This is a genomic window from Streptomyces sp. NBC_00287 (assembly GCF_036173105.1).
In the GTDB taxonomy this organism is placed as follows: Bacteria; Actinomycetota; Actinomycetes; order Streptomycetales; family Streptomycetaceae; genus Streptomyces.
On sequence record NZ_CP108053.1, the window covers coordinates 9582909 to 9638604 of the forward strand.

The 55696-nt window shown below is 68.9% G+C and carries 52 protein-coding genes and 8 pseudogenes (1 of these 60 running past the window's edge); 28 read left to right on the forward strand and 32 right to left on the reverse strand.

Features of this window, described 5'->3' with window-relative positions; all coding sequences use genetic code 11:
- Positions 1–769 carry the 3' portion of an SDR family NAD(P)-dependent oxidoreductase gene (locus OHT76_RS43725; RefSeq protein ID WP_328876403.1) on the forward strand. Its footprint begins 179 nt before the window's first position, so the window shows 769 of its 948 coding nt (coding positions 180–948); the start codon falls outside the window, past its left edge; the stop codon is at positions 767–769.
- Here the strand turns inward: OHT76_RS43725 and OHT76_RS43730 are convergent.
- Entirely contained in the window at positions 721–1305 is a 585-nt protein-coding gene (locus OHT76_RS43730) for a VOC family protein (protein WP_328876404.1), read from the reverse strand. The two genes, OHT76_RS43725 and OHT76_RS43730, sit on opposite strands and share 49 nt — an antisense overlap.
- Before the next feature lie 691 nt (positions 1306–1996).
- Here OHT76_RS43730 and OHT76_RS43735 point away from each other — a divergent pair.
- The gene (locus OHT76_RS43735; protein ID WP_328876405.1) at positions 1997–3406 is read left to right on the forward strand and encodes a hypothetical protein; all 1410 of its coding nucleotides are present in this window, start codon (positions 1997–1999) and stop codon (positions 3404–3406) included.
- 17 nt (positions 3407–3423) lie between these two features.
- Here the strand turns inward: OHT76_RS43735 and OHT76_RS43740 are convergent, their stop codons facing one another.
- Together OHT76_RS43740 and OHT76_RS43745 are read right to left on the reverse strand one after the other, a co-directional pair.
- The gene (locus OHT76_RS43740) at positions 3424–4074 is read right to left on the reverse strand and encodes a hypothetical protein (protein WP_328876406.1); all 651 of its coding nucleotides are present in this window, start codon (positions 4072–4074) and stop codon (positions 3424–3426) included.
- 357 nt (positions 4075–4431) lie between these two features.
- Positions 4432–8022: an ATP-binding protein gene (locus OHT76_RS43745; RefSeq protein WP_328876407.1), complete on the reverse strand. Its 3591-nt coding sequence runs from the start codon at positions 8020–8022 to the stop codon at positions 4432–4434.
- 917 nt (positions 8023–8939) lie between these two features.
- On the opposite strand from OHT76_RS43745, the gene OHT76_RS43750 reads away from it, so the two are divergent.
- Positions 8940–10556: an IS4 family transposase gene (locus tag OHT76_RS43750; RefSeq protein WP_328876208.1), complete on the forward strand. Its 1617-nt coding sequence runs from the start codon at positions 8940–8942 to the stop codon at positions 10554–10556.
- Positions 10557–10570: 14 nt separating this feature from the next.
- A complete protein-coding gene (locus OHT76_RS43755) occupies positions 10571–11287 on the forward strand; it encodes an IS5 family transposase (protein WP_328876209.1) in 717 nt (238 codons plus the stop codon).
- On the opposite strand, the gene OHT76_RS43760 is transcribed toward OHT76_RS43755, so the two are convergent.
- Positions 11259–11729 (reverse strand): hypothetical protein, encoded by a 471-nt coding sequence (locus tag OHT76_RS43760; RefSeq protein WP_328876006.1) that lies wholly within the window; start codon positions 11727–11729, stop codon positions 11259–11261. The genes OHT76_RS43755 and OHT76_RS43760 overlap by 29 nt on opposite strands.
- An 84-nt stretch (positions 11730–11813) precedes the next feature.
- Entirely contained in the window at positions 11814–12425 is a 612-nt protein-coding gene (locus OHT76_RS43765; protein WP_328876408.1) for a hypothetical protein, read from the reverse strand.
- Positions 12426–12433: 8 nt separating this feature from the next.
- Between OHT76_RS43765 and OHT76_RS43770 the strand changes: the two are divergent.
- Positions 12434–12619: pseudogene (locus OHT76_RS43770) on the forward strand (hypothetical protein); the annotation flags it as partial.
- Positions 12620–12664: 45 nt separating this feature from the next.
- Here the strand turns inward: OHT76_RS43770 and OHT76_RS43775 are convergent.
- Positions 12665–13060, reverse strand: a complete 396-nt coding sequence (locus OHT76_RS43775; RefSeq protein ID WP_328876409.1) for a contact-dependent growth inhibition system immunity protein — start codon at positions 13058–13060, stop codon at positions 12665–12667.
- A 246-nt stretch (positions 13061–13306) separates the two neighbouring features.
- Between OHT76_RS43775 and OHT76_RS43780 the strand changes: the two are divergent.
- Positions 13307–14143, forward strand: a pseudogene (locus OHT76_RS43780) (IS5 family transposase); the annotation flags it as partial.
- Between the two features lie 96 nt (positions 14144–14239).
- Here OHT76_RS43780 and fxsT read toward each other — a convergent pair.
- Complete coding sequence (fxsT, locus tag OHT76_RS43785) at positions 14240–16756, reverse strand: FxSxx-COOH system tetratricopeptide repeat protein (RefSeq protein ID WP_328876410.1); 2517 nt, start codon at positions 16754–16756, stop codon at positions 14240–14242.
- Positions 16757–17302: 546 nt separating this feature from the next.
- On the opposite strand from fxsT, the gene OHT76_RS43790 reads away from it, so the two are divergent.
- Positions 17303–18166 (forward strand): YhjD/YihY/BrkB family envelope integrity protein, encoded by an 864-nt coding sequence (locus tag OHT76_RS43790; RefSeq protein WP_328876411.1) that lies wholly within the window; start codon positions 17303–17305, stop codon positions 18164–18166.
- 100 nt (positions 18167–18266) lie between these two features.
- Here the strand turns inward: OHT76_RS43790 and OHT76_RS43795 are convergent, their stop codons facing one another.
- The gene (locus OHT76_RS43795; protein ID WP_328876412.1) at positions 18267–18893 is read right to left on the reverse strand and encodes a hypothetical protein; all 627 of its coding nucleotides are present in this window, start codon (positions 18891–18893) and stop codon (positions 18267–18269) included.
- A gap of 8 nt (positions 18894–18901) precedes the next feature.
- Between OHT76_RS43795 and OHT76_RS43800 the strand changes: the two are divergent.
- Positions 18902–19201 (forward strand): annotated as a pseudogene (locus OHT76_RS43800) (transposase); the annotation flags it as partial.
- A gap of 53 nt (positions 19202–19254) precedes the next feature.
- Positions 19255–19824, forward strand: coding sequence for an NUDIX domain-containing protein (locus OHT76_RS43805; RefSeq protein WP_328876413.1), 570 nt, complete (start codon positions 19255–19257; stop codon positions 19822–19824).
- A 376-nt stretch (positions 19825–20200) separates the two neighbouring features.
- Here the strand turns inward: OHT76_RS43805 and OHT76_RS43810 are convergent, their stop codons facing one another.
- From OHT76_RS43810 to OHT76_RS43820, 4 genes and pseudogenes are all read right to left on the reverse strand, one after another.
- Positions 20201–20737 (reverse strand): Imm1 family immunity protein, encoded by a 537-nt coding sequence (locus tag OHT76_RS43810; protein WP_328876414.1) that lies wholly within the window; start codon positions 20735–20737, stop codon positions 20201–20203.
- A 304-nt stretch (positions 20738–21041) separates the two neighbouring features.
- Complete coding sequence (locus OHT76_RS44300; RefSeq protein ID WP_443049902.1) at positions 21042–21608, reverse strand: Imm1 family immunity protein; 567 nt, start codon at positions 21606–21608, stop codon at positions 21042–21044.
- Positions 21609–21644: 36 nt separating this feature from the next.
- Positions 21645–21833, reverse strand: coding sequence for a DddA-like double-stranded DNA deaminase toxin (locus OHT76_RS43815; RefSeq protein WP_328876415.1), 189 nt, complete (start codon positions 21831–21833; stop codon positions 21645–21647).
- Positions 21787–22020: pseudogene (locus tag OHT76_RS43820) on the reverse strand (hypothetical protein); the annotation flags it as partial. The pseudogene OHT76_RS43820 and the gene OHT76_RS43815, both read right to left, overlap by 47 nt.
- 26 nt (positions 22021–22046) lie before the next feature.
- Between OHT76_RS43820 and OHT76_RS43825 the strand changes: the two are divergent.
- The gene (locus OHT76_RS43825; protein ID WP_328868661.1) at positions 22047–22538 is read left to right on the forward strand and encodes a GNAT family N-acetyltransferase; all 492 of its coding nucleotides are present in this window, start codon (positions 22047–22049) and stop codon (positions 22536–22538) included.
- 267 nt (positions 22539–22805) lie between these two features.
- On the opposite strand, the gene OHT76_RS43830 is transcribed toward OHT76_RS43825, so the two are convergent.
- The gene (locus OHT76_RS43830; RefSeq protein ID WP_328868660.1) at positions 22806–23855 is read right to left on the reverse strand and encodes an aldo/keto reductase; all 1050 of its coding nucleotides are present in this window, start codon (positions 23853–23855) and stop codon (positions 22806–22808) included.
- Between the two features lie 106 nt (positions 23856–23961).
- Here OHT76_RS43830 and OHT76_RS43835 point away from each other — a divergent pair, with 106 nt between their 5' ends.
- Positions 23962–24591 (forward strand): TetR/AcrR family transcriptional regulator, encoded by a 630-nt coding sequence (locus OHT76_RS43835; RefSeq protein WP_328868659.1) that lies wholly within the window; start codon positions 23962–23964, stop codon positions 24589–24591.
- 31 nt (positions 24592–24622) lie between these two features.
- Here OHT76_RS43835 and OHT76_RS43840 read toward each other — a convergent pair whose 3' ends face one another.
- Positions 24623–24913, reverse strand: coding sequence for a hypothetical protein (locus OHT76_RS43840; protein ID WP_328868658.1), 291 nt, complete (start codon positions 24911–24913; stop codon positions 24623–24625).
- A gap of 131 nt (positions 24914–25044) precedes the next feature.
- Here OHT76_RS43840 and OHT76_RS43845 point away from each other — a divergent pair.
- The 3 pseudogenes from OHT76_RS43845 to OHT76_RS43855 all read left to right on the forward strand — a co-directional run.
- Positions 25045–25170, forward strand: a pseudogene (locus OHT76_RS43845) (transposase domain-containing protein); the annotation flags it as partial.
- Between the two features lie 165 nt (positions 25171–25335).
- Positions 25336–25443, forward strand: a pseudogene (locus tag OHT76_RS43850) (transposase); the annotation flags it as partial.
- Positions 25444–25447: 4 nt separating this feature from the next.
- Positions 25448–25693, forward strand: a pseudogene (locus OHT76_RS43855) (ATP-binding protein); the annotation flags it as partial.
- A 45-nt stretch (positions 25694–25738) separates the two neighbouring features.
- On the opposite strand, the gene OHT76_RS43860 reads toward OHT76_RS43855, so the two are convergent.
- Positions 25739–26236, reverse strand: coding sequence for a hypothetical protein (locus tag OHT76_RS43860; RefSeq protein WP_328868657.1), 498 nt, complete (start codon positions 26234–26236; stop codon positions 25739–25741).
- 417 nt (positions 26237–26653) lie between these two features.
- A complete protein-coding gene (locus tag OHT76_RS43865) occupies positions 26654–26827 on the reverse strand; it encodes a hypothetical protein (RefSeq protein WP_215211100.1) in 174 nt (57 codons plus the stop codon).
- 183 nt (positions 26828–27010) lie between these two features.
- On the opposite strand from OHT76_RS43865, the gene OHT76_RS43870 reads away from it, so the two are divergent.
- Positions 27011–29143: a hypothetical protein gene (locus OHT76_RS43870; RefSeq protein WP_328868656.1), complete on the forward strand. Its 2133-nt coding sequence runs from the start codon at positions 27011–27013 to the stop codon at positions 29141–29143.
- A gap of 242 nt (positions 29144–29385) precedes the next feature.
- Here the strand turns inward: OHT76_RS43870 and OHT76_RS43875 are convergent, their stop codons facing one another.
- Positions 29386–29769 (reverse strand): YybH family protein, encoded by a 384-nt coding sequence (locus tag OHT76_RS43875; protein ID WP_328868655.1) that lies wholly within the window; start codon positions 29767–29769, stop codon positions 29386–29388.
- A gap of 272 nt (positions 29770–30041) precedes the next feature.
- Between OHT76_RS43875 and OHT76_RS43880 the strand changes: the two genes are divergently transcribed.
- Positions 30042–31124, forward strand: a complete 1083-nt coding sequence (locus OHT76_RS43880) for an IS110 family transposase (protein WP_328868654.1) — start codon at positions 30042–30044, stop codon at positions 31122–31124.
- Between the two features lie 310 nt (positions 31125–31434).
- Here the strand turns inward: OHT76_RS43880 and OHT76_RS43885 are convergent, their stop codons facing one another.
- Positions 31435–31623, reverse strand: coding sequence for a hypothetical protein (locus tag OHT76_RS43885; RefSeq protein ID WP_328868653.1), 189 nt, complete (start codon positions 31621–31623; stop codon positions 31435–31437).
- Between the two features lie 10 nt (positions 31624–31633).
- Positions 31634–31780, reverse strand: coding sequence for a hypothetical protein (locus OHT76_RS43890; RefSeq protein ID WP_328868652.1), 147 nt, complete (start codon positions 31778–31780; stop codon positions 31634–31636).
- Between the two features lie 707 nt (positions 31781–32487).
- On the opposite strand from OHT76_RS43890, the gene OHT76_RS43895 reads away from it, so the two are divergent.
- Positions 32488–33921 (forward strand): hypothetical protein, encoded by a 1434-nt coding sequence (locus OHT76_RS43895; RefSeq protein WP_328868651.1) that lies wholly within the window; start codon positions 32488–32490, stop codon positions 33919–33921.
- A 213-nt stretch (positions 33922–34134) separates the two neighbouring features.
- Here OHT76_RS43895 and OHT76_RS43900 read toward each other — a convergent pair whose 3' ends face one another.
- The 5 genes from OHT76_RS43900 to OHT76_RS43920 all read right to left on the reverse strand — a co-directional run bounded on the left by OHT76_RS43900 (position 34135) and on the right by OHT76_RS43920 (position 37762).
- Positions 34135–34632, reverse strand: a complete 498-nt coding sequence (locus OHT76_RS43900; RefSeq protein ID WP_328868650.1) for a hypothetical protein — start codon at positions 34630–34632, stop codon at positions 34135–34137.
- 102 nt (positions 34633–34734) lie between these two features.
- Positions 34735–35649, reverse strand: a complete 915-nt coding sequence (locus OHT76_RS43905; RefSeq protein WP_328868649.1) for a replication-relaxation family protein — start codon at positions 35647–35649, stop codon at positions 34735–34737.
- Between the two features lie 349 nt (positions 35650–35998).
- Positions 35999–36715 (reverse strand): hypothetical protein, encoded by a 717-nt coding sequence (locus tag OHT76_RS43910; RefSeq protein ID WP_328868648.1) that lies wholly within the window; start codon positions 36713–36715, stop codon positions 35999–36001.
- A 127-nt stretch (positions 36716–36842) separates the two neighbouring features.
- On the reverse strand, positions 36843–37187 hold the full coding sequence (locus tag OHT76_RS43915) for a hypothetical protein (protein WP_328868647.1): 345 nt from the start codon (positions 37185–37187) through the stop codon (positions 36843–36845).
- Positions 37188–37192: 5 nt separating this feature from the next.
- Complete coding sequence (locus OHT76_RS43920; protein WP_328868646.1) at positions 37193–37762, reverse strand: peptide deformylase; 570 nt, start codon at positions 37760–37762, stop codon at positions 37193–37195.
- A gap of 101 nt (positions 37763–37863) precedes the next feature.
- Here OHT76_RS43920 and OHT76_RS43925 point away from each other — a divergent pair, with 101 nt between their 5' ends.
- The 3 genes from OHT76_RS43925 (at position 37864) to OHT76_RS43935 (ending at position 40448) form a co-directional block, all read left to right on the forward strand.
- Positions 37864–38121: a hypothetical protein gene (locus OHT76_RS43925; protein ID WP_328868645.1), complete on the forward strand. Its 258-nt coding sequence runs from the start codon at positions 37864–37866 to the stop codon at positions 38119–38121.
- A 230-nt stretch (positions 38122–38351) separates the two neighbouring features.
- Positions 38352–40031 (forward strand): ISAzo13 family transposase, encoded by a 1680-nt coding sequence (locus OHT76_RS43930; protein ID WP_328868644.1) that lies wholly within the window; start codon positions 38352–38354, stop codon positions 40029–40031.
- 63 nt (positions 40032–40094) lie between these two features.
- Complete coding sequence (locus OHT76_RS43935; protein WP_328868643.1) at positions 40095–40448, forward strand: DUF2750 domain-containing protein; 354 nt, start codon at positions 40095–40097, stop codon at positions 40446–40448.
- On the opposite strand, the pseudogene OHT76_RS43940 reads toward OHT76_RS43935, so the two are convergent.
- Positions 40414–40884, reverse strand: a pseudogene (locus OHT76_RS43940) (IS5 family transposase); the annotation flags it as partial. The gene OHT76_RS43935 and the pseudogene OHT76_RS43940 sit on opposite strands and share 35 nt — an antisense overlap.
- Before the next feature lie 93 nt (positions 40885–40977).
- Positions 40978–42342 (reverse strand): transcriptional regulator, encoded by a 1365-nt coding sequence (locus OHT76_RS43945; protein ID WP_328868642.1) that lies wholly within the window; start codon positions 42340–42342, stop codon positions 40978–40980.
- 165 nt (positions 42343–42507) lie between these two features.
- On the opposite strand from OHT76_RS43945, the gene OHT76_RS43950 reads away from it, so the two are divergent.
- The 5 genes from OHT76_RS43950 to OHT76_RS43970 all read left to right on the forward strand — a co-directional run bounded on the left by OHT76_RS43950 (position 42508) and on the right by OHT76_RS43970 (position 46579).
- Complete coding sequence (locus OHT76_RS43950; protein ID WP_328868641.1) at positions 42508–43149, forward strand: hypothetical protein; 642 nt, start codon at positions 42508–42510, stop codon at positions 43147–43149.
- 8 nt (positions 43150–43157) lie between these two features.
- A complete protein-coding gene (locus OHT76_RS43955; protein ID WP_328868640.1) occupies positions 43158–43781 on the forward strand; it encodes a hypothetical protein in 624 nt (207 codons plus the stop codon).
- 25 nt (positions 43782–43806) lie between these two features.
- Positions 43807–43971: a hypothetical protein gene (locus OHT76_RS43960; protein WP_328868639.1), complete on the forward strand. Its 165-nt coding sequence runs from the start codon at positions 43807–43809 to the stop codon at positions 43969–43971.
- A 104-nt stretch (positions 43972–44075) separates the two neighbouring features.
- Positions 44076–45251: a YcaO-like family protein gene (locus OHT76_RS43965; protein WP_328868638.1), complete on the forward strand. Its 1176-nt coding sequence runs from the start codon at positions 44076–44078 to the stop codon at positions 45249–45251.
- A complete protein-coding gene (locus tag OHT76_RS43970; RefSeq protein WP_328868637.1) occupies positions 45248–46579 on the forward strand; it encodes a TfuA-like protein in 1332 nt (443 codons plus the stop codon). The genes OHT76_RS43965 and OHT76_RS43970 overlap by 4 nt, the downstream gene beginning before the upstream one ends.
- Positions 46580–46586: 7 nt before the next feature.
- Here OHT76_RS43970 and OHT76_RS43975 read toward each other — a convergent pair whose 3' ends face one another.
- The gene (locus tag OHT76_RS43975) at positions 46587–47645 is read right to left on the reverse strand and encodes a phosphotransferase (RefSeq protein WP_328868636.1); all 1059 of its coding nucleotides are present in this window, start codon (positions 47643–47645) and stop codon (positions 46587–46589) included.
- Positions 47646–47759: 114 nt separating this feature from the next.
- Positions 47760–47885 carry a DUF6420 family protein gene (locus tag OHT76_RS43980; RefSeq protein WP_328876417.1) on the reverse strand — a complete coding sequence of 42 codons (126 nt, stop codon included), beginning with the start codon at positions 47883–47885 and terminating at the stop codon, positions 47760–47762.
- Between the two features lie 197 nt (positions 47886–48082).
- Between OHT76_RS43980 and OHT76_RS43985 the strand changes: the two genes are divergently transcribed.
- Positions 48083–48514, forward strand: a complete 432-nt coding sequence (locus OHT76_RS43985; RefSeq protein ID WP_328868635.1) for a hypothetical protein — start codon at positions 48083–48085, stop codon at positions 48512–48514.
- Positions 48511–49122: a hypothetical protein gene (locus OHT76_RS43990; RefSeq protein ID WP_328868634.1), complete on the forward strand. Its 612-nt coding sequence runs from the start codon at positions 48511–48513 to the stop codon at positions 49120–49122. The genes OHT76_RS43985 and OHT76_RS43990 overlap by 4 nt, the downstream gene beginning before the upstream one ends.
- A 375-nt stretch (positions 49123–49497) precedes the next feature.
- Here OHT76_RS43990 and OHT76_RS43995 read toward each other — a convergent pair whose 3' ends face one another.
- The 4 genes from OHT76_RS43995 to OHT76_RS44010 all read right to left on the reverse strand — a co-directional run bounded on the left by OHT76_RS43995 (position 49498) and on the right by OHT76_RS44010 (position 53746).
- Positions 49498–49737 carry a hypothetical protein gene (locus tag OHT76_RS43995; protein ID WP_328868633.1) on the reverse strand — a complete coding sequence of 80 codons (240 nt, stop codon included), beginning with the start codon at positions 49735–49737 and terminating at the stop codon, positions 49498–49500.
- 62 nt (positions 49738–49799) lie between these two features.
- Positions 49800–50144: a hypothetical protein gene (locus tag OHT76_RS44000; protein ID WP_328868632.1), complete on the reverse strand. Its 345-nt coding sequence runs from the start codon at positions 50142–50144 to the stop codon at positions 49800–49802.
- 188 nt (positions 50145–50332) lie between these two features.
- Entirely contained in the window at positions 50333–51202 is an 870-nt protein-coding gene (locus tag OHT76_RS44005; RefSeq protein WP_328876416.1) for a hypothetical protein, read from the reverse strand.
- 639 nt (positions 51203–51841) lie between these two features.
- Positions 51842–53746, reverse strand: coding sequence for a hypothetical protein (locus OHT76_RS44010; RefSeq protein WP_328868631.1), 1905 nt, complete (start codon positions 53744–53746; stop codon positions 51842–51844).
- 584 nt (positions 53747–54330) lie between these two features.
- Between OHT76_RS44010 and OHT76_RS44015 the strand changes: the two genes are divergently transcribed.
- A protein-coding gene (locus OHT76_RS44015; RefSeq protein ID WP_443049679.1) for an IS5 family transposase occupies positions 54331–55165 on the forward strand; the annotation gives its coding sequence in 2 pieces (ribosomal slippage) (positions 54331–54713 and positions 54712–55165; 837 coding nt in all).
- The last annotated feature ends 531 nt before the right edge of the window (positions 55166–55696 follow it).

Here is a 55696-nt window from a genome sequence, read left to right on the forward strand (position 1 = left end):
CGGCGACGTGACCGTGCAGGCGCTGGACCTGACCTCGCTCGACTCCGTCCGGACCGCGGCGGCGGCGCTGCGGTCCCGGCTCGACCGGATCGACCTGCTGATCAACAACGCCGGCGTGATGTACACCCCGAAGCAGACCACCCGGGACGGCTTCGAGATGCAGTTCGCCACCAACCACCTCGGCCACTTCGCGCTCACCGGGCTGGTGCTGGACCTGATGCTGCCGGTGCCCGGCTCGCGCGTGGTGACGGTCAGCAGCACCGGCCACCGCATCCGGGCCGCGATCCACTTCGACGACCTGCAGTGGGAGCGGTCGTACAGCCGGGCCGCCGCCTATGGTCAGTCCAAGCTGGCCAACCTGATGTTCACCTACGAGCTGCAGCGCCGGCTCGCCACGCACGGCACCACCGTCGCGGTGGCCGCGCACCCCGGCATGTCCAGCACCGAGCTCGCCCGCAACATCCCCGCGGCCTTCCGGCTTCCGCTCACCTGGCTCGCGCCGCTGATCACCCAGAAGCCGGCGATGGGCGCGCTGCCGACCCTGCGCGCCGCCACCGACCCCGCCGCGCTCGGCGGCCAGTACTACGGTCCCGGCGGACGCAACGAGGTCATGGGCCACCCCCGGCTGGTCACCTCCAGCCCGGAGTCGTACGAGCTAGCCGTCCAACAACGGCTGTGGGCCGTGTCCGAAGACCTCACCGGGGTGAAGTTCCCCGTCGTTCAGTCCCGGCAGAACTCGTTTCCCTCCGGATCGGCCATCACGATGTAGCCCGCGCTGGTAGGAGGCGCCGGCTCGTCGCGGCGCAAGCGGGTGGCACCGAGACCGACGAGGCGCTCGCACTCCGCTTCGAGGGCAGCCATCCGCTCGTCGCCGTGCAGGCCGGGCGCGGTCCAGTCCGCGCGGCAGGACGGCGAGGGTGGCCCGCCCGGCCCGGGCGGCGGCCCGGTGGGCGGCTCGGGCAGTTCGATGTCCGGTGCCATCGACTGCGCAAGCCGTGCCTGCGCAGTCGTCACGGCGTCCGCGCTGCTGCGCAACCAGGTGCTGACGAACAGCTGCGCATAGCCCGCCGGGTCGGCGGCAACCGCCGTCGTGCGAACGGCGGCTGCGGGCTCGTCCGGGGTGGCCGCCTCGACGGTGGTCGGGGTGGAGGTGATGGCGACGCCCAGGGCGATCGGGCCGGCCGCGATGACGGTCCAGACCGCCAGGCGCGAAAGACGCACCCGGCGTCGCATCGCCTCCAGCCGGGCGCCTGCCGCCATCGGAGCAGCGGCCTCGTTCTCCGCGGCCTGGTTGCCAGGGGACATGGTTGAACTCCCAGGTCAGAACGGATGTTGCTGACCTTGAGAAATCCCGCCGCCCCCGACCAGACCACCGACCACGAAGCCCCGACCACGGTCACGATGGGGATACCAAGTCCGTGGTCGGGTCTGTGGTCGGCCCGACCACAGACCCGACCACGGGTCAGCCCACTGGCGACCGCTCACCCTGTCCGCCACAAGCCCGCGGCTGACGATCCCTGCGCCCTCGTGCTGCGCGGGCAACGGACCGGCAGCGGGTGCGCAGACAGAGCCTGTCCGGGCCACGGCAGAGTCTGCGCAGGGCGGCACCCGAACCTGCGCACGAGAACATCACGAGCCCGCGGGCGGACTGCGCAGCCGCTCCGCGCAACCCGACTGCGCACGAACCTCGACCGGTTGCGCAGCCCGGTTGTTCACCGCCGATCACAGGATGCGCAATCGGGCTGCGCACTGGGTGCACGGCTGGGGGCGTGACGGGCGTGGTCGCCCCGACCATGAGCCCGACCACGGCAGCTAGCCGCTTGCGTTGCCGGATCGTGACCGATGGTCGGGGTCGATGGTCGTCAGCCTGGTCGGGGGCAGCGATTGAGCTGACGTCATGGAGCACAGGCACGCCCAGGAGCACCGGCCGCCCCACTTCGGCGGGCCCGGTGCCTAGCCGTGGCCACTGGGCGCGGCCGGCGTCAGGGGAACGGCGGTGAGCCGCTTCGGGTCGGGGATCCGCCGGGGCGTGATGGCGGCCGATGAGTTCACCCAGATCGCCAACGGCCTGTTCCGCGACTCCCACTTGTCGCTCAAGGCGAAGGGGATCTTCGGGTACATCAGTACGCACCGGAACGGCTGGCAGGTCACGGTCGCCGACCTCGTTCGCCTGGGGCCGGACGGACGGGAATCGGTCCGCACCGGCTTGACGGAGCTGGAGGCACACGGCTACCTGATCCGCAGGCGCCTGCGCCGCCCGGACGGCACCCTCGGCGAGATCGTCTACTGCATCACCGACCGCCCCGCCACGCTGGACATCGCGCTGATCGAAGCCCACTTGGCGATCGCGTCACCGCAGGCCGGGCACGCTGGCCGCCTCCCGGCGGGGATCCGCCGGGGCGTGATGGCGGCCGATCAGTTCACCCAGATCGCCAACGGCCTGTTCCGCACCACCCAGTTGTCCTTCAAGGCCAAGGGCCTGTTCGGACTGCTCTCCACGCACCGGGAGGGCTGGCGGATGACCGTCACCGATATCGCCCGCCGCGGCCGCGACGGTGAGTCAGGCGTCAAGAGCGGGCTGAAGGAACTGGAGCAGCGTGGCTTCCTTATCCGGGAACGCGAGCGAGACCCAGACGGCACCCTCGGCGCAGCCGCCTACTTCATCACTGACCTGCCCGCCTTGCAAAACAGCAGGTCAGAACCAGAGTCGGGTTTTCCACCAGTGGATGACCCTACGTTGGCTGACCGGCCCACTAAGAACACCAACAGAAAGAAGACCACGAAGCAGAACACCAGCCCCCTCCCTCCCGGCGCCCGCGCCGCGCGCCCGCGTCGTGCAGCGCCGCCAGCACCACGGATGGCACCGGCGCCCGCGGACCTCGAGCCGGGAGTCCGCCTGCTGCTGGCAATCGGCGCCCAGTGCCCCGAACTGCTGCTGACCGGGCAGGAACTCACTGAGCAAGGCCGAATCGTCACCGCGATGCTGGATGCTGGCTGGACCGGCGAGCAGCTCCAGCACGTCATCGCCGGCCGGCCCCTGCCGCGTCCCGTCCGCACCTCGGTCGGCGCGATCATCTCCGCCCGCCTTGGCGCTGCCCAGGTCTTCCCTCGGCCCGCCACCGTTGGCGGCCACCACCTCTCTGCAGTGGATGTCCTGCTGCCGCGGTCAACCGCCGCCGCCCGCACGGTGAGTGAGGCCCTCGCCTATCGGGCTCTCGTCGAGTGCGCCGGATGCGGCGTTCCCGGGACGGCCCTGGGCGAGGACCTGTGCCCGGCCTGCCTCGGCTGGCCGGCGTGCCACACCTGCCCGGGCCACACCCCCCGGCGCGCCGACCCCGGCGGCGACGGCCGGTGTACCACGTGCGCTTCGACGCTGGCCGACCACTTGGAAGGAAGCAGTCCGTGAACGATGTGCTCGATACGTCACCGCTGACCGTGGCCGCGCACCACCAGGGCCCCTTCACGAGCGACCCGGGGCGGTGGACCGCGAAACGCTCCCGGGCACTGCGGAGCGGACACGTTCGCGACAACTGCTGCTCGGACGCCTGCGAGCCGGTGCTTGTCCACGAACACACGCCCTGGGGCTCGCTCGCCTGGACTGTCCCGGGTGACGGCAGCCCGCCCGATATCCCCCATCAGATTGAGGTCCTCACTCCGGCCGCCACCTTCACCCAGCGCCTGACTGTGCGCTGGCTGACCAGGCGCCCCGCCCGGCACATTGCCCTGGCGCCCGTGCCGGGATCGCTGCGGCTTGCCGTTGTCGTCGTCGCTCTCATCGGCCTGGCCGCCGGACTGGTGGCCATGCGCCTCGGCGTTCCCCTCGACGTCACGCTGCCGGCGATGCTGCTCGCTCCGGCACTCGCCGAGCACCTGCCCGGCCGACTCGACGCGAAAGCCCGCGAGCACATCCGCACCGTCCAAGGCGACGGCGCCGTCCGCTGCCTGTATCGCCTCGCCGCCCTGCATACCTCGCTCGTCCAGGCCGTCGCGGGCAGCGACCGCTACGAACTGCGGCGCTCGGTCGAGATCGGCCACACCCTGCTGTGGGACGCGGCTCATGTGCTCCAGATCCAAGACAGCCGCTCGGCTTCCGCCAGGCTCATCGGCCGTGAACGGCTGATGCTCCAACTCGCCGACCAGGTAGCACAGATCATCGGGCGCTCCGCCCGCGAGGACGGCGCCGGTGATGCGGACCAGACCCGCAAGCCCACGCGGCCCTCGTACTCGCCGGGCGTCCGTCCGACGACACCTCGCTCCACGCCCAGCATCCCACCCCTGAAGGGAACCGTCCGCATGCCCGAGCCCCAGCCTTGGCCCGATTCCAGCCCGGCCGTCCGCACCCCGGACGTCTACCTAGCAGGCCACGTACGATCCGCAGCGGGTCGCCGGGATCAAGCATCTCGGCAGCCCGTTGTCGTCCGCTCAGCGGATCTACGAACGTGTACGCCGCGCCATCGCGTCCCAGAACCGATCGAGCTCCCGCACCCGCATGCTGACCCAGTGCGGTGTCTTCCTCCGCAGCACTCTGGGAAAGCACCGCCGCACCCGTCCGGGCAGCAGGGCCTGCTGCTGGCGGCAGAACGGCTCGCGGATCTCGCCCCGGGGCACACTGCCGCAAGGCGGGTACGGGCACAGCTTGAACTTGCATTCGGGCAGGCAGGTCGAACCCGGCGCGGGCGGGACGGCGGTTCCGGCTGGCATCCCGGGCCTCAGCGGCTCGCGGTTCGTCCGGATGCACGGCGGAAGGGACATGCCCGGCTGTTCCACGCGGGCCATCCGGTCTTCGACCTCGTCAGGGTTTCCGTCCCGTTCGACGAGGTTCAGCATGACCAGCACATCGGCGACCAGGCGCTGGGCGCGCCCGTCCAGCGTGCTCCACCCGACCGAGGGCGGGACCCACAGGTTGTGCCGGCGGCGTCCCTCGGTGTGGTCGACACGGGAGCCGATGTTGTCGGCGACGCCCTTCTCGTCGATCCAGAGGAAGCGCTCGGGCTGCCCGGTCTCCAGGGCGAGGGCCACCAGGTCGCCCGCCTCGGCGACGAACGGGTGCAGACACCTGGGGGGCGAGTCGCCGTTGTCGCCGTTCACTTCCGGCGGGCCGGGCGCTCTGTTGACCGTGCCGGCTGTCGACAGCCAGCGCCTGACGGTGTCAACGGCGGTGGTCCCGCCGATCGTCCGGGACGGCGGACTCGATCCGTCGCCGTCGTCGTGGCCACGCTGGCCGGCGCCGTCCGGGAGTTCCCACAGGCACAGCGCCTGGAGCAGGCTGAGTTGGGCATACCAGCACCGGGACCGCTGCAGGACCGTCTCCGCCTGTCGGATCAGGTCGGCGCGCCTGCCTTGGTCTGTGTTCGGGTGGCCCCTGCGCCTGTTGGCCGCGTACTTGAAGCCCTGGGCGAGCGCGGCTTCCAGGGCGAGCGGCAGGTCGGGGGCGCCGCCGACGTGGACTGGGTCGAGGTGGCGCAGCCACTTGGCAAGGCGTTCCCGGGCCTCGTCGCGGTGGGCCTCGTCGACGGAACCCAGCAGCATGGGGAGGATCCAGGCCCGCATCACGAAGTGACGCAGCAGGCCGACCCGTTGCTTGCGGTACTCCTCGTTCAGTTCGCGCAGTTTGCCCTGCAGCCGTTCGGCGCGTTGGGACGACGCGGGACCGGAGGGCGTGTGGGCGTCCCTCTCCTGCGCCGCCTCCTTGGCCCATGCCTCATACTTCCGCCTCTTTCTGGCTTTGAGGCGTTTGACCGCGTCGTTGTACTCCTGCACAGGATCGCTGTTGAGGTCGAATCGCTCGCGGATCACGGCGAACGCCGCACTGCCGCCAGTGCCGCACTCCTGGGCGGCTGCCAGGCGTATGGAGTAGGAGGGCTCTTCGACACCCAGTTTGAAGAGCTCCCAGTACAGCCGACTGGTTTCGATCCTGTCGGAGATCCTGCGCAGCGCCGCGCCGAGTTGCTTGATCAGCGCCAGCTTCGCGTCGTCGAGGGTGCGCCGGTCCCCCTTGATGGCGGGCCAGCAGTCATGCACCGCACCGACGATGTCGGCGAGACGTCCCGGGGTCTGTTCCACGCTTTCGATTTCCAGTGCCGCCGCGTAGAGGTCCAGGACCTTCGAGTCGTCCGTACGGCGCCTCGCGGCCGCACACAGCCGGTGGGTGAGGGTGCGCCCGTGCACGGGTGCCTGCCGCACCAGCTCCTCGAACTCCTTCTTCGCTTCGGCCCGGACGCCGCCTGCCCGGGTCGCGGCTTCCGCCGCCCGCCGACGGGACAGGAACACCAGGGCGGTGAGCAACTCCCGGCTGGGGCCAGGCGGTTGCAGCGCCTGGTCGACCAGTTCTCCTGCCCCGCGCTCTCCCAGTTCGGCCAGGAGGCGGAAGCCGAAGTACGCCTGGACGATGCTGTGGGGGAAACGGACCTTCCGCTCCAGACCTTCCACCAGCCTGAGCTTGTTCGCGTTGGCCGCGAAGCGGGCGAGGACGGCGTGGCTCTGGTCCATGCTCCCCCCGCTCAGACGCCTGCGTTCCTTGTCGCTGAGCCGCGCGCAGAGCGTGTGCCAGATCTGTTCCCGGTGCCACTCGGTGAAGACGTTGCCGCGCTTGCCGTACTGGTCGAAGCCGCGCGCGCTGGTCCACAGGTGCTCGGCCCTGGTCCTCACGCGCCGCACCGGGCCGGGGTGCACGTCCGTGCCCAGCAACTCGGTGAAGCCGACCTCCAGGGTGTCTTGGAGCAGGCCGATGCAGGCCAGGGCGGACACGACTTCGACGGTGTCGCGGCGCTCCTGCCGGTTCAGCGCGACGTCCTCCCGCAGCCTGCCCGCACACAGCTTCCGTTCCCACCTCTCCATCAGTTGCAGCCGAGGCGTGCTGCGGTCCCGGCCGGAGGTGTCCAGAGGTTTCGGGTCGTCGGGGGGCAGCAGGCCGTGGCGGTGCAGTTCACGAACGATCTGCAGGTAGATGGGTGATTCGGTGACCTCCGCCGTCTGAACGATGCCGTCGAGGTACTTCTCGTCCGCGTCCGATGCGCGTGCCTCGACGAAGTGCAGCGCCTCCTCTTCGCTCAACGGTTCCAGCTCCACGATCGCGGCGGAGGTGTTCTCCAGGGGGCTGTGTGGCCGGGAGGCGATGACCAGCGGCAACTTCTCTTTGTAGGCACGCTCGATGGCCCGGCGGATGATGTTGTCCCGGTGCTGCTGAAGGCTGTCGTCGAGGAGTGCCTCTTCCAGGCCGTCTGCTATGACGACCGGTTTGTCGTCTGCGAGCAGCTGTTGCCAGACCCGGTCGATCTTGGTGCGCGCCAGGGTTCCCTGGGGCGTCTCCTCGGCGAAGCGCCGCTTCGCCATGCGCTCGAAGTTCAGGTCGGCCTCGCCGGCCGCGTCCCGCAGGCGGATCGGCACGGGCACGGCGTGCCGCCGTGCCAACAGTTCGGTGAGCCGTACCAGGACGGCGGTCTTCCCCACTCCGACGCCGCCGACGAGCAGATAGGGGCGGCGGTTGTCGCGGTCCCGCAGCCGCTCGGCGATGACCTGGGCGACTTCGTCACGGCCCACGATGTCGTCCGTGTCCTGGCCCGCCGTGAGCACCAGCCGACCGGGTCTCCTGCGTGCCTTCCCGAGGTAACGCCGCTTGGTCCAGCCATACCAGCAGAACAGGAAGAGGGCGGCGGCGATCGAGGCCGTGAGCACCGGACCGACGAAGCGGAGAAGGGCGTCGAACCCCCCGTCTTTGCGTAGGTCCTCGAAGCCGGTCGACTCGCCCGTGATCAGGATGTACAGGCCTTCCCCACACCAGGCAAGGACCGCGAGCACGGCGATCACCCAGACGAGCCGGGTCGCGTTGGAGTAGGAGGCCCATCGGCGCCACATCCTGGGCCGGGTGGCGCCGCGCCGGGCCTCCAGACGGATCGTCAGAGTGTGCCAGCGGCCGACCACGGCGCTCCGGACCCGGCCGCCCGCCCGTCTCAGATCCAGCGTGGCCATCGGTGCGTTGCGCGGCCGCTCCCTACCGGGCGGGCGACGGACAACACTCGTCATCGTGCGTGCTCCCTACGAGAGCGATTCTCGGGACGGAGGCTTGACGGGCGCCGACACCTACTTCCATGGAAGCACTCCCGGCTCGCCGCGCAACCCAGCCGCCCATTGCGAAATCGCGAGGCCCACCGTCGCGGAGGAACTGCAGGACACAACAGTGGCCAGCTGGGCTGGCGACAGTCCTGGTCGGCCGTCCCGGGCACCACGAGGCGCGGTCCTCGTCATCCACAGCCTCGTCACCGGCCGCCCAGGCGACCGAGGGCCGCACCGGGTGCCGAACTCATCCTCAGCGCGGGCGAGCCGGGCTGAAATCCCGCCCGCCCCCGCCTGACCGTGCAAGCCGAACGTCTCGCCGCGTTTCAGGCGCGGAAATGCAGAGTGCGCTCTAGGAAGCTGAGCGAGGCTTCTGCCCAGGCGAGGATGTTCAAGCCTGAGACGCCATCCGCTTATCGATCACGGGGCTGGGCTGGTCGAACAGGGTTCCTGATCGGGTGATCGCGGGAAGGCCGACGCATGGCAGCAGGGCCTCTTGGTAGTTCGGGGGTGCGATCCCAACCGAGCACCAGGAGGCCCTGTTGCCGCAGTCTTTCGCGTCCGCGTGCGTGGAGTCCAACTCGCTGCCACCGTCGTGTGACTGTCTCGCGCACAGGTTCGGCAATGCGGCGGACCGGCCGGACCGCACTGCGAGTTATGGCTCCGACATGACGGAGGCGGAGTGGCGGGTCGTACGGCCGTTGCTTCCGGTTCCGGCCTGGCTGGAGGGGCGAGGCGGGCGGCCGGAGGGCTATTGCCACCGCGTGATGCTCGACCAATGCCACGTAGTTAAGGGCGAGTTGGCAGTGTCAAGGGTGAGGTGAGAAAGAGGAGACCTCTGCTATTCAGGGGATCGACCAAGATCTACCTGAGGAAGCAGAGGCCCTGTGGCTCAGTCTGTCACGGGCGGAACCGACGTGTTCGCGCCTGGTCATATCGGTGAGTTGACGCAGGTCATCCCACTCGAGCTGGTGGATGCAGTGCTGGACGAGACCGGGGCTCGCGAGCGACGACTGCGAAGTCTCCCCTCACGCGTCGGGGTGTACTTCGTACTCGCGCTCGGGTTGTTCGGGCACCTGGGAACCGGCCTGGTGTGGGGCAAACTCGTGGCCGGACTGACCGTCATGGTGCCGCGACCATCGGAGAAGGCACTTCGCGATCTCCGTCGGCGGGTCGGCGTGGCCCCGCTCAAGCAGCTGTTCGACGTGCTGGCCGGCCCGCTGGCCCAGCCGTCCACGCCCGGAGTGCGTTACCGCTGCTGGCGCACGGTCGCCTTCGACGGCTGCGGGAGCCTGAACGTCCCCGACCACGAACGCAACTGGTCCTGGCTCGGCCGAACCCAGCGCCGTCACGGTCCAACGGGCTACCCCCGGCTGATGCTCATGACTCTGTGCGAAACCGGCACCCGCGGCCTGATCGGCGCCGTCTTCGGCCCCGCCAGCAAGGGTGAAACCGACTACGCTCACGACCTGGTCGGCCACCTGACCTCGGACATGCTTGTTCTGGCGGACCGCGCCTTCGACAGCAACAGACTGCTGGTAGACATCGCGGCTCAAGGGGCCCAGTTCCTGATTCGCGCCACCAGCGTCCGACGCCCGCCGGTGCTGGCACTGCTGCCCGACGGCTCCTACCTGACCCGGATCGGTGACCTCTCGTTGCGAGTGATCGAGGCCGAGGTCCGCTCCCGTACCGCCGACGGCGGCGTGTTCGGCGGGACCTACCGCCTGCTGACCACACTCACCGACCACTCCAGCGACCCCGCCGACCACCTGGTGCATCTCTACCACGAGCGTTGGGAGATCGAGATCGCATACCTGGCGCTCCGTCACACTCTGCTCCAGGGGCGAGTCCTGCGTTCGAAGGACCCGGTGGGGCTGACGCAGGAGATGTGGGCACTGCTCACTCTCTATCAAGCCCTGCGCTCTGTCATGGTTACCGCGGTGGAGACGGCATCCGGCTGCGATCCCGACCGAGCCGCTTTCACCGTCGCTTTGGAAGCCGCCCGCGACACGGTCATCAGCTCAGCCGGATCCACTCCCGCCGCTGAGCCGATCATCGGTTGCGACCTGGTGGGACGCATCGGTGCCCGCGTCCTCCAGACGCTGCTTCCCGGCCGTCGGATGCGGCTGTCCACCCGCATCGTGAAATGCGGAACCTCCCGCTACAACAACTGGAATCGCGATGGTCGATCTCGCGGCAGCACGTCGATCACGACCATCGAGATCAGCGTTCGTCCACCGGGCCTCACCGGCACGCATGCCCGACACAGGGCTGACTCCGGCCGCTGGGACAGGGTCTGCCAGATCTTGGCGATGAACTCCAACGAGTCCATGCACGCCCGTGAGATCGCACAACGCCTCGGCCTCACCGTTACGGGACGCATCCTCAGCGGCTTCAACGCGCAACTCTGCTACTGGGCCCGAAACGGACGGCTCATTCGTACGGCACCGAGCACCTACAAGATCACATTCCCTGATGGCTTGACACCGCCAACTCGCCCTTAACTACGTGGCATTGGATGCTCGACGCGGTGCGCTATGTCGTGGACAACGGTGTGAAGTGGGCCAACCTGCCCGCGGACTTCCCGCCGTATCGGCGTGTGCATGCCTTCGCCCGCCGCTGGCAGGTCACGGGGCTGCTCGCTGAACTCCACGACCGGCTGCGCGACCGCGTCCGGGAGAAGGAGGACCGCACGGCGGACCCGACGGCCGCGATCGTGGACTCCCAGTCGGTGCGGGCGGCGGTGAACATCCCGCGCTCGACGTCCGGCTGGGACGGCGGGAAGAAGGTGGGCGGCCGCAAGCGACACCTGGTGGTGGACTGCCTCGGCCTGGTCCTGGCCGTCGCGGTGAGTGCGGCGAGCGTGCAGGACCGCGACGCCGCCGTCCCGCTGCTTCAGCGGCTGCGACGAGAGTACTTCTCCATCCGCCTGGTGTGGGCGGACGGCGGCTATGCCGGCCGGCTCGTTGACTGGGCCCGCGAGAAGCCCCGGCTCACCCTTCAGATCGTCAAACGCACCGATGACACAGTGGGGTTCGTGGTGCTGCCGCGCAGGTGGGTGGTGGAAAGGACGCTGAGCTGGCTGATGCGCTCGCGTCGCCTGGTGCGCGACTACGAAACACTGCCGGCCATGCACGAAGCCATGGTGCTGTGGTCGATGACCATGCTCATGAGCGGTCGCCTGGCCGGACGCCGCCCCGGCGCTTTCAGACGGCCGGCACCGCGAGAGCGGTGAACACTCCCGGCCGCACCTGGAGTGCCCATCCCCGCTCCACCAGGCGTTTCGCCTTCGATCGCAGTCCCTCGACCTTCGCCGGGACGGCCTCGAGCCCGAGAGTGACGGCCAGTTGCTGACAGCGCATGCCCTCCCGGCCCGCTTCAGACTCCAGCACCGACAGGATCCGCTGGTAGTCCGGCGCGAGGGCTGTCGCCGCCATGCCCGTCTCCCGCCGGGGCACCGTCGAACCCGCCACCGCGCTTCCCATCGGCTCCGGGACGACCGAGGGCGGCCCGGCCAGTACCTCGGTCACTGTCACCCGGGCGTCCACCAGCCGCTGAAGCACAGCTTCCGCCTCACCGAGCGCGGCCTGCACCCGCTCGGCCTCCTCCCGCAACCGCGCGATCTCTTCCCGGACCCTCTTCTCCCTGGCCTCCAGCAGACCGAGCACCGACGCCACCAGCGACCTCCACGAACCAGACCAGCGGACGAACCACGCCCATCACTCCCGCCACGAACGGGAGTTCATGCCCACCCACCCGAACTAAACGATCACGTTCGGAAAGCGGATGGCGTCTGAGGTCAGATTCCCGGGAGGCTGGTTGATGAGAGTGTCTCGGCGGATGAGCCGATCAAAGTCGACCGTGACTGGAGCTGTCCGTACGCTGCCGTCCGGATGACGGAACTCGACGCCGGCACGGAGCATGACGTTGATCAGTTCTTGAGCGACGATGCCGTATCCGACGGTGCTGGGGTGGACGCCGTCGAGGGAGAACAGGCCTCCGTCCGTGCGCCGTGCGCCATCGCTGGTGAGGAAGCGGGAGTTCGGCTCCGGGGCCAACGCCGTCAGCTGCGGGGCCAGCGGGTAGGCCCGCCACAACTTCGGCCGGGCCAGCGGGTCTTCGATGTAACGGCGCGAGGCGAGCCGGTCGAGCAGACCTGCCGTGTCCATGAGGTACCAGTCCCGGCCGTCCTGCCGCGCGGTACTTACCTCTTTGATGATGGCTTCGTTGTACAGGTCGATGGCCCGGTCGACGTCTTCGGCCTGTTCGCCCGTCAGATGTGGGTGCAGGACAGGGTTGAAGGCGTGATCGCTGATCCAGGGCCGGGTGTAGTGCGGGAAGTACCGCGATCCGGGGGCGGTCTTGCCAGTCACGCCGCGGGCGAGTGGGGCGCACCTTCTCGTGGCTCACCGCCCATCGCCGCCTCGCTCGGGATTACGAGACCAGCCCGGCCCGCTCCGAAACCATGATCCGCTGGGCAATGATCGGCATCATGGTCCGCCGCCTCACTCGCGGCCGACCAGCGACGCGGCCAGGCCCGCGCCCGCTTCTGCGAAAAGTTTCATAGATACGCCGGTCCGCCCACCCATGGGCAACATCCCGCATCAGTGCTCTACGGAGTCATGAACCGCTCAACCTTCTGCTGCAGGTCAGGTGGCAGGTCGGTCAACTCCGCGACAATCACGTGAAGCTCTCGGCCGAGTCCGGAAGTCTCAGTCCAGACCGCTGGGTTCCTGGTGAGGACCGCGGACAGTAGATCACCGTCGTACATGTCCCCCTCTGCCATCGGGTTGTCCCGCAGCACCTCGAGTGCCAGCGGCAGGAGATAGGGCAGTCCAATGTCCTGCCCGATCAACAAACGCATGTCCTCGACGGTCAGCTCACCGATCGGCCGACGCCGCAAGGCGTGCACCGTAGCGACAAGACGGGTGGCGTCGGTCGACGGGGCTGGCCAGCGGTCGCGTTCAAGCTCTTCAAGGGAGCGGTCACGGTTCAGGGGGCAGGTCACCACCCGATTGTCCTACGACGAGATCTCAAACGCGGTCTGACTGAGCGTTTGGTCCTGTCTCGGTCGAGTTGGTGTCGTTTCCAGAGTCCTGCAACGCCGGGGCTGCTGTGCTCGATGGGGCAGTCGACGCGTCCGCGACGCCTGGGGGTCGTTTCGTTCCGGCTGCTCCTGTCTGCTCCCAACACGCCCCCGAGCGCCGCCTTTTGCCCGCTGGCGGGGCCGGCCGCGGTCGGCTACTTCGCAAACATGACTCCGCACGGCCCCTATCCCAGCGACCTGTCGGACGCGCGCTGGGCGCTGATCGAACCCGTCCTGATGTCCTGGCGGGACCAGCGCCGCGCCCGGGCGCTGGACATCGGCCGGCCGCCCGAACACGACCTGCGCCAGATCATGAACGCCATCCTGTACGTGGACCGCACCGGCATCCCCTGGCGCTACCTCCCGCACGACTTCGCTCCGTGGGCCACGGTGTACGGGTACTTCGCCAAGTGGCAGCAGGACTGCGTGTTCGAGCAGCTCACCGGCCTGCTGCGGCGCCTGGTCCGCGAAGCCGAGGGCCGAGGCGCGCAGCCGTCGCCCTGCGTGCTGGACGCCCAGACCATCAAGACCTCCGCCAACGTGCACCTCGCGGACCAGGGCACGAACGCCGGGAAACGGATCACCGGACGTAAGCGCCACCTCGGCTGCGACACCCTCGGCCTGCTGCTGACCGTGCTGGTCACCGCCGCCAGCGTCTCCGACACCGCAGCCGGCGTGACCCTGCTGTCCCGCATCGCCGCCGCCCACCCGCATATCCCGAAGGCCTGGGTGGACGCGGGCTACCGCACCACCGCCATCGACCACGGGGCCCGCCACGGCATCGACGTCCACCCCGTCCAACGCCCGCCCGGCGCCCGCGGGTTCACGATCATCCCGAGACGGTGGACCATCGAGCGCAGCATCGGCTGGCTCATACACCACCGCCGCCTCGCCCGCGACTACGAACGCCACGCGCACCGCTACGAAGCCATGATCCACCTCGCGATGATCGACCTCATGGCCCGCAGACTCACCGGCGAGGCCACCCTGAACTGGCGCGGAACCTGTCCCGGGACCAAACACGAATCACCGGACCAAACGCTCAGTAATTACAGAGAGCCACTTGCCGGTTGGCGGCAGCTTCGGGACCACAGGTCTTCCTCAGCCGGCACTGGCTGCGGTGTTCCTGCGCCGCAACCGGTGCCACCAACGGTTGTGTGGCCGTTGAGTGGCTCTGGCCAGCGCTGCCGCCAGGGCGTTGCGGGTGCTCAGGGTATGGGGGTGCTCGTCGCCCAGGATGCGGACGCGGTCATCGAGGGTTCGGCGCAGCAGCTGTATCGCCTCGGCCTGCTCACCTGCACTGGTCAAAGCGAGAGCGAGGTTGTGGCGACTAGCCAGGGTATCGGGGTGCTCGGGGCCCAGGATGCGGGCGCGGTCCTCCAGGTTCTGTCGGTGCATGCGCACGGCTTGTGCGTGCTCGCCCGTCCCGTCCAGGGCGAGACCGAGGCTGTCGCGGCTGGCCAGCGTGTGCGGATGCTCGTCGCCCAGGATGCGGGCGTGGTCGTTGAGCGCCTGCCGCAGCAGCTGTATCGCCTCTGTCTGTTCACCCGCCCTGGTCAGGGCGCTGGCGAGGTTGTGGCGGCTGAGCAGGGTGAGGTGGTGCTCGGGGCCCAGGACACGGATGCGGTCCTCCAGGGTGCGCCGGTGCATGCGGACGGCTTGTGCGTGCTCGCCCGTCCCGTCCAGGGCGAGACCGAGGCTGTCGCGGCTGGCCAGCGTATGCGGATGCTCGGGGCCCAGGACACGGTTACGGTCGTTGAGGGTCTGCCGCAGCAGACCCACCGCCTCGGCATGCTCACCCGTCCCGTCCAAGGCACAGGCGAGGTCATTGCGGCTGGTCAAGGTGTCGGGGTGTTCGGGGCCCAGGATGCGGGCGCGGTCCTCCAGGGTCTGCCGCAGCAGGCGTATTGCCTCGGCCGGCTCTCCCAGTCCGAACAAGGCATTGCCCAGGTTGTTGCGGCTGGTCAAGGTGTCGGGGTGCTCGGAGCCCAGCATGCGGGTCTCGACGTCGAGGATCCGTTCATCCAGCAGGCGCGCCGCACCGAAAGCGCCGGCCTTCTGCAGCACCTGCGCCAGGGCGTTGAGAGTGGTGCGGTGGTGTGTGGCGGTGCGCGGGTCCGCGTAGTCGAGCAGCAGCGGCAGGTGGGGGGCGAGGAGTACGGCTGTAGGCCAACCAGCGCGCCCGCGCTGGTCGGCCTCGTGCACGGCCGTGGTCAGCCGCTCGGCAAGGGCCCGGTGCCACACGGTGAGCTCGGAGGTCTCGGCCGTGAGGGCAACAGCGTTGATCTCTCGGATCAGGGGGTGCAGCACCACTTGCGCCGCATCTCTGTTGCCCGACGCCGGGCCGGTGCTGCCGGGAGAGTGGGGGAGGTCGAGGAGGCCGTAGCGGTGCAGGCCGGCGAACGCGGCGTCCAGGGCCACCGCGGTGACGTCGTGTCCGGTGACGGCAGATAGCAGGTCCGGGGTGATCAGGGACAGTGGGACGGGGGCCTGGGCCAGCAGGGCCAGCAGTCGCAGCAAGGGACGGGCCAAAGCGTTGCCCTCCCCGGTGAGCTGGTCCAAGGACACCTCCCAGGTGTGCAGCACCACGGTGCGGGCGACCTGCGGATCGGAGGCATTCGGGTGCGCGGCTCCCAACAAGGACCGCAGTTCCTGTTCCAGGGCTTGGCGATAGGCGGCAAAGGTGCGGTAGCGGCTGGTAGGCCCGGCCACATAGGTGCCAGCCGCGTACAACGCCAGCGGCAGCCCGCCCAGCCGCGCCGCCAACTCCCGGGCCTGCTCGGCGGTGCCGGCTGCGGGAGCAGCGTCCAGCAGGACCTGCCCCGCAGGCCGCACCGGCAGCGGCTCCAGCGGCAGCAGCCGTGCGCACGGCCCCCAGGTCTGCCCGCTGCCATCCCGGCTGGTCACCACCAGCAGCCCCCGGCCGTGCGGACGGATCCAGCCGCGGTAGTGGGCCACTGGCTCCCCAGCCGAGCCGATCTCGTGCGGCTCATCGGCGTTGTCCACCACCAGCAGCCACCGCCGCACCCGGCCCAACTGCCGCCAGACCACATCCGGCAGGCTCACCTGCCCCGCCTGCGCGGCCTCCAGCTCCGCCTCGGGCAGGCCGCAGGCCAGCGCCACCTGCACCATCTGCTGCGCCAGCTCCGCGCCGTCGCGCCAGCGCACCCAAAACACTCGCCAGCCCGCCGCCTCGGCCTGGGCGGCCAGTTGCGCGGCCACCGTTGTCTTGCCCATCCCACCGACCGCACACAGCACCGCGAACCGGCCTTGTGGCCGCCGCAGCATGCCTGCCAGCACGGCGAGCTCGGCCTCACGCCCTCGCACGCGCTCCACATGCGGGGGGCGTAACGAAGCCTGCTGGCCTCGGGCCAGTCGGCTCACCGGTGCCAGCCGCGCTGGGGGTCTTGCTGCGGCATCCAGCCGCCGGCCCCACAGCACCAGCCCGATGCTGACCGCCACCAGCACGGCGAACACCGGCCAGATCACCCACACCTGCGCCGCCCAGCCAGGCACCGTGGCACTTGCGTAGTTGGTCACCGGCCCCAGCACGGCCGTCACCACTGCGGCCGTTCCCGCCACCGCCGACCCGGCCCACGCACCCCGTCTACGCCCCATGGCCTGCCACCCCCGTCCACTTCAGCGGCCGGATGCCGAGCCTGCTGCTTGCACGCCATCATCCGCCGCACGGCGCGGGCAGGGCACCAGGGCGGGCGACACAGCACACCTCGGCCTTGGTGCACACGCTCTCGATGACCTCCTCGATGGCAGCAGGTCGGTGCCGTACGGGTTGATGTTCGGCCAGAACAGCGCGGTCAGTCCCCGCCGGTCCTCGGCGGACAGCTTCTTCGCCCAGGCCGGTTCGGCGAGGACCTGCTGCGGTTGACGGCGCCCTCGATGCTGCCCGAGTTCCAGTGAAGGGTGAGCCCGGCTGTCACGGCGTCGAAGTCTCGGTGCAGGTGCAGTACGAAGCCGGTGAGGCCGGGTAGCTGGCTGGCGTCGACTGCGTCGATCCACGTAGGGGAGTGTGGCCGTCGATGGAGGAGATACCGAGGTGATCGCCATCGACCCGCTGTTGGGCCGGCCACCGACGATCGGCGGGGGGACACCCGTTCGGGGGCAAGCGCGTCGGGTCACGCCCGACGGACGGGTAGTCGACGGCACATGCCCTTCAGATTCGGTGCGCCGCAAGACGACCACGCCGCGCACCACGGCCATTGGTTCGCTCGGCTCCATCGGTGGGTGCTCAGCTCGTGGATCGGGGTCGTCTGGAACCGGGGGCGCGAGATGGAGCTGATGCACCGTGCCATGGGCTTCGCGGCGCTGAGCTTCCTCACGTTGCTGCCGTTGTTGGTCGTCGTCGCGGCGGCCGACCTCGCGAGAGGTCAGGGCTTCGCCAGGTGGCTGGTCCAGGGCCTTGGTGTGTCGGAGGTGTCGCAGGAGGAGGTCGAGCGGATGTTCGGCCGGCCGGGGCAGGCCCTGCAGCGCACCACGGCGCTCGGACTCGCCGCGCTGGCCGCGTTCGGTGTGACCTTCGGCGCGGCCGTACAGACCGGGTACGAGCGGGTGTGGGACCTGCCGACGGCGCGCTGGCACACGATGTGGCGCCATGTCGTCTGGCTGGCCGTACTGACCGGCTCCCTGCTGCTGTTCTTCGCCGCGCCCACCCCCGAGGAGGCGTCCGCTCTGAAGTCGGTGCTGGTCGCCGGGGTCGATGTGGTCGGCGCGTTCGTCTTCTTCTGGTGGTCGCAGCGGCTGCTGCTCTGCGGCCGCATCCGCTGGCGGGCGCTCGTGCCGGGGGCCGCGGCGACGGCGCTGGGGCTCCTCGGGCTGCGGGTCTTCTCCCAGCACGTCTTCTCGCCGCTGATCGCGTCGAACACGGTGACGTACGGTCCGTTCGGGACCGTCCTGGTCCTGCAGTCCTGGCTGGTCGGCGTGGGTTTCGTGGTGTACGGAGGGGCTCTGGTCGGCCGGCTCTTCCACGAGCGTCTGGAGCGGCGCCGGCTCCCCGTGCCAGGCGAACGGTGACACCAAGCGGAGCTTGGTGAGTATGTCCCGCTACTTCAAGTGCGCGAACGCGTGAGACCTCAATCTGAGTCCCCTGTCTTGGTTCCCTTGGCCGCAAGGGTCAGCAGCAGTACCGGTCGAACACCAGCGAGTTCCAGAACGGCGCGTCGGCCTGCATGACCAGCACCGTCACCGGACACAGCTGCAAGCAGCGGATGCCTACAGATGCCTGACGAAGCGTCACTACCTGCTGTTCTACGGAGCGGCGTACGCGGCCGGGTTGAAGGGGTTGGCGCAGTCGGGTTTGGAGAATGAGCGCGGACTGAACATTCCACCCGTTTTCGGCGCTGGAGACGGCAACTTTGCGAACTATCTGTGGGACGGCTCGCGCGTGCAGATCGTCGACTTTGAGGACTCGGGACTCAGCGATCGCGCCTTTGAGCTGGCAGAGATCACTGAACACGTGGCTAGCTGGGTGGACCAACCGCTCGACGTTGCATCCTTCCCGAACCAGTTCGACCTCACCACGGCCGAATCCGTGCGATTGACTGAGTGTCGACGGCTCCTCGCCCTCGTGTGGCTCTTCCTTTTGATTTTCGACGAGGATCAGAAGAACCCTAGAAATCCGCCAGGCGCCGTAGAACGGCAGGCTGACCGTTTGTTCGCTCTGCTCTAGTAGGGCTTGGTCAGCTTCATTCGGGAGTGGCGTGTGTGCTGGCGGGTGGGTGTCGTTGAGTTGGTGTGACACCTGGGGAGATGGCCGGGGTCCGGGAGGACCTGGAGGCGTTCGCTGCGGAGTTGTTCGACGGGTTCTTCCGTGCGGATCAGCGGCGGTGGGGGCAGGTGTATGTGTGCGGGCTGTTGCTGGACGGGCGGCGCAAGTCGGTGGAGCCGATGGCGGCCTGTCTCGGTGAGGAGGGCAACCGTCAGGCGCTGGCGCACTTCATCACTTTCAGTCCGTGGGATCCGGCGCATGTGCGGGCCCGGCTGTCCTGGAGGATGCAGGACGCGATCGGGGCGGAAGCCCTGATCGTCGACGACACCGGCTTTTTGAAGGGACAGGAGCGTGACCTTTCGTTCGGCGTAGTGGAGTTCGCCCGACGGGGCTGATGGCCTGGCCCTCTGGGTATTTCGGTCGGGTGTCAGTGGTGTCTGGGACCGTGTGCGTCGTGGATGAACTCGTGGATCGTGTCGATGCGCAGGACCGTGTGCTGGGAGTGGTCAGCCGGAGGGAGGCCGTGCGGGAGGGCTGGCTGCACCGGGTTGGTGTGGTGGTGTGCCGCGATGGGCGAGGGCGCTTTCTCGTCCATCGGCGTGCCGAGCAGCTGTCCCGTTTCCCAGGGCACTACGAACTCGGTGTCGGGGGCGCTGCAGGAGTCGGCGAGTCTTATGAGCGGGCGGCTGCCCGCGAGCTCAGTGAGGAGCTGGGGGTGCGGGCGACCGTGTGCTTTCGGTTCAAGTTCCTCAACCGGGGTGGGCTCAGCCCTCACTGGCTTGGGGTGTGCGATGCCGTACTTCCGGAGATCGGCGCGCGTGACCCGGGAGAGGTGGCCTGGCACGGGTGGCTGACTGAGTCCGAGCTGCGGCGGACTCTGCAGCAGTGGACCTTCACTCCTGATAGTCAGGAGATTTTCGGTCGGTATCTTGCATGTCGCGTTGACCCGGCGTCTTCGCGGTGAGGGTGTTCGTGAGCTGGGTCAGAGGAATGAAGCCGCTGGTCGTTCCGAGCTCTTTGGGGGTTGGGCCGGCGGGTGTGGGGGTGTCGGCGAGGCGTTCGGCAAGGGCGGTGACCGCTTCGCGGTCGCGTTCGAGAGCACCCGAATTGCAACGTGAGCATATCCGTCTGATGGAGCAGCCGGAGAGTGTTGTTGGTTCATGTGACGTATGGTCTGGCAACACCACATGACACGTAAGAAGCAAAGCAGGCAGGGCTGCTCGATATCGAGCAGCCCTGCCTGCTTCTTGTGACAGCCAACCAGAAGGGCGAGGTGTAAGGAGTCGCGCGTCTGCATGTCTCCCTTGGTTCACCTTCAGTGAGCCGGGTCGGGTGATGCGTTAGTAGGGCGGCAGCTCGGACTCGCATTCGCCGTCTGCACGCCTACCACTCAGTTCACCCATGACCCATTGCACGCATTCAGGACGAGCGCCGGTGCGCATCTGGCAGAATTCATCCACGGCAGCTTCAATTTTTTCTGCTGGTAGCGTGCTTCGGGGATCAAAGCAGTAGGGCTCCCCAGGATTGGACAAAACTTCCGTGTCGAAATCAGGCGGGTTGGGGTTATCCGAGATCCAGACGCTATCAAGAACCTCATCCGGCTCTGGCCCTGAATATCCCGGCATGGCGAACCAGATAAGGCCGCCATGTCCAGTATCTCTATTCAGAGACACGACGAGATTATTATTCGGCACGCCCTCCGAATCCATATGCTGGCGATTCGACCACGAGAACCATGCGATGGAGCCAGGGCACCACAGGTCACCCTTCTTAATCCAGCTCTGCAGAGAGCCAAGGACTTCGGCGGTCACGACGGAAATCTCGCCGCTCGCTTCCGCGACCCACCGGCGGCTGGCACATCTAACGTCGAGAATCATGGCCTTGCTCCTTACGTCGCCGCGCCTCCCGCTCAGTGATCCCCTTTTGTCGCCCGGACGCCGGCCGACTCGATCAGGCGCCGTGACCAGTCGAGCTCGCTGCATGCGCCGAGTTCGTCGAGGAGTGTGTGTGCATAACTCATCCGGCGCAAGCCGCTCAAACCAGATCCGTCACGCGAAGCCCAACGAACCATCACACCATAAGCAGTACCGCTTAAGATGCGGAAAAGTCGGTTGGGGCCACCCGTTCACGGGCGACCCCAACCGACTTCATGACCCCCGTCTGGCGCCGAGGCGTCACGAGTCACAACCCAACGCCTTCCGGACTCAAGCAGCAGCACATTGAGTTGCTGCACTGCAAGTCGCGGTCTGCGCGCCTCCCGCTTGCCTCACCCAAGGTCCACTGCACACACTCAGGTCGGATTCCCGTGCGCACACGACAGAACTCTTCGATGGCAGCTTCGATTTTCTCGATGGGTAGCGTACTGCGTGGATCAAAGAAGTAGGGCTCCCCGGGTTCGGCCACAACTTCTGTGTCGAAATCTGGCGGGTTGGGGTTATCGGATACCCAGATATTATCAAGGACCTCGTCCGGCTCGGGGCCCGGATACCCGGCGTTAACGAACCAGATCAGTCCGCCATATCCAGTAGCTCTATTCAGGGACACAACAAGGAAATTGTTCGGCATGTCCGACTTATCCGAGTGTCGCCGATCCGACCATGAAAACCAGGCATTCGTCCCAGGGCGCCAGTAGCCGTCTATGACATGTTCACTTTGCAGGCAGCCAAGTACCTCGGCAACCACGTCCGAGATCTCGCTATCCGCCTCTGCGAGCCACCGGCGATCGTCGCATGTAACATTGAGAATCATTGTGCCATGCACCTTACGCCGGTGGGTCGCAACCCGTCAATGCACCGGTGGGCCTGAACCCGTCAATACCGTGGGCGTACTTGCTCCTGGATACCACACATCCATTGTCCATCCCTTGGGCAGAATAGCCTCAACGGATTGAGTACAGTTATACGCCTTGTTGCACACGCCGTTCGGGTTATTGATTACGACGGTAGAGTGCTTTTGCTTGATCTCGTTCCTCAATATCCATGCATATTTGGTTTCTGCGTGTGTAATGGTCGGGTGGGCCCTTTCCGGTTCTCCCTGGCATCGGAACGCCTCGCGTGATCAAGTAGTCATTGATCGCACTGTTCGTTGACGCGTCCCCGGAGACAACCTCATCTGCCAGAGGCTTTCCGTCCTGATCAAAGAGGCGACCCGTAGTCTTATTCCCGGACTTTTTGGCCGGATCCCCGCGTGACTGTGCTGGTGGTGTGTGCCGGGGTGTACGCCGACGTCATCAAGGACGACCCCTTCGCCGGCGTCGACCGGTTGGCGGGCGGTCTCGACTGCTGGTGTGTCCGGCCGGGTTGGGGTTGCGTCGTCGGCTACGGCGGCGGCTTGGCCGTCGGCTGCGCCTGTGGCGGCGTTGTTCCGCCGGGCGCTGGCTGGTGGGGTGGGCTGCTCACCGGGGTCGGCGGGGGCCTGGTCAGGGAGTCCGGTACTCGTACCTGTGCTGTGTCCGGGCTGTTGGTGCGCGTCCTGTGGCGCAAGAGGGGCGTCTTTCGCCGGCTGCATGACGCGGTGCTGGCCGAGCGCTCCGAGGGACGCGCCACGGTTCTTGTCCGCCGGTCGCACCTCAAGGTCGATGCGCTGTACGGGAGTTGGGGATGGCGGGCGATCGGTGACCTGCGCCCGAGGATCGGGCACGTCCCGCTCATGCACGCGATGCTTGTTGACCTCCGCTAGCGCTGACCGGCCGGCCGGGGGTGTCACAGAGTCCGGCTGCAGACGTTCTTCCAGGGGTGCCCCGCTGGCGGCCTCGCGTATGCGGCTGTCGCGTGTTCCTCTCGGTATGAGTCCCTGGTGGCCTTCTGTGGTCGTGCCGGCAAGTGGGCGGGCAGGGGGAGAGGCTGTGACCGCGGCTGTCCGGGCCCCGGGGAGGTGTTGGGCGAGGCAGCCCCCGGTCCGGGCCCGGGGCGCGCGGCTGTGCGGTTCAGTTGCGTGGCGCCGGTGTCATGCAGCAGGCGGTGCGATGACTGGTGGGTTGAGGCGGGCGAAGCCTTCCTGGCGCTGGTAGGGGAAGTACGGGTAGGGCGCTGTCTTGCCGCTTGCCGTATCGAGTTTTGCGATCTGGTCGGGTGTGAGTGTCCAGCCGGTGGCGCCGAGGTTGTGGCGGAGTTGGTTTTCGTCGCGGGCGCCGATGATGACGGAGGAGACGGTGGGTCGCTGGAGCAGCCAGTTGATGGCGGTCTGGGGGATGCTTTTGCCGGTTTCCTGTGCGATTTCGTCGAGGGTGTCGATGACGGTGTAGAGGTGTTCGTTCTCGACGGGCGGGCCGTAGTCTGCGGTGTGGTGGAGTCGGCTGTTGGCTGGTAGTGGCTGGCCGCGGCGGATTTTGCCGGTGAGCCGGCCCCAGCCGAGGGGGCTCCAGACGAGGGCTCCGAGGCCCTGGTCGAGCCCGAGGGGCATCAGCTCCCATTCGTAGTCGCGGCCGATGAGGGAGTAGTAGACCTGGTGTGCGACATAGCGGGGGTGGCCGTATCTGTCGGCGCTGGCGAGGGACTTCATTGCCTGCCAGCCGGAGAAGTTGGAGATGCCGAGGTAGCGGACCTTTCCTGCTCGTACGAGATCGTCGAGTGTGGACAGGACTTCCTCGATCGGGGTGCCGGCGTCGAAGGCGTGCAGCTGGAACAGGTCGATGTAGTCGGTGCCGAGGCGGCGCAGGGCGTCGTCGCATGCGGTGATCAGGCGTGAACGGGAGGAGCCGGCATCGCCTGGGCCGTCGCCCATGGGCAGGCTGGTCTTGGTGGATACGATCACCTGGTCCCTGCGGCCTTTGATCGCTTGGCCCAGTACCTCCTCGGAGGCTCCGCTGGAGTAGACGTCGGCGGTGTCGAACATGGTGATCCCGGCGTCGAGGCAGATGTCCACGAGGCGGCGTGCTTGGTGTGCATCGGTGTTGCCCCAGGCGCCGAAGAGCGGTCCTTGGCCGCCGAAGGTGCCGGTGCCGAAGCTCAGTGCGGGGACCTTGAGGCCGGATGCGCCCAGCCGCCTGTATTCCATGGCTGTTCCTCTTTCGTCGCCCGCACCTGACTAATGGGCTTGGGGTTCCGTTAGTGTGTTTGTCAACGTAGCAGGTGCGTGTGATTAACGAAACTGGAGTCCCGTTATGGGGTTTGAGGGTGCGGATCCAGGGACCGTCCGTCCTGGTGGGCGCACGGCGCGGGTGCGGGCGTCGGTGCTTAAGGCGGCTGGGGACGCCCTGGCGGAGCATGGCTTTGCCCATCTGGACCTCGCCGACATCGCGCGCCGGGCCGAGGTGGGCAAGACCACCGTCTACCGCCGCTGGGGAACGGTGACCGGCCTGGTGGCCGATGTGCTGGTGGACATGGCCGAGCAGTCACTGCCGCGTACCGAGACCGGCTCACTGCTCGGTGATCTCAAGGCCAACGCCCGGCTCGTGCAGCGCACCCTGGCCGACCCGCGGCAAGGAGCCCTGTTCAAGGCAGTGATCGCCGCTGCCACCTGCGAGGCGAAGACGGCCGAGGCCCTGCACCGCTTCTACGACATCCGCGTCAAGGAGTGGGCACCCTGCGTCCAGCAGGCCATCGACCGGGGCGAGGTGCCCGAGGGCACCGATGTCCACGAGGTGATCCGTGCTGTCTCCGCCCCCCTCTACTACCGCCTGCTGACCAGCAGCGACCGCCTCGACGAAGCCGCCGCAGACCAGGCCGCCGAGGCCGCCGTGGCTGCAGCGCGTGCGGGAGCGTACCTGCGGGGCGACGAAGGCCGTGCGTGACCGGCTTCCCGTATCCGTCGCTGAGCGCGGGTCACCGTGCGTGATCCCCGGGGGCATCACGTTTCCAGGTTCCTCCGGCCTCTTCGGCGGGCCGGGTGGTGTGGTCGTCGTTGTAGCCGAGTATCCGGGCGATCACTGGGGCCGGGGCCTGGAGGACGAGTTGGCGGATCGCCGCTGTGCGTCCCGGCCGGGTCGGGAAGCTCAGTTGGCGGAGCCGAGGTGCCATGGCTTCCGGAGTCATGGGCTGTCCGGCCCGGCGGCCGGGGAAGAGCCATCGGGCATCGGGGTTGGTCGCGGTCTGGGTGTTGGGTCGCTGCCCCACCCACACCTCCTGACCGCGCCGGGCGGTACCGCGGGGAGCGGGGGTCCGAGGGCCGGCGAAGGCCAATTCAGTTGCTTTTGAGCTGGCTGGGCCGTTGGCCAGCTCATGGAGGGGTGGGGGCCGGGGTGCCGGTGTTCACGCCGAAGCTGGTGGACGCGGCTGTCGCCAAGCACGGGCGGGGCGAGCCACGGCGCCGCCTGCTCCCGGCCCGCATGGTCGTGTACTTCGTGCTCGCGCTGTGCCTGTTCGCCCGGGAGTCGTACGAGGATTGGAAGGATGCCGCCCAAGAAGCACGCTCTCGACTGTTGCCACCCCGGTCGGGGCCGGGACTGGCCCCGAGCGATCAAGAAGCCGATGCGGTGGCCGATCCTGAGAACTCGGAGCGGCCGCAGCAAGGTCGAGCCGGGTCGGTGGGCCAACAGCCCGACCGCCTGGCGTCCTTCGCCGGCCTCTCACCAGTGCCGCGGGACTCCGGCCGCGTCAGCGGCAACATGCGCCGCCCGCGCCGGTACCACCGCGGCCTGCTTCGGGCCGCCGCTGGAACGGGCCGAAGCGAACCTGGTGTTCCAGGTGATCTCCAAGGGCTATGAAAAGGGCTCGATCATCCTGACGTCGAACAAGACCTTCAGCGAACGGGGGCAGGTGTTCGGAGATGAAGTCCTGGCCACGGCCATCCTCGACCGGCTCCTGCACCACTGCGACGTCGTCTCCATCAACGGCCCCAGCTGCCGGCTGAAGAACCGGCTCGCAGCCATCGAACACGACACCAACGTGGCCTGATCACACGCAATTTCCCCCGTCACCCGTCGTCATCCCGCCGGCTTCCTAGCAGGGCTGGCGGGGAGGCAGAACCGCTCGGGAACGCCAATAATCCGCGTCGCGAGGGTCGGCCAACCATCCGATCAGACGCTCAGCGCCTGTTTGGAAGGCGCGGGGCAGTGAGGTCTCCCCACCGACAACAAGCGTGAGGGCGTCGACGTCATGGCCGGCGTGATCGGTGTCGCACCAGCAGGCCACGTTCACCGCTGCGTCGACCGCGAGCTGGCCCAGGTCTGTCCACACCACCTGAAGCAGGAACTCCAGCTGATCGCCCCTGTCCGCATGCTCAATGACATCCAGGCCGAGGATGATGGGCGTCCACGGCTGAGGGCCGGGGAAGGCCACATGATCCAGTGCCCACTCCCACTCCGCCTTGTCTTCGCCGGCGCGAGCCGCATCAACGCCACGGGCCGCATGCTTCAGGGATTCCGCGTCAGCAGGTGAAAGGCGGGGGAAGAGCGTGGTCAACGGGATGTCATCGCAGGCACCTCTGACCATGGCCATGAGCCGATCATCTATTTGCTCCGGCCCAAACGGCAAGGAGCCCCCCTGACTCAAGGTTTCTCACCACGAGACCGACGTCTTGGCAGCCACCAAGCTGAGCACGTTCATCCGTACCTACCTGATCACTTCAACGAGTACGCCGACAGACCCGGCAGCGGGCCTACGGGCGTCGTTAACGAACGTGTCACGAGCCGCACAAATGCCGTTGATCATTTGTCGCTTTCGGCGGCGTTGACCTGGGCTGTCCGGCAGTATGCGTGTTCGTGGGGCGACTGTCGGTGGGGATGCGTGAGCTAGTTGAGCACTGGACGGTGCTCGATGACGAGGTGGAGCTCGTGGCGGTCAAGCGGGGTGCGACGAGGCTCGCCACCACCGCCCCACCTGGAGGGGGCGCCCGGTGACGGGGCTGATGGGCAGTCACCTACGGCTGCCGCGTACGGCCCGGATCACTTCGGCGACAGCCTTCAGCACTGTGGCGCGGTCACGCGAGGCGGTGCCCTTCACCACGACGATGACGATCAGCACAGCCGCGGCAGCGGCGACTAGCGCGACGGCGACGGGCACCAGGGTGGCCCAGGCGGCGATGTTCATGGCATTCCCTCCCTTCGTGCAGCCACCGGATGGGCCGCACGAGGAACATCACAGCCGACCGCCCCGCAGCGCTGAAGCCTTACCGGACCGGGCGGATACCAGCATCAAAGGCCCAGTTCACAGGGGTGTTGAGCCGACCGCCGGACGGATCCGACAGATCCGCGGGACCGGGGAGGGTGTGCGGTGATCGAGAGCACGGATCTGAGTACCGAACGAGAGATCTTGCGTTCGGAGCTGCGCAAGCTGGAGGCCAGCGCGCTTCAGGGCCGGGACCGCACGGACGCCATCGCCGAAGCCGGCCGTCGGCTCCAGCAGGCCCTCTCACCCACTACCGTCGGCGGCTGGTTCGAAAGGGGCACCCCGGCCAAGGACTTCAAGACCCTGTGGACCCTGGTCGAGGTCCTGCTGGAATGGTCCGGGGTACCTCGACCCGACACCCTCACCGGGCCGGACCGCGCCAAAGCGACAGGGCAGTGGGTGAGCACGAAGGAACTGTGGAAGAGGCGGTGGGAACAGGCCAGGGCGCCTCAGTCCGTCGCCGCCTTGCCACCTGGTTTCCGGGCGGAAGGCCGCTACGTCGGCCGACCGATTGCCGAGTTCGACGATCGGCTCGTTCTGAACGACCTGGAGGTGCACCCAGCCCTCGACGGCGGCGCTGCAGTCGGCAGGATCAGCGCGTTACCGGCCTACGTCAGACGTGAGTTCGACACTCGGCTGGGCTCGCTTGTGGCCGCCGCCGCGAATGGGCAGAGCGGCATCGCAGTACTGGTCGGCGGGTCTTCCACGGGTAAGACCCGGGCCTGCTGGGAAGCGGTCAAGAACCTGCCGGACGGATGGCGGTTGTGGCATCCGATCGAGCCCGATCAGCCGACAGCCGTGATCAGGAACCTGGACCTGGTGGCGCCGCGGACCGTGGTGTGGCTCAACGATGCCCAGCACTACCTTCTTGACCGTGACCACAGTGCGCAGGTCGCCTCCGGCCTCCGCGAGCTGCTGAACGACCCCGCACGCGGCCCGGTGCTGATCCTGGGCACTACCTGGCCCGAGCACTGGGACACGCTCACCGATGTCCCCAGGACTGGGCCCGTACCACCGGACCCGTACGTGCAGGCCCGCCAGCTGGTCACGAACAAGAGCATGGCCGTCCCAGAGGCCTTCAGCGTTGAGGAACTCACGACTGCACAGGCCGCCGCCACTGACCCTCGTCTGGCCGAAGCTCTTCAGCACGCGGAGCAGGGGCAGGTCACCCAGTATCTGGCCGGCGTCCCCGCCCTGATCGAGCGCTACAACAACGCATCCCCAGGTGCCAAGGCGTTGATCGAGGCCGCGATGGACGTGCGCAGCCTTGGTCACGGCCTCGCCCTGCCCCTGGCTCTGCTGGAGGCCGCCGCCGAGGGCTATCTCACCGACACGCAGTGGGACCTGCTGGAGGACGACTGGCTCGAACGGGCCCTCGCCTATGTTGTCTGCCCGGTGCGTGGCACCCGCGGCCCGCTGACCCGTATCCGGCCACGACGCGGCCAACCCACCTTCGCGCAACCCCACTACCGTCTCGCCGACTACCTCGAACAACACGGCCGGCATAGCGGCACCGTTCCTCCGGCTCCCGGAGCCCGCGACGCTCTCGTCGTTCCAGTTCCGGCTCACACGTGGGACGCCCTGATTGACCACGGCACTCCGGCGGGCCATGCATCACTCGCCCGCGCGGCCCACGCCCGTGGTCTTCTCCGCATCGCCATGCGCCTGCACCGGGGCGCCGTCGAGGCCGGCGACACCCGTGCTCTGAGACCGACGGCCGACATCCTGCGAATGGCCGACCGGGAGGAAGAAGCGGTCGCGTGGTACCAGCGCGGCGCCGAAGCCGGTGACCTTCTCTCTCTGGGATGGGCAGTCCTGCTGCTGACCAGACGCGGTATGACAGACGAGGCCTTGACATGCCATCAGCTTGCTTCCGAGGCGAGCGATTCCGCCCCCTTGGGGATGAACGCTCTGCTGGAGAAGATGCAGCAGATTGAGGACGCCGATGCCTGGGTCCAACGCAACGTCGTCGACGGCGCGAGGGTCACCACGCAGTGGGCTCCCCTAATGCTGAGGGACGACTACGCCTGGCTGCTGCAGAGGCCCACACGGATAGCCGAGGCCCTGGAGCGACTGAGAACCCATGCTGAAGCTGGTAACACTGGCTCCCTGACCCTGGCCACCGATCTGCTGCACGCGGCCGGGCGCGTGGACGAGGCGAGAAGGCTGAGACGGTACGGGTGGGAGCCGAATGGATGGATCGCCGAGCCGTGGGAGGCCCCGCTGCCAGGTGATTGAACGGTCGCTACGGTAACGCGTCAGCTATGCACGTCGCTGGAAGATCGGGCCCGCTCCAGAACGCGGTACACCGTCGCCCTCGACACACAGACAACTCGGCGGGGTCGGCGATGGAGTGCTCGCCGGTGGCGTGCTGCTCGACCAGATGGGCCTGCTGGCGGCCCGTCAGCTTGGGCTGCCCCGCCTGGCCCGCACCAAAGCGATCAAGACCAACGGGACGACATAGCCGACCGCCTGAGGGATCAGGAGCTCAGATGCTCATGCAGCATCTTCCACCCGCCATCCTGCCGCACGATGAGGTTGGTGCCCCGCCCCTGGCCAGACCGCAAGGCACCATCGACGACGCCGGTCCAGGCAAACCGATAACGGCACACCGCGACATCGGTTGTGAGTACAGGCCACTCCAGATCCCGGACTTCATACACCTCGTCGAGGATCTTCGCGAACGTCTTCTCGATCGCGGACCGGATCTCCCCGATGCCCCGATACGAGCCGTCCGAGAACCAGTACGTGGCGTCCTCGGCAATGAACGGCACGACGCGCTCGATGTCATGGCTGTTGTTGGCCAACTCGTACTCGCCCATGAACAACGCGAGTTCAGACTCCAAGGATGTTCGATCCGTCACGACGGCCATCATGCCGAAACCCGCGCATGACCATCATCACGGTCCACACCGTGCCGCCCCGGTGGTCCCAAGGCAATCCGCCCTCCGGTGCCCGCCACACGCCGCCTGATCTTCGCCATTCGCCCACGAACTGGGTCCAGTTGGAGTCGCCCCGATGGGGCCGCTGAACGCCGCCCTAGACCGTATGGAGAACCGGCGCCTCGCTCGCAAGTTGGCGCGGGTTGCCGCCACTCTGAGTGGCGGTAGAGCCGCAATTGCGGGAGGTGCCGGTCATGTTCGAGCGTACGTATGCCGGGCTGGATGTTCACGCCCGTTCCGTCGTCGGGGCCGCGATCGATGGAGTATCCGGGGAGATCCGGTCGCTGCGGCTGGCGCCGGAAACGGACGCGGTGGTGGCCTGGGCGGCGTCGCTGCCGGGTCCGGTGGCGGCAGCGTATGAGGCCGGGCCGACCGGGTTCGGCCTGGCCAGGGCGTTGCTGGCGGCGGGCGTGCGGTGCGTGGTGGTCGCACCGTCGAAGGTCGAACGGCCGCCGGGTGACCGGGTCAAGACCGACCGGAGGGATGCCGAGCGGCTGGCGAGGCTGCTGCGGATCGGGGAACTCCCGGCCGTGCGGGTGCCCACCGAGGCGGAGGAAGCCGCGCGGGATCTTGTGCGGGCCCGCGAGGACGTGCGCGGAGATCTGATGCGGGCCCGCCACCGGCTCTCCAAGTTACTGCTGCGCCACGGCCTGGTGTGGCAGGGCTCGGCCTGGACGCAGGAGCACGAGTGCTGGCTGCGCTCGCTCTCCTTCGACCGGCTCGGCGTGCAGCTGGCTTTCGACGAAGCCTTCGACGCCGTGCTGAACACGCATGCCCGCCGCGGGCGGCTGGACGGGGCCATCGAGCAGATGGCCGCCGTCTCGCCGTTTGCGCCGGTGGTGGGGCGGCTGGGGTGCCTGCGCGGCGTCAGCACACTGACCGCCTTCGGTCTGGCCGTCGAGGTCGGCGACTGGCACCGGTTCACCGGCGCCACCATCGGCTCCTATCTGGGACTGGTGCCCTCGGAAGCCTCCAGCGGCCAGCGCCGGGCGCAGGGCCCGATCACCAAGACCGGCAACAGCCACGCCCGCCGGCTGCTGGTGGAGGCGTCCTGGCACCACCGCAAGCGGTACCGTCTGGGCCGCGAGCTGATGCGCCGCCAGGCCGGTCAGCCGCCCGCCGTCCGGGACCGGGCCGAGCGCGGCAACCGGCGCCTTAACCAGCGGTGGAAGCGATTCGACGCCCGCGACAAGCGGCCCACCATCGCCGCCGTGGCCGTCGCCCGCGAACTGGCCGGATGGTGCTGGAGCCTGGCCGTGATGGACGAGCCGTCCTGACCCCATCCGGCCTGCAAGCCGCCGGTGGGAGACCGGCGCTGGACGGGCAGCGCGAGGAGGACCCGCGGCACAGCTATGAGCAGCCCCGCCGGAGATCGGTGCGGCCACGCTCGACCCTAGACCCGCGGAACACTCCCGACGCACAACCGGTCATGCGGTACCCAACCCGCGCATATCAGTCTGACCGCGCGTCGAGCCGACACGCCTCACTACACGCCCTCTCCCACCGGCCCAACAACACGAAGACCAGGCCCGGCACCTGAATGTCGAGCCGGACACCGCACGTCCCTTGACACCCAGGCCCTCCATATCAGCTGTGCTGTTCGGGCACGTTGGTGACAGCAGGGTGGTCTTGCATGGGTGAGGGCCTTCTGGGTTCGGTGGGGATTGCGACATCTACCGCCCCCGTCTCGGGGACGAGGCCGGCGACGATCGTGAGGGTGACGATGCCCACCATGGCGGTGCGGGCTCGGCTGTGGATGGTGTGGCGTTTGGTCATGGCCTGCTCGTTAGTCCCCCAGGTTTTCTGGCGGCGTGGTCGCTGTTACCGCTGCGGGCAGCCGGCCGTTCAGGATGTCCTGGCGTGGCAGTGACAGCCCGGAGTGCTGCTGCAGGGCGGTCAGGGTCGCACGCAGCGAGTCGAACTCCTCGCTCACGTCGTCATCGAGGAGTCCGGCTTCTTCGAACGCCGGGAGCAGGAACGCTATGCCCTTGTCCGGGGTGGTTTTGTACGCGAGTAGCGGCGTCGTTTTGACATGTCATTGGGAGTCGCACGCTCGCGCGGATAGGCGGTGTTCACGAGTACGGGAGGCACGCGTTGGGAGGCGTAGAAAGCGGTGAGGCCCCCGCATGGACTTGGGGCCTCTGAGATTCTGTGCCAGGGTGCATGACGCTGCCAGGGGCAGCCACGCACGCAAGCCCGGCCGGGCGCGTAGTCACCCGCTGGGCCTCAGTCACGAAATCCGGCACAGCCCCGGACATCGGCCTGGGACACACCCAGCGGCCCGCGCCTCGGGATGTGAGGCAAACGCGCCGCCGCCGTTTCGCTAGGGAGCGGCGTGCTGGAAGGGGTCGGAGCGGGGCGCCCGGGAGATGCGCCGCTCCGGCAACGCCCTAACGCCGCATCCCGACCCGAGCTCTTCAGGATCGGGTGTTCCACTTCTTAAGTGGCCTCCCAGTGAGCACCCGCCCACTGCTGTGCGCGCGTACCCCCACTTCCGGGTGTCACGCCTCGCTCAAACGGGCCTGCCGGGAAGCAGACGGCAGGAGACCGTGGTCGGTTGGTCTCCAGCGGCCCACGTCCAGGACCTGCGCCAGGGCGGACCGGGCCGGTAGTGGGACGTGCCCGGTGGGGTGCCTCCTGGTGCAGAAGGAGAAGGCCCTGATGTCCTTGCAGAACGTCCGAGCGACGGATCCGCCCGCTGGCGTCCGGCGATCGCATCCGGGATGGTTTCTGGCTGCGGCCGGGCTGGCAGCCACGGTTGCAATGGTGCTCCCGGCCCCGCTCGCCCACGCCGACACGGTAGACGTGAAGTGCTCGGTCCCGGACCTCGTCGCGGCGGTGAACACGGCCAATAGCTCACCGGGCCCCGACACCCTCCGCCTGACCCGCAAGTGCACCTACTGGCTGGCTACCCCCAACCCCGCCAACTCGTCCAACGGCCTGCCGGCCATCACCAGCGGCATCACCATCGAAGGCAATGGCGCGACGATCGCGCGCGCCCGGTCCGCCCCCGATTTTCGCATCCTCTTCGTGGACGACACCGGCATCCTGAAGCTCAACAAGACCACCATCAGCGGTGGCGCGGCACCGGACTGCCCGAACTTCCCGGGCGGCGGGGCCTGTGGTGGTGGCATTTCCAGCCTCGGCACGCTGATGGTGAGGCATAGCCGAGTGGTCAACAACACCGCCGAGTCCAGCGTATTCGCCGAGGGCGGCGGCATCGAAAGCGGAAACGCCGCCGGGGTCGGCGCAGCGACCTTGGCAGACACAGAGATCAGCAAAAACACCGCCGTCTACAACGGTGACGTCCAGAGCTCTGCCGCAGGCGGCGGAGTCCTCAACAACGGGCCCCTAACGGTGGAAAGGACCCGCTTCACCAACAACGCCGTCCGCGTCACCAAGAACACCGACAGTCTCGCTCTCGGCGCCATCGCCTTCTTCGCCCCGGCGACGATCAGGGACAGCCTCATCAGCGGCAACCACTCCACCGCCCCGGGAGGCACCGCGCGCGGCGCTCTGAACAATTCCGCCACGGTGACCGTGACAGGCACCGTCATCCGCAACAACACCGCCAGCGCCCCGGGAGGCACCGCCAACGGCGGCGCAGCCGGGAACGGAGGCACGCTGACCTTGACACGCACCCGCGTCATCGGCAACCACGCCACCGCTCCCAATGGCGGCACCGTCACGGGCGGCGCGATCAGTCTCGGCCCCGAGGGCGATCTCACTCTGAACAACAGCACAGTGCGCGGCAACACCGCCAGCGCTCCGGGCGGCACAGCCCGGGGCGGCGGCATCAGCAACGATCTCGGCGGCACCGTGACGACCGAGCGATCGCAGATCAGCGCCAACACCGCCAAGGCTCCGGATGGCGGCACCGCCCGGGGCGGGGGCATCTTCAACGCCGTCGGATCGACGACCCTGAACCACAGCTCCGTCACCGACAACCATGCCGACGACGGAGGCGGCATCTTCGAGGAGTCCGGCACCGTCACGCTGAATGACACCGAGGTCAAACGCAACCACCCGAACAACTGCGCCCCACCGAACAGCGTCCCCGCCTGCGTCGGCTGAGCCAGCCCCTCTGCAGGGCCCGCACCACGCTCGGTGCGGGTCCGCCCCGTACCCGCTGACAGGCCGGCGATCCAATCCCACAAGCCACCGACGGACCGGCCGCCAGCCAGGGAAGCCGCTGGCCCGGTTGCTGCCCGTACTGGCGAGCATCGACATCCCACCACGGGGAGTGCACCCGCTTCAGGAGTGACGGCCGTCCGTCGCATGGGACTGTCAGGTGCCTTCATTTCTCTTGAACATCCGCATGCCGACTCGTCTCCCACTGCCTCCCGAGCACATGGGTAATCGCTGCTCTGAGAAGTGAACGAAGCCATCCGGGGTGTCGCCGATGTCGAAGCGGCCGACCGTTTGGCTGTCGCGGTAGTACCAGCACTCACTGGGCGGGTCGTCCGGCTTCGGGGTCAGGTGCAGGACTTCGACGGCGCCTGCGGAGAGGTCGGGGTGAGCCCACCAGGCCTTGGAGGGCCGGCCCTGCTCCACCGCGTGTGACCAGCCTGCGCATTCACCGAAGCGGGCTACGCGGGCTGATGCGCGGTCGTTGAACGTCAGCCGCTCGGCCTCGGCGAAGGTGATCGGGTCGAGCACTTCTGTGGGCCGGGCGCCGAGCCGGACAACGAGGTCGCCTGGGCTGATGCCGCGTGCGAAGGTGACGAACAGGATGGGGGCGTCGTTCCGCCAGGCCTCGGTCAGCCACGTGATGCCGTCGCTCAATGTCCTCTCCTGGATTGAGGGGTGCGACAAGGGCAGGAGGGTGCGGCCCTCCCACCCCAAGCTGCGCCGCATCCTCCTGGGTCGGGGTGTGTTCTGGGTTTCTTACAGCGCCGTCCAGGATTGTGGTTCGCCGGTGGTGAGTGGGGTCCATACGGGGTGGGTGGGGCCGAGTTGTTCGATGTCTTCGAGGATGGCGGCTGCGAGGGGGACTTCGCGGGCGAGGGCGGCGACGAGGGGGTGCTGGATGGTCATTGCTTTGAGGTCGTTGATCCGGTGGGCCAGCCTGGTGGGGGAGGCTCCGGTGAGGATGAAGAGGATGCGGGGGAAGAGGGGGTAGTGGCGGAGCCAGGCCGGTCCGGGAGCAGCGGGTCGGCGGCGGCCGGCGGGTGGTGGTTCGTGGGTGAAGAGGCGGGCGTAGTCGATGAGTTTTATGGCGAGGCGTTCGCTGCTCATGGTGGTGCGGTCGACTTCGATGAAGGCGCGTAGTTTGCGCCGGTGTTCGCCTTGGGTGATGGTGTAGTGGAGGAGGGCGTCGGCGGTTACCCGTTCGCCGTCGCCGATGGGGTGGGAGACCTCGGGGGTCCAGTCCCACGGCCCGTGTTCGTGTCCGAGCCGGCGGGCGTCTGCCGCAAAGGGCAGATGGGCGCGCACAACGGTGAGCGTGTGTGGTGTCTTCAGTGATGCTGCGGTTGTTGAGGTGATGGGGTAGGGCGGGCGGCCGCGCAGGAGGGGGAGGTCGCGGGTCAGGCGTGCTCCTTGCGGTGTGAGGTACCAGGCGTGGGTGCGCGGCCGGTCCGCGCCCGGAAGCGGTGTGAGGTCGGTGAAGCCTGTGGTGCGCAGTTTGTTCAGTGTGCGGGAGAGCAGTTGGCGGGAGCCGTCCGGCCGCAGCATCTGGCGCAGTTGGCCGGTGGTGGCCATGCGGTGGAGGGCGAGCGCGGTCAGGACCTGCAAGCGCAGCGGTTCAGCGGGGCTGGGGGCCGACTCGGTGGCCGGAGTATCTGGTGTGGAGCGGGTCATGGGGCTGAGGCAACAGGCAGCCCCCAACCCAACGGCCGACCATGAGCCCCCGACCACGGTCACGACTCGGGAACGTTTCTCGTGGTCGGGGCCGTGGTCGGCGCCGGTGGCCCCGACCACGGCTGCGTGAAGGCTCGTGGCGGCTCAGGAACAGCCCTACGGCAGGCGGTTGTTGGAGGTTGGCGATGGCCGGTCCGCAGTAGCCGGGGCTGGTGCGGGGTGTGGTGGCGGGCCGTGCCGTGCCGGCCGTCGTGCGGCATCCGGCCCGCAAGGGGGGCCAACGCCCGTTGCCGGCTGCCGCGTTCATGGGGCGGTGGGCGGTGGGCGGTTGGGTGTTGACCGCCGGGTTCTATTTCTTGGATCGCTGGGCGGCTTGTTCGAGGATGCGTCGGCGTGTCCACCGCCGGCGCCCGTTCTGGCGTCCGGCGTTCTCGGCTGTTGCGTCCACGGTTTTCAGCAGTGGCAGGTTGCCCTGGGCGAGGCTGCTGGAGAACGAACCGACGCTTTTGTATCCCAGCAGGGCGGCTGCCTGGGTTGCTCCCAGGAGTTCGTCCGGGTCGCCGTCGGCGGGGACGGCGGGCAGGGAGACCGGGCGGTCGATGCCGGCGCGTCTGCCGCGGCCGGGCCGGGTGGCCATCCAGTCCTTGAGGGTCTGCACGCGCCACAGCTGCCGGCGGTAGGGGTTCTCGGCCGTGCCCAGCTCTTCGACGACGTCCGGGTCGGGGAAGTATCCGGGGTGGTCGCGTACGAAGGTGGTGACCTGGTTGGAGTTCTTGTAGCCGAGGAACCGTGAGGCCTGCGCCGCGTTCAGCAGCTCCTGCGGGCCTAGGGAGGGCGGGGTGTGCTCCTTCAGCCTTGCCGGCGTGCGGTGCGCGAACCACTCGGTGACTTGGCCGTGGTCCCACAGGCGGGCGCGGCCGCGCTGGCCGGCGGTCTCGGGAAACGGCACGCCGGCCGCGTTCTCGGCGCGCTCGTTGTAGAGGCCGGTGATCCGCGCGGGGGTCAGGCCCTGTTCAGCCGCGATCTCGGCAGCGTCGGCCAGGCGAGGCTCGCGGCGCGAGGTCATGGCCAAACCGTCCGTCCTGTCAGAAGCGGGCCGGCCCGCCCGGCTCGCAAAGAAAATAATGGCAGGAGTTTCGGTTCGGGGTCCAGCCCGCGGCTCAAGGGTTTTCCCGGACGGCCGCGCGCACGGCTCACTCCTCCGGGATCAAGCAGACTCCGCGGTGCGCCGCGTCCTTCGCCATCTCCGCGTACGCCAGGGCGGCCGGCGTCATCTCCCACTCGGCCAGGGCCAGCAGCCAGATCACCTCGTCGCGGTCCTGTGAGGCATCACAGGGCATACCGGCCGCGTTCGCGGCGACCATCAGCTCCTCGGTGCCCAGCCCCCCGAGGCGCTCTGCCAGGCTCCGGTGCAGCTCCTGCAGACCCTGCTGGTACAGCTCGTTCGCTTCGCGCAGGAGCAGCACCAGGTCTTCGTCGAGGCTGGCCGGTGCCGCCGCAGCGAGGTCGAGGATGCGCTGGGTCGTCGTCACCGTCACTGAGTTCAGGCGCCTTCGTAAATCCAGGCCCGGCCGGTCTGCCGGTACTCCTCCACGGGGATCGGTTCGACCCCGGTACGCATCCGGGCGGTGTACAGCAGGCCGTCGAGGTGGTCGATCTCGTGGTGGATGAGGCGGGCGAGGCCGCGCTCGTACACGGTGGTCACGGTCTCGCCGGTCAGGCCCGTGGTCTGGACGGTGATCTTCAGGGGGCGGGGGACCAGGCCGCGGACATCGAAGAAGCTCAGGCAGCCCTCGTACTGCTCGTCCATCTCGGCGGAGCGGTCGATGATCCGCGGGTTGAGCAGGATGATCGCCGGGGCATCACGGGGCGGCTGGACGACGGCCGTAGCACGACCGATGCCGATCTGCGGGGCAGCGATGCCCATGCCCTTGGCGAAGGGGTGGACCTGTCCGATCCGTTCCATCGCGGCGAACAGCTCGTCGGTGATGCGCTCGGCCTCGTCGCGCTCGGCGGGCAGGTCGAAGGCGCGGGCCGGTTCGGCGAGGATGCCGGCCCCGTGCTGGACGACTCCGAGGTCTCGCATCTGCTGGCTGGGCGGCACGTCAATCACCTGAACTCCCCTTGATGCCTGTTCTGTTCGGGCCGCGCCCGGAACCGCCACTCAAGACGGTACCGAGCGTGCAGAGCGGGTGTGGAGGTGATCCACGTGAATTGCCGTTGCTCACCCTCGTCGCTGCGGACGGGCAGCTCGCGCTGCTGGCGTTGAAGTCCTATCAGCGGATGGGCCGCTTCCCGAAGCCGGAGGAGTACCCGGAGATGGTGGTCGGCTTCGTCCGCCGCGCGGTGGAGCTGCCGGAGGGGACCGTGCCGTTGTGGGCGACGGGCCGGACGGCGGAGCGGCAGCGTACGGAGGTGCGCCGCCGGGTGGGCAACGTACGACCAGGCCGAGGCCTGCGAAGCATTCCGTGACGCGCGGGCTGTCAGGCCATTCGGACGACGGTGCGTGACACACTGGGGGACACCGACCGGAGCGGCATCACCACGTGCGACGTCCAGGCCGTCGGCGCCCACTTCCTGGCTGATCTGCGGGCTCGCTGCCGGGCCGACGGGACGTCAGCGGAGTCGCTCCGGAAACTCACCTCTTGGGGCTTGCCGGGAAATAAGTCGTGGCTTCCAGCTCCGGGGATCGTTGTAGTGGTATGGGGAGACCGGAGGGGATCGAGGCCGTCCTGGCGGCGAAGTTCGAGACGTTGTTGCCGCATCTGGACGAGCGTCAGCGCCGGCTGGCCATAGGGGCGGAGGCGCGGTCGCTGGGACACGGTGGAATCAGGCTCGTAGCCCGTGCGGCCGGAGTGCGGGCGGGCACGGTCTCGCGCGGGGCGGCTGAACTGGAGTCCGGCCAGGGCCCGTTGGGTCGAGTCCGCCGTACAGGCGGAGGCCGGAAGAAGGCGAGTGAGCTGGATGCGGGACTGCGGCCCGCGCTGCTTGCGTTGGTCGAGCCCGACGAGCGGGGCGATCCGATGTCGCCGCTGCGCTGGACGACGAAGTCGACCCGGAACCTGGCAGCAGAGCTGACCCGCCAGGGCCATCCCGTCTCCGCCGACACGGTCGCCGGTCTGCTGCGGGAGGAAGGCTTCAGCCTGCAGGCCAACGCCAAGACCGTCGAAGGCGCCCAACACCCGGACCGGGACGCCCAGTTCCGCTACCTCAACGAGCAGGCACGAGATCACCGGGACGCCGGAGATGCGGTGATCAGCGTGGACACCAAGAAGAAGGAACTGATCGGCAACTACAAGAACGCCGGTCAGGAGTGGCGGCCCGCCGAGCAGCCCGTGGAGGTCAAGACACACGACTTCCCCAGCCAGGCCGAGAAGGCAATCCCATACGGAATCTACGACACGACAACGAACACCGGTTGGGTCTGCATCGGCACCGATCACGACACCGCGGCGTTCGCCGTCGCCTCGATCCGCCGCTGGTGGCAGGCCCGCGGCCGGCACGACTACCCCCGCGCCTGCAGGCTACTGATCACCGCTGATGCCGGGGGATCAAACGGCTACCGCACCCGCGGCTGGAAGGCCCATCTGGCCGACCTCGCCGACGAGACCGGCCTGGATATCACCGTGTGTCACCTGCCGCCCGGCACATCGAAGTGGAACAAGATCGAGCACCGGCTGTTCTCTCACATCACCATGAACTGGCGCGGCAGGCCCCTGACCAGCCATGAAGTCATGCTCCGCACCATCGCCGCGACAACCAGCCGCACCGGCCTGACGGTGCACGCCGAACTCGACAGCGGTCAGTACCCCACCGGCATCCAGATCAACGACGAGGCCATCGCCGCTTTACCGATCATCCGGCATCGCTTCCACGGAGACTGGAACTACACCCTCCACCCCGCAGACCAACGACCGCCTCCGGACCGGCCCCGGCACAACCGACCGCCAGCCGGCGGCACTCACTCCCTCATGCCCGACAAACTGCAGCACCCTGAGCTGACCGGCATGACACGCCAGCAGCTCAGCGACCTGATCAACACCTTGATCCCTGAGCTGGAAGACTCCCGCGAGCAAGCCCGCCACGCAGCCCGCGGCGGACCACGCCGCGTCGCCCGCGGCACAGGCCGCAAACCCAGCCTCACGCCCGCCGACCAGATCCTGGTCACCATCCTCTACCTGCGAAAGCACAGTCTTCAGGAGCTCCTCGGGCAACTCTTCAACACCACCGCCATGACCATCAGCCGTGCCGTCAAAGACGTTCGCCCGCTCCTGGAAGCCCACAGCGTCCACATCCCCGCCTCCACAGCCCGGTTCCGCACGCCAGCCGACATCACGAGATTCCTCGCCCCGGACAACTCCAAGATCAAATCAGCGTGTTGATTACCGGCAAGCCCTTAGAACTCCTAACGAAATGAGTGTTGGAGAACGGTAGGCTCGGTGGCCATGAGTCAGAGCGGTTCGCAAGCGGCGGCATTCTTCCGAGACGTCCGCCAAAGCAGCGTGGTCTGGCTTGTCCGGGATGACGATGGAAGCCCGACTCACCTCTCTGCGGACGGCACGCGGAGTTTTCCCTTCTGGTCGACCTCGCCGCGCGCCCAGAGGGCAGCAAAGATCTGGGGGCATGGGCTCCGCGTTGAGTCCGTGCCCTTGGACACCTGGTGCGATCGCGTACTGCCCGATGCCGCCCGGGATGGACTTGTGATCGGCATCAACTGGAGCGGGCCGCGCCTGGTCGGCTGGAGCCTCACCCCCAACGAAGTTCTTAACCGGCTATCGGCGGCTCACAAAATGGCCTGAGTTGTCGGTGGGTGATCAGGCAGCAGGCGAGCTTGAGGAAGGCTTCGTGGATGTCGGCTCGTCTTTCCCAGCGGATGCGGAGCCGGCGGAAGCCATGTAGCCAGGCGACGGTTCGCTCGACCACCCACCGGAAGGTGCCCAGGCCGGTCCCGTGCAGGGTTCCGCGTCGGGCGATGGCGGGAACGATGCCGCGGGCGCGGACCTGGTCGCGGTAGACGTCGTGGTCGTAGCCGCGGTCGGCGAACAGGGAGTCGGGCCTGCGGCGGGGATGTCCGACCCTGCCGCGCACCGGCGGGACGGCGTCGAGCAGCGGCAGGAGCTGAGTGACGTCGTTGTGGTTGCCGCCGGTCAGCAGGACGGCGAGCGGGGTGCCGTGGCCGTCGGTGATCACGTGGTGTTTCGACCCGGCCCGCCCTCGGTCGACCTGCACGGCTCCGTGTGGAGCCCCCTTTTAACGCGGTCGGTCGCTGCGCTGGCCATCGTGCGGCGCTGTTGCCCCGTCAGCGCCGCCCTCGGTCCGGCGGACGGGTCAGGCTGTGCTCTCCAGGAAGTCGCGTACCAGCGGCACGTCCTTGCGTACGGCGAGCTTCGAGCGCAGGTTGTCCAGGGTGGAGGTGCCGCGTGCGGAGGTGACGCCGCCCATGTGCTCGATGGCCCGGTGCGCGGTGTCCACGGCGCCGTCGAGGTCGTCGAGCGCGATCCGGGCCTCCGCTTCGCGCGCCAGGTAGATGGCGGCGCCGCGGGGGAAGTCGTCCTCGCGGTAGATGTCGGCGCTGCGCCGCCCGTCCTCGGCGGCGGTGAACTGTGCCAGCGCCTCAGCCGGACGGCCGAGGTTGAGCGCGCAGGACCCGGCCAGCATCCTCAGCTCGCCGAGGTTGACCCAGTACACGCAGTCCGGATCCTCCTGCGGGGAACGGTCGCGGGCCCGGTCGTAGGCATCCAGGGCCGCGTTCTGGGAGCGGGCGGAGGCCCGGGAGTCGCCCGCGTGCGCGTGGGCGCGGGCCAGCCGGGCGTGCAGCATCGCCGCCATCCTCGGCGAGCCGATCCGGAGGGCCTGGGCGAGGGCGCCGTCGACGAGGTCGGCCGCGCCGTGCGGGTCGCCGGTCGAGTAGCGCATGATCGCCCAGAAGGCGAGCGTGTTGGCGGTGACCACCGGGTCGTTGGACGAGGTGGCCGCCCGCAGTGCGCCCAGGTAATACTCCTCCGCCAGGGCGTGATAGCCGGAGTCGTACGCGGTCCACGCGCAGATCCGGGCCGCTTCGGCCGCCGTGCCGTACAGCTGACGGGCGGTCTCCTCGGTGGTCGCCCTGGTCTTGAGGGTCGTCGTGATCAGTCGGAGCTGAGCCCGGGCGGAGGCGTGGACCTGGCCGGAGCCGAGTTGGTCGTCCTGACGCCGCAGGATGGCGAGGGCCTTGTCGAACAGGGCAGGCGTCTGCTGGCCGATGCGGCGGCCGCGGGAACTGGCGGCGGCTGGCTCGGCGTTGGCGGCCCCGGCGAGCAGCGGGGCTATGCCCGTAACGACGAGGAATCCCCTGCGTTCCATAGGCCCTCCTGTGGCGGCGACGCGGTCCAGTAGCTCGATCGTGGTCTGTGGGTTCCACGCGGCGTCAAGTAGTTGCCGCTCTCGGATACATGCCAGCTTCAGCCACTCCGGCCAGGGCCGGGCCGTGATCTCCTCGGCCGGGATGCTGTGCAGGGCCGCCATGGCCAGCTGGGCGGGCATCTCCGGGGTGATGCCGTACCGGGTCCAGCGTGTGACCCGCTTGCGGTCCTTCGTCGCGATCCGGCCGTACCCGAGCCTGCGGTGCACGACGTCTAATCGCGTCAAGTAGTCGGTGGCTGACCAGCCGTTGAGGTGGAGCAGGTAGGTCAGCGGGTGCCCGTCAATCTCCACCCCTTCATGGTGCCCCCTGGGACGGCGGGCCGACACGAACAGACCCGAACCGACCTGCGGCATGGGAACGCCTGGTAACGCCCTGGGCACACCTGGGCACGCCCCACCGCCTTCCGGACCTGCAGGAACGCCGCGAAGGTACCGGCACGAGGAAGGAGGGGGTCAATGGAGACCATCCCGCAAGTCGACCGCCACCCCGCCCACGCTGATTGGCAGCGGCACGGCAGTGTCCTGCTGACGGGCGTCCTGGAAGCCGAGCGGGTGCAGGCGGTGGGCACCCAAGCGCACGAGCTGATCGGCACGGCCGCCCCGTACGAACGGGATGAGGTCAGCTCCCGCCGGGACGGCTCGTTCGCCTCCCCGGTGCACTGCGGCTTCCTGCCGGCCGGGCCGCTGCTGGAGCAACTCGCCTTCGACAAGCAGCTGCTGACGGAGCTGCGGAAGGCGACGGGGATGCCCCGGCTGGTGCCGCGGGGCGGCTCGGTGGTCGTCTACCGCCAGGGCGACTTCCAGGGCCTGCACACCGACACGGTCAAGGCGACCGTCACCGTGGCCGTCGCCCTGACCGAGGACCTGCCACCGATGTGGTGGGCGCCAGCACTGCGCGACGCAATGCCGGAGGACCTGGCCAAGGTCGTCGCCGACAAGGGGATTCTCCCCGAGTGCGCCGAGTTCGAACGGCTTGAGCACCCGGGCCCCGACGGCAGCGTGCGCGCGTTCGCCGGGTACAGCATCCCGCACTGGCGCACCCCCTACCCCGGCGAGGAGCCCGGCCTGCTGGCCACCTTCTCCTACATGGACCTGTGAGGCGGGCCATGACGACGCTGCGACAGACGTGGCTGGCCGAGGGCTGGGCCGCCGCCCCGGCGGACGCGATCGAGCCGGGCCTGTGGGAGGAGATCGCTGAGGAGGCCGCGCGCTGCGAGAGGGTCGCCGTCGAGCGGCACAACGGGCGGCCGGGCCTGCTGGTGATGCGGGACGGCTCGATCACCTCGCCCCAGCGCTGCCGGGTGCACCCCGGCGGGAGTGCCCTGAACGCGCTGGCCCGCTCCAAGGTCCTCGCCGACATCGCCGGGGAGGCCACCGGACAGGCGCGGATGACGCCGATCCGGTACGGCTACAAGTTCTACGCGCCGGGCGACTACATGCACGTTCACCGCGATGACGGCAAGTGCGACATCACGTTCTCGTGCGGGCTGACACCGAACCTCGCCCCGATGGGCTGGCTCCCTGGCCTGCGCTACCTGTCCACGCAGCAGGTCGCCGACACGCTCCAGGACACGCCCTACCCGCAGGGCGAACAGTTCCCGATCCTGCACCGCGTGCTGTCCGGATTCGACGGCCGTCGGATCCCCCACTGGCGTACCCCGCTCGACACCCAGTCGCGCGAGGTGCTGATCACCATCTGCTTCTCCGACCTCTCGGTGAAGCCGTCCTAGATCCATCGACCCCAAGGAGGGCCCGATGACCACTGTCCAGGCGACCACCCCGGCGACCGTCGACCCGGCGGACTTTGTGACCGCGCTGCACGAGGAAGGCCAGCTCCCCCAGAACGCGGGCGGCGACCCGTCCGTGCCGGACTCCGCCTTCCCGCAGCACCACGTCTACGAGCAGCCCACCACCGCCTGATCCACCGGCCGCTGTGACCCGAAGCCGGTCGCCGCACCCCGCCCGCCCCGGCGGACGCGCGGCGGCCGGCGCCGTTTTCCCACCCCCTTGAAAGGAGCACCGTCGTGCGCAAGGTGTACTTCGACGGTACGCACCGCACCCGCCCGCCCGAGGAGACCTGGGAGACGATCCGTCCCCTGCTCCCCTCGTACGGGATCACCCGCGTCGCGGATGTCACCGGCCTGGACGACCTGGGTATCCCCGTCACCATGGCCGTGCGCCCGCTGGCCCGCACGCTGTCGGTCGCCCAGGGCAAGGGCACCACCCTGGTGGCCGCGCGTGTTTCCGGCGCGATGGAGGCGATCGAGGCGTGGCACGGCGAACGGGCCGTGCCCAAGCCGGAGTTCCGGGCCCCGGCCGACCATCTGGGCCTGCCGTACCCGGTCACTGTGCTGGAGGCGCACCCCGGCAGCCTGGTCACGTCCCGCACGGTGCTGGAGTGGGTCACCTCCCAGTCCCTCACCGACGGTGCCCTGGTGCCCGTCCCCGCTGCTTGCGTGCGGCTCGGCCGCCAGATGCACGACGCGTGGCGGCTGCACCTGCCCAGCTCTTCCACCAACGGCCTCGCCTCGGGCAATACCCGGGCCGAAGGCCTGTGCCATGCCCTGTACGAGGTGATTGAGCGCGATGTGATCAGCGACCTCGCCGACGGGCACCGGCCCGTGGCCGCGCAGCGCATCGACCCCGCCAGCGTCGAGGACGCCGGGTGCGCCGCCCTGCTCGACCGGCTCACCCGCGCCCGGATCTGGTTCGAGCTGTGGAGCCTGCCGAACCGGTTCGGGGTGCCGGTGATGGTCTGCTACCTGTGGCGCGAGGATCAGCCCACCTTGGTGGTGTCCGGCTCCGGCTCCCACTTGGACCCGCGCATCGCACTGTCGCGGGCCGTCACTGAGGCCGCCCAGACCCGGCTGACCCAGATCACCGGCAGCCGGGAGGACATCCATCCCCTCGCCTTCCAGCCTGGCACACACTCGGCCCCCGCCCACGACGGCAGGCCCACCGCGCCCTGGCCGCAGGTCGCGGGCGCGTACGGCACCGGCCACGCCACCGACGAGGAGGAGGCGGCGTATCTGGCGGCCGTGGTCGCCGCCCGCACCGGCGTCCCGCCGCTGGCCGTCGATCTGTCCTGGGGCCAGTTCCACCGGCGTGGCCTGTCGGTGGTCAAAGTGCTCGCTCCGCACCTTCGGTACGTCTCGCGCCACACCATCCCCCGGCCCGCATCCACCGAGGCGGCAGCATGACTCTTCACGTCTTTTCCGGGCCGACGCTGACCGCCGACCGCGTCCGCAGGCTCGCCCCCGACGCGGTGTGCCATCCCCCGGTCGGCCACGGCGACTTACTCAGGCTCGGCGCCACCGCGGGGGACGCGGTGGTCATCATCGACGGCGTATGGCACCAGAGAGCTCCGGTACGGCACAAGGAGATCCTGCTGCTCCTCGACGCCGGTGTCGCCGTGGTGGGCGCCGCCAGCATGGGCGCCCTGCGCGCCGCCGAACTCGCCGCGTTCGGGATGCTCGGCGTCGGAAGAGTCTTCGAGGCCTTCCGCACCGGGCAATTGGAGGCGGACGACGAGGTCGCCGTCCTGCACACCTCCGACGGGCAGCAGCTGACCGAGGCACTGGTGAACCTGCGCTGCACCATCCGCGGCGCGGCCGCCGCCCGGCAAGTCACCGCCGACGAGGCGGCCGCGCTGGAGGAGATGGCCCGTCGCCTGCCCTACACGCGGCGCACCTGGACCGCGCTGCACCGCGCGGCGGCCGCCCAAGGCCTCGGTGCCGCGGTGCAGAGCGTCGACCTGTGGCGCCAGGCGCACCCCTACGACCTCAAGCGCCAAGACGCCGAACACGCGCTGCGCTGGGCCGACAGCCCCGACTTCACCAGCTACCAGCCCTTCACCGACGCCTTGAGCGGGCAGCCATGGCGGACCAGCTTCACCACCCTGTGGCAGGTCCTGTACGCGCCCGCCGGGCAGGCTCCGGCCCCACAGCTCCCCCTCGGGGCGCTGATGCAGTACGAGCAGCTCTACGACCCGGGCTTCCCCCAGCGGTGGCGCAACCGAGTGCTGGCCGCCATCGCCCGCTGTTCCGACCCGGCGGAGGCGGAGGCCGCCGTCGACCACGGCGCGCACGCCGACGCCCTGACCGCCGACCAGGTCGCGTTCTGGCTGACCGAGGCGGAGCTGACGGCTTTGGACCCCGCCGAGATGCTGCGGCGGGTCATGGTGCGCTCCGCCACCTTCGACAGCGCATGGGACGTGTGGCCCGCCACCCGCGAGGACGCCGCCGGGTTGCTGGCCGACCCCGAGGCCACGGCCTCCACGGTCGCGGCGGCGCTGGAGCTGAACGCCGCCGTCGCCGTCGAACACCCGCGGTACGGCGTCGACCGTCTCGCCCCGGACCGGCTCGCCCGGCACGTCGCCGCCCGCTGGAACCTCACCGGCGAGGCAGGCGCCCGGGAGTGCGATGCCGCCGCCCGGGACCGGGGCTTTCGCGACTGGTCGGGCGCGGTGGGCGCGGCCCGCTCGTACTACCTGCTGCAGCGGGAACGCGAACGAAACGCTGCCCAGTGACCCCGGGTCAGGCCAGGACGGTCCGCAATTCGTCCTCGATGTCGTCGAGTTCGGCGAGCATCCGGCCGGCGGCCTGGGCCCGCAGGTCCCAGAACCGGGCGTAGATCGACCGGCCGGGCAGCTGACTGTCCCCGTACAGGGAGTCCACCCCGAACCACGAGGTCAGGTTGTGCAGCAGCGCCATCCGCGCGCAGTACACCAGCTCGGCGCGGGCTTCGGCGGGCACCTCCTGCGTGTACGCCAGCACGCCGTCGACCGCGACCGCCCGCCAGTTGGGCGACTCCGCCACGGTGAACGGCTCGTACAGCACCCGGCCCAGCTCCCACGTGGGGAACGCGACCCGGGCCTGGAGGTCGATGATGGCCTTCAGGTCCTCCTTGGCGTCCCACAGCAGGTTCGCGCCGGTCGCGTCGAAGTGCACCACCTGCTCGCGTGGGGCCGCCGGGAGTCTGGCCTGCACCCCGGGCAGGCCCCGCAGCTGGGCGATGCGCTCGGCGACCTGCTCGCGGCGCCGTAGATCGTCCTCGTCCGGCTCCGGCACTACGTCGATCAGCTCCAGCAGCCGTTCGCCCCGCTCGGTCAGCGCCTCGGCGGACGCTTCCCACCACCGGTTCTTGTTCGGCCTGTAGGCGCTGGCGGGGCAGGTGGCCAGGGCCGTGTGCAGGCGCCCGAGCCCGGTGCCGATCTGGCGGGCGTGCTGCGCGGCGTACGGCGTGTCCAGCGAGGCCGCGTCCACCCAGTCCCACACCGACAGCGCCACCCCGCCGTGCCGGGTGATCAGCGCGCCCTCGCGGTCCGGGTGCACGGCCGGGAACGGGCTGCCCGCCGCCCGGCCCAGCTCCATCAGGGCGATCCGCCCCGCCATGACGTCCAGGTCGGCGCGGGCCGGGTACGCCTTGACGAACACCCGCCCCCGCGCAGTGTCGGCGACCGCGTTGTCCGTCTCGGTGCCCAACGGGAGGATCTCCACTCGCGCGTCGGCCAGCCCGTACCGGTCAGCCAGCACAGCGGTGATCTGCTCGGCGGAGACCTCACCCGGCGAGGGCGACGAGGACGACTCAGGCACAGACAACTCCCGGGAGCGAAACGGCGTCACAGAAGGCTCGTCAGCCTAGCTCCCGCCACCGTTGCCAACGGCAGCATTCGGACAGCGCCACCCGTACGAGCCGACGCGTGGCACCTAGCCGCCGCTGGCCTGGTCCCCCTCACCATTCCGGCGGACGGGCCCGGTCAGCGCTTCGGTCTCCTGCAAGAGCCGGTCTGTGGAAGTGAAGTCCCCCGGCTCGACCGCGAGCGCGGCGCGCACGAAAGCGGCGAGCGCGATGCTCCCGGTGCGCAAAGAGCCTGTTCCGGCGTCGCTCCGTGTCCGGAACCGGGCTCCGGTGCCAGGGCTGGTGTGGTCTAGTTCGCGCCACGTCGCGCCAGATCAACTCACCTGATTTGATTGATAGTTAGGGAAAGGCGGGCCCATTGTGAAGGGCCGTCGCCGGAAGGAGTAGGTGGATGATCTCGGAGTCGCTGTTGGCGTTGGCCTCGGCTGGGGGCGCATCAATGGTGCAGGCGGCCGGCACGGATGGGTGGAATGCGATCCGGGATCGCGCCGCGCGCCTGATGGCTCGGGGGAGCCAGGAGAGTGAGGAATCGGAGAGGCGGCGTCTGGACCGGACCGCGGCAGCACTGACGGACAGCCCCGACGGGGGAGCGGCGGGCAGCCAGGCCGCTGCCTGGCAGGCTGGGTTCGTGGTTCTGCTGACTCGGCTGGAAGGCGCTGAGCTACACGCCGCGGTCGCGGAACTTCGTGCGCTGATCGACAGTGGGCCTACCGCTCCGAGTGACGCCTCAGCCCCCTTCGCGGGCAGTACCTTTCACGGCCAGACTGCCATTCAGACGGGCGACAACAATCATCAGGACAATCACTTCGGCCACAGCGGATGACCGCACCGCAGCGCGATGACCATGGCCGCAGTGGTCCCAAGCGCAGTGAATTCCACGGTCCGGCTGCCGTGCAGGACGGGAACCATAGCGTCCAGAACAACCACTTCCACGCTCCAAGCAAGCGCACCGTGGCCTTCCCGTGGGGTGCTGTTGTCACGTCGGTGAAGCATGGGCTCGTCACTCTGATCGTGGTGGGACTCCTCGGCGGCGGAGCGTGGTGGACCTACGACCACGTCCAGAAAAGGAACCAGAAGACCAACGCGAAACATGCAGGCTGCGACCAAGCACTGCACGCCTTCTATCAAGGCGGAACTCCCGTATCACTTCTGCTCCCCAATGACGTGTCGGTAACGAGGTACGTCGAACAACTGGAGAAGGCGGCTCGGACCGTGGGCGATCCCGAGATTGCCAGGTCGATTCGATACACGATCCAGGATGTTGAGGCGGCTCAGCGGGCCTATGACCGAGGCGATGAGGACGCCCTGTCAGATGCACAACGGAAAGCACACAGGGACCGGGAGGAGTGGTGGTCTCCTTGCTGGGATGTCGCAGGATGGGGATCTGTCCGCAACCTGGCACCCGTCCATGGCGGGGCGGTCAACGAATGACCGTAGGTGCTCCCATGCGATGCCGGCGAGCACGATCGCCGGAGAGCATTTCGTCCTGGCGCAGGCTCCCGGCATATCCCTACCGGCGCTGGGTTGCGGCGGGACCGGTCTGGGCGGCGTCGAGCCTCGCGGCCGGGCGCGTTGGCGGCGGTCGGGCTGGAGGTCGGGTTGCGTGCTGCGGCTTCGGTGGCCGCAGGGGTGTCCTGCTGAGTGCGTATCCGTGGAGCTGGTCCACGGCTTGGTGGCTTCCTTTGTGTTCGGCGGCGGTGTACCGGCCGGGCCGATGCGGCTGGGGGTGGCGTCGGGGCATGAGGGAACTCCGTCTGCGCAAGGGGGCGGGAGGCTGCGGCGGCCCGGCGTGCGCAGGAGGGGCGGTCACCTGGGGGACAGCGGCGTGTAGGAGGAGAAGGTGTAGTGGCCGAGGTCTCGCAGCATGCCGGCGGTCTCGTCCACGGCTGCGGGGCTGTCGTCGGTCTGGCGGGTGTATGCCTCGATCTCGCAGTTCCAGGTGAACCCCTGGGCGGCAAGGGATTCTTCGGTTGCGGGTGTGCGGTCCAGGGAGGACTCAGGGGCGGCCACGAGTCCGTGAGCGGGGTCGGGTACGACGAGGAACACCGGGCCTCTTTCAGCGTGGGCCACCCCGGCCGGGGTGGCCCACGGCCAGGGCTGACGGGCGGTCAGCGGGTGATGGTGACGGTGCAGTCGGCCTCCAGGACAGCCAGGGCGGCGCGGATGGCCGCGCGGGTCTGCGGGCTCGGCACCGAGCAGGGGAAGTCCAGGGTGCGCACGGCGTCGTCCAGGTCGTCGTCGGGCATCGGCAGCACGTGCCCGCTGCGGTAGAGGGCGACGGCGGTCGCGGTGGCCACGCGGCTGCGGTTGTAGGCGGTGGCTTCCCCGGCGGTGGCGTCGGTGCCGAGCGCTTCGCGTGCGGTGGGCGGCAGCGCTGCGATTCCGGCGGTGAGGCGACGGGAGGGGATGCGCAGAGGTGCCGGTCGTAGCGCGCGGCGCAGCGTTCGAAACATGGCAACTCCTGGGACTGGAAGGGGGAGAGGGGCCCTCACCTGGTGAGCGGGGTGGGGAGGTGGCGATCCCTCGGCCCACTTCTGATAATAGTGTGTTATGTGATGGCGTGAACCCGCCCGTGACCTGCTGGTTTACGGCCATTGGCGTTCGTGACGGCGGGGCGCCGGGACGGTGTGCCGGGGGCCTTTCAGTGCTGGTGGCCCGTCGTTGTGCCGTCCGGTCCGAGGTCCGGCGGTACGCAGTAGTCGACGTCCGGTTCCGGGGAGATGAGGCCGCCGGACTCGATGTCGGTGCAGTAGGCGTCGAATACCTCGCCTGCGGTGAGGGGTTCGACGCCGCCGTTGTGCAGTCGCCAGCCGTAGATCTGGTCCGTGGCGCCCGGGGCGGTGGTCCTCATGACGAGTCCGCCGGGGCTCTGGGTCGCCAGACCGAGGGCCAGGACCGTGGTGAATTCGAGGGCCTCGGTCTCGTCGAGGTGTGTGGCGCCGTCGGCGTCCGTGTCCGCGTGGAGGACGGAGGTCAGGGTTTCGGGTGTCGCCGAGACGCTGCAGACGAGGTGTCGGCGGCCCGGCCGGGCGGTGTCGAGGATGCGGACGAGCAGTAACGAGGCCTGGGCGAAGGCGGCGCGCCCTACGTCCTCGCCGCAGGAAGTGCAGGCGCCGAGGCGGGCAAGGAGTGTGGAGGCATACTCCCAGGCGGCCTGGCGGGCGGCCTCGTCGATGAGGTCCGGGACGAGGTCGTCCAGGGGCTGGCCGTCGTACGGGAGGGTGGGGCCTGTCGTGGCGAGTTCGGCGGTGAAGCGGGTGCGGCTGGACGGGAGGTCGGGGTCGAGGCCGGTGTCGGTGCAGTAGTCGGCGTACTCCTGAGGGTCGAAGAGGGCGACCGTGGTGTGGGTGCCTTGAGCGGCGCGGCTCGTGAGGAAGTCTTCGACGGCCTTCAGGTAGGTCGCGTAGTTGTCGAAGGCGAAGCTGCGGTAGCGCCGCATGGCGCGGAAGTCGTGCTCGTCGGTGAGCAGGCCGATGGTGCCGGCGATTTCGCGGCCGAGGGCGCAGCGCATGGTCTGGCGCTTGGTGCCCGCCGTGTGTCCTCCCACGCGCGATCGATCAGTGTGGGGCTCGCCCTGGTGGCGCTCGGGGGGCTGGGGTGTCTGGGTCACGTGCGCGCCTTTCTCGTGGGGGAGTCAGGGGGAAACCGGTCGTGCCCGGTCGAGCGGCGGGAGTGGTCGGCTCGTCCTGGCCGGTCAGCGGGGAACGTCATGAGGCCGGTGGTCCACAGCCGATAGCCGGACCGGATCTCGACCGTCCAGCCACGCCCCCTGGGGCGCAGGGGTGGTCGGGCGGAGGGGCCGCCGCCTGCGGGGCCGAGATGGGCCCTCCGCCTCACAGATTCAATAATAGTGTCTCTTCTGTGGGTGGGAACCCATCTCTGAACTGCGCAGACACTATGGCGTGCTTCCTTCGCTCCCGCCGGGCCTGGGCGGACGCGGCCAGCATGGAGATCACGCACCCAGATCGGCCGGACGCTTCGACCGGGACCTCATCCTCGGAGGCGCCGACGACCGTACACACGGTGTCGGCCTGGACGGGTCCTTGCTGCCCAGGCGGGCGGGGCACCTTTGATCTTTGCCGGCCGAAGTGAGGCCGTTGGGTTTCTACTTCCACCCGTCCAGCGACACCTGAGGGCGGTCTCCCCGGCCCTATGTCCGGCGCAGAATCCTGCTCGCTCCTGCCGCGACCGTCGTGGCCAGAAGCCAGCCCGTGCCGATCAGCGCAACTGCGGCCCACTGCGCGAGGCCGGTCGGAGCGTAAGAGCGTTCCTGGCCCAGATCCACGAGGGGCAACAGCAGGTCGAGCGTGTAGATCGCGGGCTGAAAGGGTGGTGCTTTGCCGTCCCCCACGGCCGTGGGCGGCCAGGCGGTGAAGAGAGCCGCTCCGGTACTCAGGAGACACAGCAGCAGCCACACGGCACGCAGAGGGCGGTAACCGTAGCCCACCGTCGCGTCCTGGAGCAGGCTCCACAACCTGGCCGGGGGCGGCAACATACGCCGCATGCTGCGATGCTTGGCAACCAGGACGGTGCGGGCATCGGCGTCGTGGCCTTGGCGCTGGTAGGTAGCGGCGAGCTGCTCGTACGGCTGGGGCACGAACCCGGCAGGGTCACGGCCCAGCCAGGGCAGGCGCGCCGGAGCCGGGAGCGCCGGGTGCAGGCTGTCGTAGACGGCGCCGTCGAGGCCCAGTCCAGTAGGCCAGGAGGCAGGGGTATCCCGCAGCAACCCGACTTTGCTGTGGTGGAGAGCGATCACGCCCGCCGGTGCCTCGCGCAGGCGAAGCGAGAGGATGGTTGCGGACGATCCGATAAAGCTCACGGCCCAGGCGTCGGCGGGTGTGTCGAGGGCGGCGCCATCAAAACAGAGACGGCTCCGGACCGTGACGCTGAAGAGGGAGATCCTGCCGTGCGCGGTAAAGCCGTCACACAGGTTGAACACACCGCCTGTCTCGACTCCGTTGCCGCGCAGGGCGGGGTGTCGATCGTCGAGGGCGGTCAGTTCGGCGCCTTCGAAGTGGATGGAGCCGCCGATCCGGCAGTCACGCAGGTCGATCATGCCGTGTGCGACGAATCCGTCCCGGCAGTCGATGTCGCCGCCGACGCGCAGTCGTGAAGCGTCGAGAGCGGCATCCGCGGTCGGCACGCTGGAGGAGATGTCGAAGCGGGCCCCTTTGAGGACCACGCTGCCGCGCACCGAGGTGTCCCGGACAATGGCGGGGCCCTGCACGACCAGACCGCGCCCCGCCCAGATGTCACCGCCTATCTCCGCACAGGACAGGTTCAAGGCGTACGCACCTCGACCTGCGCCGGGGCCCTCCAACCGGCAGTCGTTCATCCTGACGGATCCGCCGATAGAGGCCCCGTAGAGGTTGACCTGCCCAGTGCCCGAGAAGCCGGAGTCGAGGAACAGACCGCCGCCCACAGTCAGCTCGGGCGCCTGCAGGCCCGAGTCGCCCCGAATGCGGGCACCTCGCAAAGCCAGGACGTCTTGTATCCGCGCGCTGTTCAGGAAGACCGTGCCCGCGCAGTCCAGGCCTGATGCCCAGAAGTCCTCACCCACCTCGATGGACTGTGCGTCAAGCGCGGCCTCGCCAGGGGCGGGGTGTATGACGGTGTCGTTCAAGGACAGCCGGTTTCCGACAGCGAGGGAGCGCAGGTCCACCGTGCCCGTGACCGTACAGGCGACGATCTCGCACTCCAGGGTGATGTGCGCGCCGGCCAGGATCAGCCCCGGCATTGTGCAGGCGTTGAGTTCGAAGGCGGCGCCAAGGTGCGCGTTGTCGAGGCGGATAGCGTCATCGAAGCGGCACCGGGCCAGGCGGATCGAGCCGGTGACCGTGATCTCGGCGAGGTTCAACTCGCCGGTGACGCGTGCGCCACGCAAATGCAGGCGGGTCTGACAACCGGGGTGGGGCGGCGGTGCGGCGATCAGAAGGTAGCGGAGCGCACTGCCGCGTACCTCGGCCACGCCGTCGCACCATTCGCCACCCCGGTACGCCTCCCACATCTGCCGCTCCTGCGGGCTCCATCCATGCGGCGGGTCGTCCTGCGTCACGACGGCACCTCCCCCTGCCCCGACCTCAGCGGTCCGAGCAGCTCTTCGCTACCCGACAGCCGTGACTGCCATTCCTTATGACGAGAGGACGGGGCTGCTCAAAGGGCGGGCAATGAGACGGGTAACTGCCGGGCTGGGCGGGGGTGGTGGTCTGCCAGCGGGCGGCGGCGAAACGGAGGCGAGGGCGTAGTGGCCAAGTTCGCGCAGTGCACGGGCGGTGCGTTCCGCGGCCGCGTGGCTGCCGTTGGTCCGGTTGCAGGCGATGGGTTTCGCGGCGCTGGCCTCGGTGCCGAGCGCTGTTGTGGCGGTGGGTGGCAGTGCCGCGATTCCGGTGGTGAAGGGGCGCGCGGACATGCGCAGGCGGGTTGGTCGCAGGGTGCGGCGCAGCGTTTGCAGCCTGGCAACTCCTGGATACGGAAGCGGGGTGCAGGAGGCAAAGGGGGCCGTCACCCGGCGGTCTGTCGGTGGGCGACGGCCCGTAAGCGACTGCTCATAATGGTGGAGTATGAGGGGGTGGCCTCGCCCGCAGCCTGCGTACTTAGAGGTCCTAACAGAAGCTGTTGATCATGTGACCTTCGGCTTGGATGGTCGTTGGTCTGGTCGTGGGAAAGCGACAGTCGCGGCCTTGGATCGTGTCGGATGAACTGTGGTCGCTCATCGAGCCGTTGCTGCCCGAGCCGGGGCCGAAGCTGGTGGAGGGCCGGCCGCGGGTACCGGACCGGCAGGCCTTGTGCGGGATCCTGTTCGTGCTGCACACCGGCATCCAATGGGAGTACCTCCCACAGGAGTTGGGCTTCGGCTCGGGCATGACGTGCTGGCGGCGGCTGGCCGCCTGGAACGAGGCCGGCGTGTGGGACGAACTGCACCTGATACTGCTGAAGAAGCTGCGGGTAGCGAAGAAGCTGGACTGGTCGCGGGCGGTGATCGACTCCTCCCACGTGCGGGCCGCTCGGCGCGGCCCAAAGCGGCCCCAGCCCGGTCGACCGCGCACGGCCGGGCAGCAAGCACCACGTCCTCACCGACGCCCAGGGCATCCCGCTCGCGGTGTCCCTGACCGGCGGAAACCGCAACGACGTCACGCAGTTGCTGCCCCTGCTGGACAAGGTCCCGGCCGTGGCCGGCGTCGTCGGCCGGCCCCGACGCAGACCCGATGCGCTCCTCGCCGACCGCGGCTACGACCACGACAAGTACCGCCGATTGCTCTGGGCCCGCGGCATCCGTCCGGTCATCGCCGAACGAGGACAGGAACACGGCAGCGGCCTGGGCATGTTCCGCTATGTGGTCGAGCGCACGATCGCCTGGCTGCACGGTTTCCGCCGCCTGCGGATCCGCTGGGAACGACGCGACGACATCCACGAAGCCTTCCTCGGCCTCGCCACCTGCCTCATCACCCACCGCCACGTCCAACGCCTTTGTTAGGACCTCTTACTCCTGCGGTGTCTGGGGGAGTGCGGCTGGCATGAGGATTACAGGGGCGGGCGGTTGGGGGCGGTCGGCGGGTCGTGTTCAGGGGGCAGGTTGCCTCGGTAGCCGGTGCGGCTGTGGACGGGCCGCGGCAGGGTGTCGTCGGGGTGGTGGCCTGACAGGCAGTGACGGGGCCGAGACTGGCGCGTACGGCGGTGAACTGGTCCCCTGGGTGGGGGCGGTGGGGGCCGGTGATGTGCACTGTGCCGCGCATTGCCCTGCCCAGCTCGAACGCGACGGCGGCGGCCTTGCGAGGGCGGGCCGGCGGGCATGTCGATGGTCAGGCTCGGGATGGTCATGGGGCTGGTGCGCCCTTGGGGCGGCGCGGTGAACGGGGCCTATCGCCCCGCGCTCGCCGAAGGGGAGGGGCGCGGCGCCGGGGCGGCAGGCATTCGGCCAGTGCCGCTCTGGCCGGTGGGCCGTCCGTCCTTGCCGGGGCGGGGTGGGGGAGGGCCGGACGGCGTCTATGGGCTACTGCTGCGGCGG

Bases quoted from the DNA above. Each gene is read 5' to 3' on its own strand.
- OHT76_RS43730 (WP_328876404.1), bottom strand. From the start codon at position 1,305: ATGTCCCCTGGCAACCAGGCCGCGGAGAACGAGGCCGCTGCTCCGATG.
- OHT76_RS43745 (WP_328876407.1), bottom strand. From the start codon at position 8,022: ATGACGAGTGTTGTCCGTCGCCCGCCCGGTAGGGAGCGGCCGCGCAAC.
- OHT76_RS43755 (WP_328876209.1), top strand. From the start codon at position 10,571: ATGCTCGACGCGGTGCGCTATGTCGTGGACAACGGTGTGAAGTGGGCC.
- fxsT (WP_328876410.1), bottom strand. From the start codon at position 16,756: ATGGGGCGTAGACGGGGTGCGTGGGCCGGGTCGGCGGTGGCGGGAACG.
- OHT76_RS43790 (WP_328876411.1), top strand. From the start codon at position 17,303: ATGCCCTTCAGATTCGGTGCGCCGCAAGACGACCACGCCGCGCACCAC.
- OHT76_RS43805 (WP_328876413.1), top strand. From the start codon at position 19,255: ATGGCCTGGCCCTCTGGGTATTTCGGTCGGGTGTCAGTGGTGTCTGGG.
- OHT76_RS43810 (WP_328876414.1), bottom strand. From the start codon at position 20,737: ATGATTCTCGACGTTAGATGTGCCAGCCGCCGGTGGGTCGCGGAAGCG.
- OHT76_RS44300 (WP_443049902.1), bottom strand. From the start codon at position 21,608: ATGATTCTCAATGTTACATGCGACGATCGCCGGTGGCTCGCAGAGGCG.
- OHT76_RS43830 (WP_328868660.1), bottom strand. From the start codon at position 23,855: ATGGAATACAGGCGGCTGGGCGCATCCGGCCTCAAGGTCCCCGCACTG.
- OHT76_RS43835 (WP_328868659.1), top strand. From the start codon at position 23,962: ATGGGGTTTGAGGGTGCGGATCCAGGGACCGTCCGTCCTGGTGGGCGC.
- OHT76_RS43860 (WP_328868657.1), bottom strand. From the start codon at position 26,236: ATGGCCATGGTCAGAGGTGCCTGCGATGACATCCCGTTGACCACGCTC.
- OHT76_RS43865 (WP_215211100.1), bottom strand. From the start codon at position 26,827: ATGAACATCGCCGCCTGGGCCACCCTGGTGCCCGTCGCCGTCGCGCTA.
- OHT76_RS43880 (WP_328868654.1), top strand. From the start codon at position 30,042: ATGTTCGAGCGTACGTATGCCGGGCTGGATGTTCACGCCCGTTCCGTC.
- OHT76_RS43885 (WP_328868653.1), bottom strand. From the start codon at position 31,623: ATGACCAAACGCCACACCATCCACAGCCGAGCCCGCACCGCCATGGTG.
- OHT76_RS43905 (WP_328868649.1), bottom strand. From the start codon at position 35,649: ATGACCCGCTCCACACCAGATACTCCGGCCACCGAGTCGGCCCCCAGC.
- OHT76_RS43910 (WP_328868648.1), bottom strand. From the start codon at position 36,715: ATGACCTCGCGCCGCGAGCCTCGCCTGGCCGACGCTGCCGAGATCGCG.
- OHT76_RS43930 (WP_328868644.1), top strand. From the start codon at position 38,352: ATGGGGAGACCGGAGGGGATCGAGGCCGTCCTGGCGGCGAAGTTCGAG.
- OHT76_RS43935 (WP_328868643.1), top strand. From the start codon at position 40,095: ATGAGTCAGAGCGGTTCGCAAGCGGCGGCATTCTTCCGAGACGTCCGC.
- OHT76_RS43950 (WP_328868641.1), top strand. From the start codon at position 42,508: ATGGAGACCATCCCGCAAGTCGACCGCCACCCCGCCCACGCTGATTGG.
- OHT76_RS43955 (WP_328868640.1), top strand. From the start codon at position 43,158: ATGACGACGCTGCGACAGACGTGGCTGGCCGAGGGCTGGGCCGCCGCC.
- OHT76_RS43960 (WP_328868639.1), top strand. From the start codon at position 43,807: ATGACCACTGTCCAGGCGACCACCCCGGCGACCGTCGACCCGGCGGAC.
- OHT76_RS43970 (WP_328868637.1), top strand. From the start codon at position 45,248: ATGACTCTTCACGTCTTTTCCGGGCCGACGCTGACCGCCGACCGCGTC.
- OHT76_RS43985 (WP_328868635.1), top strand. From the start codon at position 48,083: ATGATCTCGGAGTCGCTGTTGGCGTTGGCCTCGGCTGGGGGCGCATCA.
- OHT76_RS43990 (WP_328868634.1), top strand. From the start codon at position 48,511: ATGACCGCACCGCAGCGCGATGACCATGGCCGCAGTGGTCCCAAGCGC.
- OHT76_RS44000 (WP_328868632.1), bottom strand. From the start codon at position 50,144: ATGTTTCGAACGCTGCGCCGCGCGCTACGACCGGCACCTCTGCGCATC.
- OHT76_RS44005 (WP_328876416.1), bottom strand. From the start codon at position 51,202: ATGCGCTGCGCCCTCGGCCGCGAAATCGCCGGCACCATCGGCCTGCTC.